This window comes from Escherichia sp. E3659 (assembly GCF_005781135.1).
GTDB lineage: Bacteria > Pseudomonadota > Gammaproteobacteria > Enterobacterales > Enterobacteriaceae > Escherichia.
Genome location: NZ_VATQ01000008.1, coordinates 115,344 through 173,014, shown reverse-complemented (window position 1 = coordinate 173,014; position 57,671 = coordinate 115,344). Strand labels below are relative to the sequence as shown.

At 52.3% G+C, this 57,671-nt stretch carries 43 protein-coding genes and 2 pseudogenes (2 of these 45 cut by a window edge); 12 read left to right on the top strand and 33 right to left on the bottom strand.

Annotated features, from left to right (window positions below):
* The 13 genes in view from ccmF to napF are tightly spaced (at most 41 nt apart) and all read right to left on the bottom strand, a layout consistent with a single transcriptional unit that may run on beyond the window.
* Positions 1–990, bottom strand: partial view of a cytochrome c-type biogenesis heme lyase CcmF gene (ccmF, locus tag FEK47_RS08975; protein ID WP_135487517.1) — the 5' portion only. The gene continues 954 nt to the left of window position 1, outside the view; only the first 990 of its 1,944 coding nucleotides appear in the window; the start codon lies at positions 988–990; its stop codon lies off the left edge, out of view.
* Positions 987–1,466, bottom strand: a complete 480-nt coding sequence (gene ccmE, locus FEK47_RS08970) for a cytochrome c maturation protein CcmE (protein ID WP_130221898.1) — start codon at positions 1,464–1,466, stop codon at positions 987–989. The genes ccmF and ccmE overlap by 4 nt, the downstream gene beginning before the upstream one ends.
* A complete protein-coding gene (gene ccmD, locus FEK47_RS08965; RefSeq protein WP_130217080.1) occupies positions 1,463–1,672 on the bottom strand; it encodes a heme exporter protein CcmD in 210 nt (69 codons plus the stop codon). Before ccmD ends, ccmE begins: the two co-directional genes overlap by 4 nt.
* Positions 1,669–2,406 (bottom strand): heme exporter protein CcmC, encoded by a 738-nt coding sequence (ccmC, locus tag FEK47_RS08960; protein WP_001295447.1) that lies wholly within the window; start codon positions 2,404–2,406, stop codon positions 1,669–1,671. Before ccmC ends, ccmD begins: the two co-directional genes overlap by 4 nt.
* A 41-nt stretch (positions 2,407–2,447) precedes the next feature.
* Entirely contained in the window at positions 2,448–3,110 is a 663-nt protein-coding gene (ccmB, locus tag FEK47_RS08955) for a heme exporter protein CcmB (protein ID WP_135487516.1), read from the bottom strand.
* On the bottom strand, positions 3,107–3,730 hold the full coding sequence (ccmA, locus tag FEK47_RS08950) for a cytochrome c biogenesis heme-transporting ATPase CcmA (RefSeq protein WP_240727847.1): 624 nt from the start codon (positions 3,728–3,730) through the stop codon (positions 3,107–3,109). Before ccmA ends, ccmB begins: the two co-directional genes overlap by 4 nt.
* A 14-nt stretch (positions 3,731–3,744) precedes the next feature.
* On the bottom strand, positions 3,745–4,347 hold the full coding sequence (gene napC, locus FEK47_RS08945) for a cytochrome c-type protein NapC (RefSeq protein WP_130207128.1): 603 nt from the start codon (positions 4,345–4,347) through the stop codon (positions 3,745–3,747).
* A gap of 9 nt (positions 4,348–4,356) precedes the next feature.
* Positions 4,357–4,806 (bottom strand): nitrate reductase cytochrome c-type subunit, encoded by a 450-nt coding sequence (napB, locus tag FEK47_RS08940; RefSeq protein WP_000835174.1) that lies wholly within the window; start codon positions 4,804–4,806, stop codon positions 4,357–4,359.
* Entirely contained in the window at positions 4,803–5,666 is an 864-nt protein-coding gene (napH, locus tag FEK47_RS08935; RefSeq protein ID WP_135487515.1) for a quinol dehydrogenase ferredoxin subunit NapH, read from the bottom strand. The genes napB and napH overlap by 4 nt, the downstream gene beginning before the upstream one ends.
* Positions 5,653–6,348, bottom strand: coding sequence for a ferredoxin-type protein NapG (gene napG / locus FEK47_RS08930; RefSeq protein ID WP_000091291.1), 696 nt, complete (start codon positions 6,346–6,348; stop codon positions 5,653–5,655). The genes napH and napG overlap by 14 nt, the downstream gene beginning before the upstream one ends.
* Positions 6,349–6,354: 6 nt before the next feature.
* Positions 6,355–8,841, bottom strand: a complete 2,487-nt coding sequence (gene napA / locus FEK47_RS08925) for a periplasmic nitrate reductase subunit alpha (RefSeq protein WP_135487514.1) — start codon at positions 8,839–8,841, stop codon at positions 6,355–6,357.
* A complete protein-coding gene (gene napD, locus FEK47_RS08920; RefSeq protein ID WP_000557378.1) occupies positions 8,838–9,101 on the bottom strand; it encodes a chaperone NapD in 264 nt (87 codons plus the stop codon). The genes napA and napD overlap by 4 nt, the downstream gene beginning before the upstream one ends.
* A complete protein-coding gene (napF, locus tag FEK47_RS08915) occupies positions 9,091–9,585 on the bottom strand; it encodes a ferredoxin-type protein NapF (RefSeq protein WP_135487513.1) in 495 nt (164 codons plus the stop codon). Before napF ends, napD begins: the two co-directional genes overlap by 11 nt.
* A gap of 108 nt (positions 9,586–9,693) precedes the next feature.
* Between napF and FEK47_RS25665 the strand changes: the two genes are divergently transcribed.
* Both FEK47_RS25665 and eco read left to right on the top strand, forming a co-directional pair.
* Positions 9,694–9,858, top strand: a complete 165-nt coding sequence (locus tag FEK47_RS25665; RefSeq protein WP_276606556.1) for a hypothetical protein — start codon at positions 9,694–9,696, stop codon at positions 9,856–9,858.
* Between the two features lie 132 nt (positions 9,859–9,990).
* Complete coding sequence (gene eco, locus FEK47_RS08910; protein WP_000849212.1) at positions 9,991–10,479, top strand: serine protease inhibitor ecotin; 489 nt, start codon at positions 9,991–9,993, stop codon at positions 10,477–10,479.
* A gap of 480 nt (positions 10,480–10,959) precedes the next feature.
* Here the strand turns inward: eco and mqo are convergent, their stop codons facing one another.
* The 6 genes from mqo to ompC form a co-directional block, all read right to left on the bottom strand.
* A complete protein-coding gene (gene mqo, locus FEK47_RS08905) occupies positions 10,960–12,606 on the bottom strand; it encodes a malate dehydrogenase (quinone) (protein ID WP_135487512.1) in 1,647 nt (548 codons plus the stop codon).
* A gap of 217 nt (positions 12,607–12,823) precedes the next feature.
* A complete protein-coding gene (gene yojI / locus FEK47_RS08900; protein ID WP_135404816.1) occupies positions 12,824–14,467 on the bottom strand; it encodes a microcin J25 efflux ABC transporter YojI in 1,644 nt (547 codons plus the stop codon).
* Between the two features lie 75 nt (positions 14,468–14,542).
* Entirely contained in the window at positions 14,543–15,193 is a 651-nt protein-coding gene (gene alkB, locus FEK47_RS08895; RefSeq protein WP_135487511.1) for a DNA oxidative demethylase AlkB, read from the bottom strand.
* Entirely contained in the window at positions 15,193–16,257 is a 1,065-nt protein-coding gene (gene ada / locus FEK47_RS08890) for a bifunctional DNA-binding transcriptional regulator/O6-methylguanine-DNA methyltransferase Ada (protein ID WP_135487510.1), read from the bottom strand. Before ada ends, alkB begins: the two co-directional genes overlap by 1 nt.
* A 73-nt stretch (positions 16,258–16,330) precedes the next feature.
* Positions 16,331–17,386 carry an FAD:protein FMN transferase ApbE gene (gene apbE, locus FEK47_RS08885; protein ID WP_138183165.1) on the bottom strand — a complete coding sequence of 352 codons (1,056 nt, stop codon included), beginning with the start codon at positions 17,384–17,386 and terminating at the stop codon, positions 16,331–16,333.
* Positions 17,387–17,497: 111 nt separating this feature from the next.
* Positions 17,498–18,601, bottom strand: coding sequence for a porin OmpC (gene ompC / locus FEK47_RS08880; RefSeq protein WP_130207146.1), 1,104 nt, complete (start codon positions 18,599–18,601; stop codon positions 17,498–17,500).
* A 736-nt stretch (positions 18,602–19,337) separates the two neighbouring features.
* On the opposite strand from ompC, the gene rcsD reads away from it, so the two are divergent.
* Both rcsD and rcsB read left to right on the top strand, forming a co-directional pair.
* A complete protein-coding gene (gene rcsD / locus FEK47_RS08875; protein ID WP_130217062.1) occupies positions 19,338–22,010 on the top strand; it encodes a phosphotransferase RcsD in 2,673 nt (890 codons plus the stop codon).
* Between the two features lie 16 nt (positions 22,011–22,026).
* Positions 22,027–22,677, top strand: coding sequence for a response regulator transcription factor RcsB (rcsB, locus tag FEK47_RS08870; protein ID WP_042290573.1), 651 nt, complete (start codon positions 22,027–22,029; stop codon positions 22,675–22,677).
* Between the two features lie 313 nt (positions 22,678–22,990).
* Here the strand turns inward: rcsB and rcsC are convergent, their stop codons facing one another.
* The 7 genes from rcsC to gyrA all read right to left on the bottom strand — a co-directional run bounded on the left by rcsC (position 22,991) and on the right by gyrA (position 38,160).
* Positions 22,991–25,840, bottom strand: coding sequence for a two-component system sensor histidine kinase RcsC (gene rcsC / locus FEK47_RS08865; RefSeq protein WP_135487509.1), 2,850 nt, complete (start codon positions 25,838–25,840; stop codon positions 22,991–22,993).
* A gap of 267 nt (positions 25,841–26,107) precedes the next feature.
* Positions 26,108–26,884 (bottom strand): YfaP family protein, encoded by a 777-nt coding sequence (locus FEK47_RS08860; protein WP_135487508.1) that lies wholly within the window; start codon positions 26,882–26,884, stop codon positions 26,108–26,110.
* Positions 26,885–26,888: 4 nt separating this feature from the next.
* The gene (locus FEK47_RS08855) at positions 26,889–28,538 is read right to left on the bottom strand and encodes a YfaQ family protein (protein ID WP_135487507.1); all 1,650 of its coding nucleotides are present in this window, start codon (positions 28,536–28,538) and stop codon (positions 26,889–26,891) included.
* Complete coding sequence (locus tag FEK47_RS08850) at positions 28,539–33,053, bottom strand: alpha-2-macroglobulin (protein WP_205713532.1); 4,515 nt, start codon at positions 33,051–33,053, stop codon at positions 28,539–28,541.
* 23 nt (positions 33,054–33,076) lie between these two features.
* The gene (locus FEK47_RS08845; protein WP_135487506.1) at positions 33,077–33,700 is read right to left on the bottom strand and encodes a DUF1175 domain-containing protein; all 624 of its coding nucleotides are present in this window, start codon (positions 33,698–33,700) and stop codon (positions 33,077–33,079) included.
* Positions 33,697–35,385 (bottom strand): DUF2138 domain-containing protein, encoded by a 1,689-nt coding sequence (locus tag FEK47_RS08840; RefSeq protein WP_135487505.1) that lies wholly within the window; start codon positions 35,383–35,385, stop codon positions 33,697–33,699. The genes FEK47_RS08845 and FEK47_RS08840 overlap by 4 nt, the downstream gene beginning before the upstream one ends.
* A gap of 147 nt (positions 35,386–35,532) precedes the next feature.
* The gene (gene gyrA / locus FEK47_RS08835; protein ID WP_001281237.1) at positions 35,533–38,160 is read right to left on the bottom strand and encodes a DNA topoisomerase (ATP-hydrolyzing) subunit A; all 2,628 of its coding nucleotides are present in this window, start codon (positions 38,158–38,160) and stop codon (positions 35,533–35,535) included.
* A gap of 146 nt (positions 38,161–38,306) precedes the next feature.
* Between gyrA and ubiG the strand changes: the two genes are divergently transcribed.
* Positions 38,307–39,029 (top strand): bifunctional 2-polyprenyl-6-hydroxyphenol methylase/3-demethylubiquinol 3-O-methyltransferase UbiG, encoded by a 723-nt coding sequence (ubiG, locus tag FEK47_RS08830; RefSeq protein WP_130207157.1) that lies wholly within the window; start codon positions 38,307–38,309, stop codon positions 39,027–39,029.
* A gap of 141 nt (positions 39,030–39,170) precedes the next feature.
* Here ubiG and yfaL read toward each other — a convergent pair whose 3' ends face one another.
* Complete coding sequence (gene yfaL / locus FEK47_RS08825; RefSeq protein WP_138183164.1) at positions 39,171–42,941, bottom strand: AIDA-I family autotransporter adhesin YfaL/EhaC; 3,771 nt, start codon at positions 42,939–42,941, stop codon at positions 39,171–39,173.
* A gap of 676 nt (positions 42,942–43,617) precedes the next feature.
* On the opposite strand from yfaL, the gene nrdA reads away from it, so the two are divergent.
* From nrdA to yfaE, 3 genes are all read left to right on the top strand, one after another.
* Positions 43,618–45,903, top strand: coding sequence for a class 1a ribonucleoside-diphosphate reductase subunit alpha (gene nrdA, locus FEK47_RS08820; protein ID WP_135487503.1), 2,286 nt, complete (start codon positions 43,618–43,620; stop codon positions 45,901–45,903).
* Positions 45,904–46,045: 142 nt separating this feature from the next.
* Positions 46,046–47,176 carry a class Ia ribonucleoside-diphosphate reductase subunit beta gene (nrdB, locus tag FEK47_RS08815; RefSeq protein WP_130207160.1) on the top strand — a complete coding sequence of 377 codons (1,131 nt, stop codon included), beginning with the start codon at positions 46,046–46,048 and terminating at the stop codon, positions 47,174–47,176.
* Positions 47,176–47,430, top strand: coding sequence for a ferredoxin-like diferric-tyrosyl radical cofactor maintenance protein YfaE (yfaE, locus tag FEK47_RS08810; protein WP_130217032.1), 255 nt, complete (start codon positions 47,176–47,178; stop codon positions 47,428–47,430). The genes nrdB and yfaE overlap by 1 nt, the downstream gene beginning before the upstream one ends.
* Positions 47,431–47,483: 53 nt before the next feature.
* On the opposite strand, the gene inaA is transcribed toward yfaE, so the two are convergent.
* The 3 genes from inaA to glpT form a co-directional block, all read right to left on the bottom strand.
* A complete protein-coding gene (gene inaA / locus FEK47_RS08805) occupies positions 47,484–48,134 on the bottom strand; it encodes a lipopolysaccharide kinase InaA (protein ID WP_135487502.1) in 651 nt (216 codons plus the stop codon).
* Between the two features lie 239 nt (positions 48,135–48,373).
* Complete coding sequence (gene glpQ / locus FEK47_RS08800; RefSeq protein ID WP_130217028.1) at positions 48,374–49,450, bottom strand: glycerophosphodiester phosphodiesterase; 1,077 nt, start codon at positions 49,448–49,450, stop codon at positions 48,374–48,376.
* 4 nt (positions 49,451–49,454) lie between these two features.
* The gene (glpT, locus tag FEK47_RS08795; RefSeq protein ID WP_064526704.1) at positions 49,455–50,813 is read right to left on the bottom strand and encodes a glycerol-3-phosphate transporter; all 1,359 of its coding nucleotides are present in this window, start codon (positions 50,811–50,813) and stop codon (positions 49,455–49,457) included.
* Positions 50,814–51,084: 271 nt separating this feature from the next.
* Between glpT and glpA the strand changes: the two genes are divergently transcribed.
* From glpA to FEK47_RS08775, 4 genes are all read left to right on the top strand, one after another.
* Positions 51,085–52,713 carry an anaerobic glycerol-3-phosphate dehydrogenase subunit A gene (glpA, locus tag FEK47_RS08790; protein ID WP_135487501.1) on the top strand — a complete coding sequence of 543 codons (1,629 nt, stop codon included), beginning with the start codon at positions 51,085–51,087 and terminating at the stop codon, positions 52,711–52,713.
* Complete coding sequence (gene glpB, locus FEK47_RS08785; RefSeq protein WP_138183163.1) at positions 52,703–53,959, top strand: glycerol-3-phosphate dehydrogenase subunit GlpB; 1,257 nt, start codon at positions 52,703–52,705, stop codon at positions 53,957–53,959. Before glpA ends, glpB begins: the two co-directional genes overlap by 11 nt.
* Positions 53,959–55,149, top strand: coding sequence for an anaerobic glycerol-3-phosphate dehydrogenase subunit GlpC (glpC, locus tag FEK47_RS08780; protein ID WP_001000377.1), 1,191 nt, complete (start codon positions 53,959–53,961; stop codon positions 55,147–55,149). The genes glpB and glpC overlap by 1 nt, the downstream gene beginning before the upstream one ends.
* A gap of 192 nt (positions 55,150–55,341) precedes the next feature.
* Complete coding sequence (locus tag FEK47_RS08775) at positions 55,342–56,244, top strand: ISNCY family transposase (protein WP_135487500.1); 903 nt, start codon at positions 55,342–55,344, stop codon at positions 56,242–56,244.
* Positions 56,245–56,284: 40 nt separating this feature from the next.
* Here FEK47_RS08775 and FEK47_RS08770 read toward each other — a convergent pair.
* From FEK47_RS08770 to FEK47_RS08760, 3 genes and pseudogenes are all read right to left on the bottom strand, one after another.
* Positions 56,285–56,485: pseudogene (locus tag FEK47_RS08770) on the bottom strand (2-keto-3-deoxy-L-rhamnonate aldolase); the annotation flags it as partial.
* Positions 56,484–56,633 (bottom strand): annotated as a pseudogene (locus FEK47_RS08765) (helix-turn-helix domain-containing protein); the annotation flags it as partial. The pseudogenes FEK47_RS08770 and FEK47_RS08765, both read right to left, overlap by 2 nt.
* A 218-nt stretch (positions 56,634–56,851) precedes the next feature.
* Positions 56,852–57,671 carry the 3' portion of a nicotinamide mononucleotide deamidase-related protein YfaY gene (locus tag FEK47_RS08760; RefSeq protein WP_135487499.1) on the bottom strand. 383 nt of this gene lie beyond the right edge of the window, so only the last 820 of its 1,203 coding nucleotides appear in the window; its start codon lies beyond the right edge, outside the window; the stop codon is at positions 56,852–56,854.

Sequence of the window (57,671 nt, the reverse complement as noted above, 5' to 3'; positions counted from 1 at the left end):
AAACAGCAGCAGCGAACCACCAATCACCAGTACCATAAAGGCGAGAATAAACATGCCGCGCGCCGGATCAGACGCAAACGCGTGTACCGATACCAGCACGCCGGAGCGCACGAGGAAAGTCCCCAGCAGACACAACGAGAAGGCACTGATTGCCAGCAGTAATGTCCACGCTTTGAAGCTGGCGCGTTGTTCAGTGACCGCCAGTGAGTGCATCAGCGCAGTACCCACCAGCCATGGCATAAACGAGGCGTTTTCTACCGGATCCCAGAACCACCAGCCGCCCCAGCCGAGTTCGTAATAGGCCCACGCGGAACCGAGTACGATGCCGAGCGTCAGGAAGATCCACGCTGCCAGCGTCCACGGACGAGTAAAACGCGCATAAGTGCTGTCCAGACGCCCACTCAGCAAAGAAGCAATGGCAAAAGCAAACGCCACCGAGAAACCAACGTACCCCATATAAAGCAGAGGCGGATGGAAGATCAGCCCCGGATCCTGCAACAACGGGTTAAGGTCGCGCCCTTCAATCGGGAAGTTCGGCAATGTGCGTGAGAACGGGTTAGAGGTAAAGAGAATGAACAGCAAAAAGCCGACGCTGACCATCCCCATTACCGCCAGTACGCGCGCCACAATATCCAGCGGAATACGCTGGCTAAAAATCGCCACCGCAAACGTCCAGCCGCTCATTAGCAGCACCCACAGCAGCAGCGAACCTTCATGCGCCCCCCACGTGGCCGCCACGCGATACCACACCGGAAGCTGGGTATTGGAGTTACTGGCGACATAGGTGACGGTGAAGTCGTTTACCACAAAGGCGTTAACCAGCACCAGAAACGCGCCAGCCACGCACATAAACAGCAGCCAGGCAAACAGCCGGGAGGAGGTCATCATCCGCGCATCTCCACGCGCCACACCCCATAGCGGATAAACAGACAGCAAAAGTGCAATCCCTAACGCCAGGCACAGCAGTCCGTTACCAATTTCTGGCATCATGATGCGGGATCCTTATAAGCACTTGCCGGGCGACGATGGTTAGCATCCATCGCCTTTTCAACTTCTGGCGGCGTGTAGTTTTCGTCGTGTTTCGCCAGTACTTCTTTAGCGAGGATATGATTGCCTTTTTCCAGCTCGCCCTGAACCACAACGCCCTGCCCTTCACGGAACAGATCCGGCAAAATGCCTTCGTAAGAGACATCCACTGAACCTTCAGCATCGTAAATGGTAAACGTCACTTTCAGTGAGTCAGGATCGCGCTGCACGCTACCCGGCATCACCATCCCGCCCACGCGCAGACGCTGACCGACTTCCGGCATCTGCTGCGTTTCACGCTTACCGTAGAGAATTTCTCCCGGTGTATAGAAAAGATCGATATTAGAGCGCAGCGCATACAGCACCAGACCGATGGTCAGCGCCAAACCTGCCAACACAGCGCAGGCAATCCACAAACGATTTTTACGGCGAATATTCATGCGGCCTCCTGCTGTTGCATGGCACGTAACCGCGCCTCACGCGCCCGCTGTTGCGCCACACCACGCAAAATTGCGCGATGCCGCATCACCGAGTGCACGACCAAAGCCACCAGCGGAATAACGGTCATCACCACTGCCAGCCAGACAAAAAAGGCGTAACCGCCCATTGCGAAAAATTCATTCCAGGAAGCAAATGCAGGGGTCATTTACGGCCTCTTTTCAGTATCAGTTCACTCACCCACGGACGGCGTTTTTCCATCAGCAAAATCAAATTGCGCATCCGCATTAGCGTCAGCGTGGCAGAAAGCAGCAGGAAACCAAAAATCGACCAGCGCAGCGGCGAACGCATTGCCGGATCGATACTTTGCTGCATCCGCGTTGATCCCTGATGTAGGGTGTTCCACCACTCCACGGAATAATGAATAATCGGCAGGTTCACCACGCCAATTAGCACCAGAATACCTGCCGCACGGCCCGCCAGACGGCGGTCGTCGAAGGCGTGCCACAGGGCAATCACACCCACATACAGAAACAGCAGTACCAGTTCAGAAGTCAGACGCGCGTCCCACACCCACCAGGTGCCCCACATCGGTTTTCCCCATGCGGAGCCGGTAACCAGGGCAATAAAAGTAAATACCGCGCCAATAGGCGCCATCGCCGCGACCGCCAGGTTAGCCATTTTCATCTGCCAGACAAGACCGATGAACGCCGCTACCGCCATCGAGGCATAAATACCCATCGACCAGATTGCCGCTGGCACATGTAGATAAATAATGCGATAGCTATTTCCTTGCTGATAATCAGCCGGAGCAAAGCCGAATCCCCAGATCCAGCCGACGGTGAGCACGACCACACTGGCGATTGCCAGCCACGGTATAAACCAGCCACAGATTTGATATAACCGTGGAGGGATCGCCAGTTGATGTAGTGTTTTCCACATAGTTTCGATACCAGACTCGAACAAAAATCAGTAATCCAGCGTTATTGAATGCTGATTCGTAACGCTGCCGCCGTCGCAAAAGGACTTAATGTCGCGGTGCCAGCCAGCAACGCGCCTAAAATTGCCAGATACCCGTCCACGGGCAAATGCATCGAAGCCGCGTCCATCGCAGCGGTGGCAAAGATGAGTAAGGGGATGGTGAGTGGTAACACGAGAATGCTGAGTAGCACTCCACCGCGCTTAAGTCCGACCGTCAGCGCCACGCTTGGCGCACCAAGAAAGCCAAGCGTGGGGGTTCCCAACAACAGCGTAAGCGCCATCACTTGCCAACCGTACACGTCCATTCCCAGTAGCAATGCCACCAGTGGTGAGAGAATGAGCAGGGGCAAACCTGTCACCATCCAGTGCGCCATCACCTTCGCCAGCACAACGGCGGGCAAGGGTAATGGCAACAACATCAGTTGTTCAAGACTGCCGTCCTGCAAATCGTCACGAAATAGTCGCTCCAGCGCCAGCAAGGAGGAAAGCAGCGCCGCCACCCAGATAATTCCCGGAGCAATCCTCGCCAGCAATTGCGGCTCCGGACCGATACTAAGTGGAAAAAGGGTAATAACAATCAGGAAGAACCACAGCGGGTTAGCGATTTCGGCGCTATGGCGAAACGCCACGCGCAGCTCAAGACGGAAAATGCGCCAGAACATCATGCGCCCCTTGTATGCGTCAGAGAAATGCGGCGGATTTTACTTTCAGCAACGTTGAGCGGCTGGTGGGTAGTCAGAATCACAATTCCCCCCTGCTCCGTATGCTGCGCCATACGCTGGGTCAGACGATCGACGCCGTTGACGTCAATCGCGGTAAAAGGTTCGTCGAGGATCCACAACGTAGCGCGGGTCAGCCATAATCGCGCCAGCGCGACGCGGCGTTGTTGCCCGGCAGAAAGTTGATTTACCGGAATATCTTCGAATCCGGCAAGCCCGGCCTGCGCCAGAGCTTCCAGACATTGTGCGGTATCGCCATCGCGATGATAAAAGTGCAGATTTTCTAACGCCGTCAGCCGGGTTTTAATCCCCGGCTGATGGCCTATCCATAACAGGTTTTGATGGTAGCTGTCGCGTACCTGATGCAAGGGCTGCCCTTGCCAGAGAACCTCACCGGCGTCAGGGCGAGACAACCCAGTCAGCAGACGAAGAAGCGTTGTCTTCCCCGCACCGTTGCTGCCGGTGATTTGTACCCACTCTCCTGCGTTCAGCGTAAATGACAAACCACTAAACAAGGTTCGTTCATCCCGCTCGCAGAGCAATTCTCTGGCTTCAAGCATCCCCACGCAATGACATCCTGTTAAAAACCTGGTTCAACTTCGCGCATATCGGGTAGCTTGTGCGCGATCCCTTTATGGCAGTCAATACAGGTTTGCCCATCTTTCACCGCTTGATCGTGCATCTTCGCGGCAACACCTTTCTGGGCGGTTAAATCCATAAACTCGAAGTTGTGACAGTTACGGCACTCCTGCGAGTTGTTGTCCTTCATTCGCCGCCACTCATTCTGTGCCATAGTCAGGCGATGAGCTTCGAATTTCTGCGGCGTGTCGATAACGCCCAGAATTTTACCATACAGCTCTTTACTTGCTTTGAGCTTGCGTATCATTTTCGGCACAAACTCGTGCGGAACGTGACAATCCGGACAGGTCGCACGAACGCCGCTACGGTTGTTGTAATGCACGGAATCCATGTATTCCTGATACACCGTGTTGCGCATTTCGTGGCAGCTAATGCAAAACTCTTCAGTGTTAGCTTTTTCCATCCCGGTGTTAAAGCCGCCCCAGAAGACGATGCCGCCGACAAAGCCGATCAACAGCAGCGTCCCCAGCGCCAGACGGCTGGGGGTACGCCACCATTTCCACAGGCGCTTAATCAGACCAGGCTTACGGTCAGAATTTCCCATAATAACCTCTTATTTCCCGTAACCTTTTGATGGGGTAAAGGTATTCCCCACGATTGGCGCGGTATCGGCCTGCGGCACGTGGCATTGCAGACAGAAATAACGACGCGGAGCCACTTCTGCGCCCACTTTGCCGTCGCTGTCCATAAAGTGAGTAGGACTGATGCGCGGTGCGCCAGTGGTGCGATAGCTTTCAACACCGTGGCACTGTAAGCAGCGGTTGGTATTGGTCGTTACCTGATAACCTTCAACGCTATGCGGGATCATTGGCGGCTGATTCACATAGTTCAGCGGCATCCGATCCTGCTCTTTTGGCATCCGAATGGCCCCTTCCTGCGTCCCGGATACTTCCGGCGACTGGCTAAAATCGACGCCATTTGCCGCCCAAACCGCGCCGCTCACCACCAGGGCCAGCATCGCCGTCCATTGACACAGCGCTTTCTTCAGGTCATGGCTTTTCATGATTTCGCTCCCGAACTCCATCGTGTAGTTATTGTAAATACATCCTCAGAACAGACATCCACGCAGCGACCGCACGTCATGCAATCGCGGCTGGTGACCTGCACCGGGCTTTGTTCATCCAGCACCGGGGCACGTAGCACATGCGGTTCCGGGCAAACATGAAAACAATCCATACAGCGGTTACATTTCTGTCGATCGGTGGCCGCAACGGTAATTACACCTTTGCTACCCAACACGCCATACAGCGCGCCGACCGGACAAATATGCCCGCACCAGCCGTGTTCAACGACCAGTAGATCAAATAAAAACAGCGCGAGAATAAGCAGCGCGCCGCTGCCGAATCCCATTACCAGGCTACGCCCCATCAGAGATACGGGGTTGATCCATTCCCAGATGAGCGTGCCAGTTAAGGCGGATCCCACCAGAATGACCACCAACAGCACGTAGCGAATGTGGCGAGGGATCGTCGCAGACTGATTGAGATCAAATCGTCTGCGTAACCAGTTTGCTAAATCGGTAATTGGGTTCAGCGGGCAGACCCAGCTGCAAAATAATCGCTTTCCTGCCAGGGCGTAGAGCACGGTGATAATCACCGCACCGACCAGCGCCACCGTGGCAGGCAGATGACCGCTGGCAAGGCTTTGCAGCGTCATCAGCGGATCGGTCAGCGGAACGGTGTCGAATAACAGGCTACTGCTGTAGTTGCCATGCAAGATCCACACACCAAACCACGGGCCGCTCAAAAACATTCCCAGCACGAAGAACTGACAAAGGCGACGCAACACCAGCCAACGGTGACTGCGCCACCAGCCTTTCTTCGCCAGCGCCTCGCGCCCGGCGTCACGTTTACGATTTGCCATTGTTCCCCTCCAGCCAGCCGAAGCGGTAATGGTGACCTAACTCCCCTTTCGCCAGTGACAGCGGTAACACTTTGATTGCCGGTTGTTCCAGCACACACACCTTTTCGCACTTACCGCAGCCGGTACAGGCGTCGCTGTGAACCGTCGGCAGAAAACGGGCGTGCTTACCGGTACGCGTGTTGCGCTCCAGCTCCAGGGTGATTGCCTCATCAATTTTCGGGCATTCGCGATAACAAACATCACAGCGCAGCCCCTGAAAGTTGAGACAGTTTTCCTGGTCCACCAACACCGCCAGCCCCATCCGCGCGTCGTCGATCGATTCGATCTCACGATCCAGCGCGCCGCTCGGGCACACTTTGGCGCACGGAATGTCCTCACACATTTCGCAAGGAATATCCCGCGCGACAAAATATGGCGTGCCCGCCGACAGGCCAGAAGCCAGCGTCGCCAGTTTTAAGGTGTCGTAAGGGCAAGCCTGAACACACTGACCGCAACGCACACAGGCACTGGCAAAGGCGTTCTCGTTTATGGCTCCGGGCGGGCGCAACCGCACGCCAGATGCGCGTGCGGTTTGCTGTTGTAACCCCAGCGCCACACCCACGGCAGCCAGCCCGCCTGCTGTGCGAACGACATCGCGCAGAAAGCGGCGGCGACCATTTTGAGGTTTCGCTGACCGGGACATAATGGCTTACACCTTCTCCAGTTTGACCGCGCACTTCTTGAAGTCCGTCTCTTTCGAGAGCGGATCGGTCGCATCCAGCGTCAGTTTGTTTACCAGCTGTGCGGCATCGAAGAACGGCATATACACCAGGCCCTGCGGCGGACGGTTACGACCGCGCGTTTCGACAATCGAGATCACTTCGCCACGGCGAGAAACCACTTTCACTTTGTCGCCACGACGCAGATCGCGCGCTTTCGCATCCAGCGGGTGAATAAACAGGACCGCTTCCGGGAAGGCGCGGTGCAGTTCCGGTACACGGCGAGTCATACTGCCGGTGTGCCAGTGCTCCAGAACGCGTCCGGTAGAGAGCCACAGGTCGTACTCTTCATCCGGTGCTTCCGCCGCCGGTTCGAACGGCAGCGCGAAGATCACCGCTTTGCCATCCGGTTTACCGTAGAACTTATAGCCTTCGCCCGCTTTCACGTACGGGTCGTTACCTTCACTGTAACGCCACTGCGTTTCTTTACCGTTCACCACCGGCCAGCGCAGACCGCGCGCTTTGTGGTAGTCATCGAACGGCGCGAGATCGTGACCGTGACCGCGACCAAACCATGCGTACTCTTCGAACAGCCCTTTTTGCAGATAGAAGCCCAGCTCGCGGGATTCATCGTTCAGCTGATCTTCCGCCAGTTCGGATACCGGGAATTTGCTCACTTCGGGGGTGGCATACAGAACTTCGTACAGCGTTTTGCCACGCAGTTCCGGTTTCTTCGCCAGCAGCTCTTCCGGCCATACTTCTTCGGTTTTGAAGCGGCGGGAGAACTGGACTAACTGCCAGAGATCCGATTTCGCTTCGCCTGGTGCCTGCACCTGCTGACGCCAGAACTGAGTACGGCGTTCGGCGTTACCGTAAGCACCCTCTTTCTCTACCCACATTGCGGTCGGCAGGATCAAGTCGGCGGCCAGCGCACTGACTGTCGGATACGGATCGGAGACGATGATGAAGTTGCGCGGATCGCGCCAGCCCGGCATACGCTCTTCATTAATGTTCGGCCCGGCCTGCATGTTGTTGGTACACATGGTCCAGTAAACATTCAGCTTGCCGTCTTTCAGCGCACGGTCTTGTGCCACCGCGTGCAGACCGATTTTCGCCGGAATGGTGCCGCTCGGGATATTCCACTTTTTCTCGCAGATATCACGGTGTTTCTCGTTAGTCACCACCATGTCCGCAGGCAGACGGTGAGCAAAGGTGCCCACTTCACGCGCAGTACCACACGCGGAAGGCTGCCCGGTCAGGGAGAACGGACCGCAACCCGGCTGGGAGATTTTGCCGGTCAGCAGGTGCAGGTTGTAGACCAGGTTGTTGGCCCACACGCCACGGGTATGCTGGTTGAAGCCCATCGTCCAGTAGGAGATGACTTTCTTGTTCGGATCGGCATACAGCTGCGCCAGTTGTTCTAACTGGTCTTTCGGCACGCCGGTCATTTCAGCGGTTTTTTCCAGCGTATATTCGGCAACGAAGGCTTTGTAATCTTCGAAGCTCATCGGTTCGGAGGCGTCAGAACCCGGATTCTTCGCTGCTTTTTCCAGCGGATGGGTCGGACGTAAACCGTAGCCGATGTCCGTCGCCCCTTTGCGCAGGTTAACGTGCTTGCTGAAGAAGTCCTGATTTATCGCATTGTTTTGAATGATATAGTTGGCGATGTAGTTCAGGATCACCAGGTCAGATTGCGGCGTAAAGATGATGCCGTTATCCGCCAGCTCGAAGCTACGATGCTGGTAGGTAGAAAGCACCGCCACGGTGACGTTCTGGTTAGAGAGACGACGGTTAGTGATGCGCGACCAGAGAATCGGGTGCATCTCCGCCATGTTCGCGCCCCACAGCACAAACGCGTCAGCCTGTTCGATATCGTCATAGCAGCCCATCGGCTCATCCATACCAAAGGTACGCATAAAGCCAACTACTGCCGACGCCATACAGTGACGCGCGTTCGGGTCGATGTTGTTCGAGCGGAAGCCCGCTTTAAACAGCTTGGACGCGGCATAACCTTCCCAGATAGTCCACTGACCAGAACCGAACATACCGATCGATTCCGGCCCTTTTTCTTTCAGGGCGGTTTTGAATTTCTCTTCCATCACATCGAAGGCCTGATCCCAGGTGATTGGGGTAAATTCGCCTTCTTTGTCATATTTACCGTTTTTCATACGCAGAAGCGGCTGCGTCAAACGGTCTTTACCGTACATGATTTTGGGCAGGAAATAGCCCTTAATGCAGTTCAGACCACGGTTAACCGGTGCATCCGGGTCGCCCTGACAGGCCACCACACGCCCTGCTTGCGTTCCGACCAGAACGCCGCAACCGGTACCGCAGAAACGGCACGGCGCTTTATCCCATTTAATGGCTTCCTGCTGACCAACAACGGCGCGGGCAACGCCCGGCACGCTGAGACCGGCAGCCGCCGCAGCGGCCGCAACGGCGTTAGCTTTCATAAAGCTACGACGACTGAGTTTCATGGTGTTTCCTCACCTTGCTCTTCCTGCTGGTGATAAACCAGCGACACCGCCAGCACGCCCTCTACGTTGCGTACTGACTCAATGGTTTGGATCAGCGTTTCGCTGTCTTCTGCTTCCACCACCACAATCAACTGACCGCTCGGCGCGTCGCTGACAGCAACTTCACAGCCGGGAAAGGCGTTCAGTTGAGTGCTGATGTCTGAAATTCGTTCGCTTTTGGCCTGCACGACCAGGCTGCAAACTTGCCAGTTAGTGTGCATGGAGATACTCCGCAGTTATGGCTGATACCGGACAACTGGCTGCACATGCTCCACATCCGTTGCAAAATTGGCTATTAAGTTGCGGCTGGTAGATCCCGGAGAGCGTCGGGCGAAAGATAATTGCCATTGGCTCACAGCTATCCTGACAGCGGCGGCATTCAACTGACTGATACGCCAGGCACGCGTCCCCAATAGTGAACTGCAAATCCCAGGCCCTGGTGTGGCGCGGAGAAAATAGCGATTCGGGGCAAGCCTGCGCGCAGGCGTAACAGAAGCTGCACTCGTTATTTTTGAAATTAACGCTCGGATAGCCACCCGCGCCGCGTTGCAGAATGTTGTTTTCACAAGCATTAATACAGGCATCGCAGCGGGTGCAATGGGTCAGAAAATGAGATTCATCACCGGACCAGGGCGGACGGATACCGTTACTGGCTTTGCGCCAGCGACCAGTGAGTATGCCCCGACGGGATGCATCAATCTTCACATTGACCTTCCATCATTAACGCGCTCTGAAAATTGAGAGCGACCAAAGAAACCGCGTAATTAATAAGCCATTTTTATAGGCGCTAAGATATTAAAGGATGTGTCAAAGATGCATACCCCGATCGGGGTAAAACCTGTAGCAGGATCAAAAGAGTGGCGGGAAGGCTGGAAAAAATGGGCTTTTATTCACATTTCAACCGGTTATAAACAATTTTACATAGCGATAAATTCACCAAAGATATTTCTCCAGGCTTCGCCATCCATCAGCATATAACTCCAAAAGATAAGGTAAAGTTGTCTGAATATTCTATGCATTATTCATAAAGCAAATTAATAAATCTGATGAATATGTTAACCTTCAGCGACATCATCGGTGAAAACCTATAAATGAAGAAGGAAAGCAAAAATGAAGACCATTCTACCTGCAGTATTGTTTGCCGCTTTCGCCACAACTTCAGCCTGGGCGGCAGAAAGCGTCCAGCCACTGGAAAAAATCGCCCCTTATCCGCAAGCTGAAAAAGGGATGAAGCGTCAGGTGATTCAGTTAACCCCGCAAGAAGATGAATCTACCCTGAAAGTAGAACTGTTAATCGGTCAGACGCTGGAAGTTGACTGCAATCTGCATCGTCTCGGCGGGAAACTGGAAAGCAAAACACTGGAAGGCTGGGGCTATGATTATTATGTCTTTGATAAAGTTAGCTCCCCGGTTTCCACGATGATGGCCTGCCCGGATGGCAAAAAAGAGAAGAAATTTGTCACCGCGTATCTGGGCGATGCCGGAATGCTGCGTTACAACAGCAAGCTGCCGATCGTGGTGTATACGCCAGACAATGTAGATGTGAAGTACCGCATCTGGAAGGCGGAAGAGAAGATTGACAACGCGGTAGTTCGCTAAACACAGCGTACCGACCGTCGGTCGGATAAGGCGGTTACACCGCATCCGGCATCTAACGTCCGAGCCGGTGCCTGATGCGACGCTGACGCGTCTTATCAGGCCTACGCCGCGGTGAAGTGCTGCAACCGCCAGGTCGGATAAGGCGGTTACGCCGCATCCGACATCCAACGTCCGAGCCGGTTGCCTGATGCGACGCTGACGCGTCTTATCAGGCCTACGCCGCGGTGAAGTGCTGCAACCGCCAGGTCGGATAAGACGGTTACGCCGCATCCGGCATCTAACGTCCGAGCCGGTTGCCTGATGCGACGCTGGCGCGTCTTATCAGGCCTACGCCGCGGTTAAGTGCTGCAACCGCCAGGTCGGATAAGGCGGTTACACCGCACCGACATCCAACGCCCGAGCCGGTTGCCTGATGCGACGCTGACGCGTCTTATCAGGCCTACGCCACATCCGGCATACCATGCCGGATGTGGCACATCATTACAATGCAATATCCGCGACTTCTTTTTGAACGGGTTGCGGTTTCAACTGCGGTTTCGGCGTACTGTCTGCCGCCTGCGGCTTGTCGTATTTCAGCCCCAGCACTTCGCTGGTGTACTGCAACTCACGTTCTGTTGCCGCCACATCACCATTCAGCTTACGTCCATAGGACGGAACGATCGCTTTCAACGTCGCCTGCCATTGCGGGCTGGAAACGCGATCGCCAAATACTTTTTCCAGCAGATCCAACATAATCGGCGCAGCGGTTGACGCCCCTGGCGATGCCCCCAGCAGCGCAGCAATGGTTCCTTGCTGGTCACTGACCACTTCTGTTCCCAGACGCAGTACGCCACCTTTCTCGGCATCACGCTTGATAATCTGTACGCGCTGCCCCGCTTGCCACAAACGCCAGTCCTCTTTTTTCGCCTGCGGATAGTACTCTTTCAACGCTGCAAAACGATCCTCTTCACTCAACATCACCTGACTCACCAGATATTTCACCAGATCGAAATTATCCAGCCCAACGTGCATCATCGGCATCACGTTTGACGTTGTGGTGGAACTCATCAGATCCCACAGCGAACCGTTTTTGAGGAATTTGGTTGAGAAAGTAGCAAATGGCCCGAAAAGCACCACGCGTTTACCATCCAGAACTCGGGTGTCAATATGCGGAACCGACATCGGCGGTGCACCCACGGAGGCTTTACCGTAGACCTTCGCCAGATGATGGTTAACCACGTCAGGGTTTTCCGAGACAAGGAACTGTCCGCCCACCGGGAAACCTGCGTACTCTTTCGCTTCCGGGATACCGGATTCTTGCAAAAGCTTCAGCGCCGCACCGCCCGCGCCGATAAAGACAAATTTCGCGCGGATGTTCTGTACAGTGCCATTTTTCAGATCGGCAATGGTGACGGTCCAGGTGTTGTCGTCATTACGTTTGAGGCCACGGACTTCGCTACTGAGTTGCAGAGAGAAGTTAGATTTTTTCTGCAAGGAAGCAATTAACTGGCGGGTGATCTCGCCGTAGTTCACATCGGTACCAATTTCCGTACGCGTGGCTGCCACTTTCTGTTGCGGATCGCGCCCTTCCATCACTAACGGTGCCCACTCTTTGATCTGCGCGTGATCTTCAGAGTAACGCATACCGCGGAACAACGAACTTTGTTGCAAGGCCGCGTAACGGGCGCGCAGGAAGTTGACGTTATCCTCGCCCCAGACAAAGCTCATGTGCGGAACGGTGTTAATAAATGAGCGCGGGGTACGCAGCACGCCGCGCTCGACCTGGTGCGCCCAGAACTGGCGGGAAATCTGGAATGCTTCGTTAATGGCGACTGCTTTTTCGATACTGATGCTACCATCGGCGTTTTGCGGGGTGTAGTTCAGCTCCATCAACGCAGAATGCCCGGTTCCGGCGTTGTTCCAGCCGTTCGAACTCTCCTGCGCAACACCTTCCAGGCGCTCCACCATGGTCATCGACCATTCAGGCTCCAGCTCCCGTAAATAGGTCCCCAACGTGGCGCTCATAATGCCGCCGCCAATCAACAGTACATCAGTTTCCTGCTCCTCGGACGCTTTCGCTTTTGCCGCCATCGAAACGGCATTAAGCCCCACGGCCATCGAGAAGAGCATGGCAGTCACTTTTTTCATCTTGTTAATGCCTTACTTTTAGTCGCTTTATTGCAGGTGAGATTTGCGCGGCATCAACGGTAACACTTAAGTAACAACATTTAAATAATGTTTATAAATTATATTCTAATTTTAGAAACATTATAATTTCGTTGATTAATTATAGGGTTATTAGAAATGAAGGGATTTTTAGAATATTGACCTGGCGGCAGCAGTCCGCCAGGTCAGCGTCGTAATATTATGCCGTCCGGGCAACGGCATCACGAGAAGCAGCATCGCGCTCTGCGCCCGTCAGCTCGCTAAGTTGCCCGTTGCGCATTTCCAGCAGGCGGTCGGCGTGGATAAAGTAATGGTCATCATGACTGATGGCGAAAATAGTTTTCCCCATCTCCTGCATCAGCGGCAGCAGCACCTGATAAAACTCACGGCGGAAATGTGGATCCTGATCCGCCGCCCATTCATCCAGCAGAATAATATCGCGTTCTTCTGCCAGAGCCAGCAACAGCGCCACGCGCTTTTTCTGCCCTTTCGATAACTTCAGGTTAACAATACGCCCGTTACTTAACTCAAGCTTATGACCCATTTTCAGCTGCGCCAGCCACTTCTCAACCAGTTGCGGGTTAGCAGGTTTACCTTCCGGCCCCAGCAGTTGATCAAACAGCCAGACATCGGTAAACACCGCCGAAAACAGTTTGCGATAATCTTCCGGTTTCTCACCGCTGACAGGTTTGCCATCCAGCAAGATTTCGCCATTTTGCGGCTGATACAACCCCGTCAGCAACATCGCCAGCGTCGATTTGCCGCTACCATTGCCACCAATCAGAAACAGCAGTTCGCCACGTTTAATGGTGAGGTTAATCGGCCCAACGGAAAACGCGTTATCCTGATAGCTAAACGTAACATTACGCAGCTCAAGCGTTTGCCAGTTGGGAAACGCCTGCGGACGCGGAAACTCCGCTTTGAAAGGTGCGAGCGCGAATTTGTTCAGCTTGTTAAACGCCACCTGCGCCGTCAGCAGCGTCGGTAATGCGCCAACCGCCGAAAGCAGCGGCGTACGCAGGAATAACAACGTCAACGAATAGGTCGCGGCAACGTTGGTATCAGCCCAACCGAGACTGTTCGCCATCCAGAACACCAGGCCGATTGCGCCCAGCATCATGATGTTTGACCAGTTCACGGCGCTAAGATGGAAGGTGTCTGCGCGGATAATATGGTGGCGATACTCTTGCGCATCGGGGATGTAGAGGTTGTTAAACACATACTCGGCGCGTTCCCGGTTCAGAGTCAGCTCTTTGCGCCCTTCGAGTACGGTTTGAAAATCCGTGTACAGCTTGTCTTCGGTTTCACGCAGGGTCGCCATATGTTTGTACACCCGCGCCACCAGTACAAAACCACCCCAGATGGTGACTGCCATCCAGATAGCCGTTACCAGCAACATTTTGCCCGACAACATCCAGAGATACGCCGCTGAACCGATAGTGAGAATGATCCCCTGCACCAGTTCCGGCAGACGTACAAAAGCAATGGTGATATTGCGCACATCGCTGGTTAACCCCGCCAGCAACGAGGCGCTACCAAGTTGTTCGATACGCTCGACGTGGGTATCCAGTATCCGCTTAATAAATTCGCTACGCAGTCGGTAAACGAAGTGATGGCCCAGCGTAGTAAGTGCCAGTTGCGATCCGAGAGTGACTGCCATCAACAGCAGCAATAATCCCAGAAACTCCGGCAACACCAGCAGACTGGTATCCGCCGTTTCGATAAGGCGCTGATTGATAAAAGCAATTAAGCCAATGCCTAAAGCCGCACTGGCGAGGCTTAGCGCCATCACACTGATAAATGGCCAGCGATACTGCCGCCAGACAAGTACAAGAAGTTCCATGCAGAAAACCCGGACAATGAATTACAGCCCGCAGTTTAAACATCTCCGCGCACACAGCAATAATAATTCTTATTTTTATTCTTTTTTACCTGCCTGACGGAAGGTCAGGTTGTAGCGGCAGTCGGCGGTGAGTGGATGAAACCCAGCTTTTAGTGGTTGAATACCGTGATAAAACAGCCGTGATTCACCGCCCCACACCACCACATCGCCATGTTCCAGCAACAAACGTGTGAGCGGATCATTTCGTTTCAGGCCGCCAAATTGAAAAATCGCGGGTAAGCCCAGAGAAACAGAAACAATCGGCGCGCGCAAATCCGGTTCATCTTTATCCTGATGCAGCGACAGTTTCGCGCCCGGGGCGTAGCGGTTGATAAGGCAAGCGTCAGGCTGGAAATCTGGATAGCCCGCCGCCGTAGCCGCACGTTGACATAAATTATGAAAACTCTGCGGCATGGCGGGCCATGGTTGATTTGTTTGCGGATCAATGGGCGAATAGAGATAACCTTGCCGATGGGTCGTCCAGCCCAGATGCCCGCAGTTGGTCATCGCCACCGACATGGTATATCCGCCAGGAGTGACCATCTGGCGAAACGGCGACTGGCTGGCAATGCCACTGAGATCGTGCATCAGTTGTTCCGCTACGTTAAAAGCAAAACGGCGCAAAATCACCGCGCCGGAAGCCAGCGATTCGTGCCACGGTTCAGCATCAGCAAACAGATCCAACATTACCTCTCCTCATGTTCAGCTTCGCGGCGCAGCAAGTGCGCTTTGCGCGACACGCCCCAGCGGTAACCAGAAAGTGTGCCATCACCGCGTACTACCCGATGACAAGGGATAATAATAGCTAATCTATTGGCGGCACAGGCGCTGGCTACGGCGCGAACGGCTTTCGGTTTGCCAATCGCGTTCGCCAATTGCTGGTAACTCACCGTTTCACCACAAGGTATAGTGCGTAGCGCCTGCCAGACTTGTTGCTGAAAAGCGGTGCCGCGAATATCCAGCGGTAACGTCAGCGGCGTATCGCGGTTATTGAGGCTGGCGATAACCTCACGTATATGTTGCTGAAATATCGGATCCGCCGGCGCGTTGTCAGCGGCAGGAAACATCTGACAGAGTTCGCTAATCAACGTCCCGTCATCGTCGCCCAGCAGAATCGCGCAAATCCCCCGCTCGCTTTCCGCCACCAGGCAACGCCCCAGTTCACAATCGGCCAGCGCATAACGCACCGCCAGGTTTTCGCCACCGTGACGAAACTGTTTGGCCGTCATGCCCAACGTTTCGTCAGCTTTGCGGTAGTAACTGCTGCCGTCGGGGAATCCAGCGTTCAGAATCGCCTGGGTGACGCTCTCCCCTTTCGCCAGCGATTCGCGCAAGCGACGAGCGCGCCAGGCCTGTTGCCAGGCTTTTGGCGTCATTCCGGTGGTGGCTTTAAATAAACGATGCAGATGGAATGGACTCATCGCCACCTGGTCGGCTAAGGCTTCCAGCGTTACAGGTGTTTCCTGTTCCAGCAGTCGACACGCGTGGGTGATTTTATCCAACCGATGCTGCTGGGCGTTGGCTTTATCAGGTTGGCAGCGTTTGCAGGGGCGAAATCCGGCGGCAAGTGCCTCACTGGCATTTGCGTAGAAGGAGACGTTTTCCCGCAAGGCATGTCTGGCTCGGCAAGACGGGCGGCAAAAGATCCCCGTGGTACGCACGGCGAAAACAAATTCGCCGTCGGCGTGTGGGTCGCGGGCTAAGACGGATTGCCAGCGTTGATCGTCAGTTAAGCGTGTGGCGTTTTTCATAATCAGCTCCCTGGTTAAGGATAGCCTTTAGTCTGCCCGGTCACCATCACGCAAAAACCAACAATCTTGCGCTTTAATTTTTTTCGCTCACCAGGAAGCTTTTAAACTGCGGCGACATCCAGGTTTTAAAACTATCACCTTCTTTGGTGATCATATAAACCGCCAGCCCTTCCCGGCGAACGACTTCTTTGGCTTTCTCTGGCCCGAGCACCATCAGACCTGTATCCCAGGCGTCGGCTTCCAGCGCCGTCGGAGCAATCACCGTCACGGACACCAGATTATGTTCGATAGGTCGTCCGGTTTGCGGATCGATAACATGGGAAAGGCGTTCGCCGTCCAGTTCGTAATAGTTGCGGTAGCTGCCTGAGGTGCTGATACCGTGGCCGTTGATATCCACCACCGCCTGAACTGCGTTTTCTTTATCGGTTGGTTTTTGAATCGCCACTCGCCACGGTTGGCCTTCACCGTTCATACCACGGCTGTTCAGCGCGCCCCCCACCGACACCAGATAGCGGGAAATACCTTCCTGCTCCATTAAGCGTGCCAGATGATCGGCTGCATAGCCTTCGCCGACGGTGGAGAGATCGACATATAAATCCGGAAGATCTTTTTGCAGGTACTGCTGATGATACTGATTGATGACCGTCAGGTGCTGCAAGCCGGTTTTGGCTTTCATTGCATCAATCTGTTCCTGGCTCGGAATTTGTACCGGTTGTTGTTCCGGGCCAAAGCCCCACAAATTCACCAGTGGCCCGACGGTAATATCCATCGCGCCATCGGTCTTTGCGCCAATACGTAGCGAGGTAGTGACGATATCCGCCATCGCTTCATTTACCGGCCACGGTGTCAGGCTTTGCGAGTCGTTAAAGCGCATCAGCGCGGAGTCTTTTTTATAGGTCGAAAGCAGCTGATCGTCAGCGTCCAGCTGGATCTGAATCTTCTCTTTGAGCTCGGCACTGCGTTTGGCGTCAATGCCCGGGACGCTGGCACGCCAGAAGGTTCCCATGGTTTTGCCTTCAAGAACGGTAACTTCAGGAGCGTTGGGTTTGGCGGGTTGTGGTTTTTGATCGCAACCAACAAACAAGAGCGCGGCAGCCAGCAATGCCACACGGGTAAAGTTCATTTCCATACGTGATTATCCTCATGCGAACGGTCGCAAGAGTACACCAAAAGACTGCGTTTGTACGCTGAAAACAATGAAAAAAGGGCCCGCAGGCCCTTTGTTCGATATAAATCGAGATTAGAACTGGTAAACCAGACCCAGAGCTACGATGTCATCAGTGTTGATGCCAGCAGCGCGGGTGAACTGGTTGTCGTCCAGCAGGTTGATTTTGTAGTCAACGTAGGTGGACATGTTTTTGTTGAAGTAGTAGGTAGCACCAACATCAACATATTTCAGGATATCTTCGTCGTCGTAGTTACGACCAGCAACGACACCCAGGTTTTTACCTTTAGACTGCAGGTATGCTACAGACGGACGCAGACCGAAGTCGAACTGGTACTGAGCAACAGCTTCGAAGTTCTGTGCTTTGTTCGCCCAACCCAGGGAACCTACGCGAGTTGCGTTGTAGGTCTGGGTGTACTGAGCAGCCAGGTAGATGTTGTTAGCGTCGTATTTCAGACCACCAGTGTAAGTTTCAGCACGGTCGCCGTTACCGATGTAAGCAATGCTGTTCTGATCATCAGTACGTTTGGAGCTGGAAACTGCAGCACCGATACCGAAGCCTTCGTAATCATAAGTGATAGAACCGCCGACACCGTCGCCGTTCTGACGCAGAGCGCCACGACCGTTGTTGGTCATGCCTTCGCCGCTTACGCTACCGTTTTTGCCCTGGTACTGAACTGCAAAGTTCAGGCCGTCAACCAGACCGAAGAAGTCGGTGTTACGGTAGGTCGCGAAGCCGTTACCACGCTGCTGCATGAAGTTGTCAGAACCGTAGGTGTCGCCACCGAATTCTGGCAGTACGTCGGTCCAGGAAGTTACGTCGTAAACAACGCCGTAGTTACGACCGTAGTCGAAAGAACCGATGTCCTGGAATTTCAGACCAGCAAATGCCACACGGGTCCAGGAGTTGTTTTCGCTTTCCGGAGCGTTGCCCTGGATCTGATATTCCCACTGGCCGTAACCGGTCAGCTGGTCAGTAACCTGAGTTTCACCTTTGAAGCCAAGACGCATGTAGGTCTGGTCGCCATCTACAGACTTGTCGTCAGAGAAATAGTGCAGGCCGTCAACTTTACCGTACAGATCTAATTTGTTGCCGTCTTTGTTGTAAACTTCAGCAGCATTTGCTGCGCCTGCTACCAGCAGAGCTGGGACCAGGAGGGACAGTACTTTAACTTTCATGTTATTAACCCTCTGTTATATGCCTTTATTTGCTTTTTTATGCCACTGCATACTGATTAACCCTCATTAATCAGTCGGCAGGTCCATTCTCCCCAAAAATGCAGAATAATCCAACACGAATATGATACTAAAACTTTTAAGATGTTTCAAATATCCACATAGGTATTTCAAAATGTAAATATGATGGAACTTTTTCAAATTCTAATGGTTGAGCAAATAACGCACTAAACATCAAGTAAGATTATTTCGACCTTTAAAACAATAACTTAATCTTAAGTCTTTGACCGCACTGAATGTTAAAACAAATTCTTCACTCGCAACTAAAATATGTCTCGCTATCATCATTAACTTTATTTATTACCGTCATTCATTTCTGAATGTCTGTTTACCCCTATTTCGACCGGATGCATCGCATCCGGTTTTTTTTACCCTTCTTTACACATCTTTTATTTTCCTGTGCTACCGCAGCAAAATTATAACAATCGTTAACTATTTCGTAAAAAACGACAACAATTACCGACAAAATCTATCTGCGCTATTTTCCTGATAATTTTCTTCACGCCTGTGGGTTATTTGTACATTAACAACGCATTTGTACATTTATTTACCGCAGCGCAAAATGTGAAATATCGTCGGCTAATGCCTTAACATCAATCAGGTAAGAGTCTGGAATTTCACACTGTACCCTTTATACTGCCCTATCACTTTGCGAAGTTTTAACAGGTCATAAACACGAATGCGTCAGAAAGAGACAACGGCCACGACCCGCTTTTCACTCCTACCGGGGAGCATTACCCGCTTCTTTTTACTGCTGATCATCGTGTTACTGGTGACGATGGGTGTAATGGTACAAAGCGCCGTTAACGCCTGGCTGAAAGATAAAAGCTACCAAATCGTTGATATTACCCATGCCATACAAAAGCGCGTCGATACATGGCGTTATGTGACCTGGCAAATCTACGACAACATTGCCGCGACGGCCTCTACCACCTCCAGCGAAGGGTTGCAGGAGACGCGCCTGAAACAGGATGTCTATTATCTGGAAAAACCGCGCCGCAAAACGGAAGCCCTGATCTTTGGTTCCCACGACAACTCAACGCTTGAAATGACCCAAAGAATGTCCACTTACCTGGACACATTATGGGGCGCAGAGAATGTCCCCTGGTCGATGTACTATCTGAACGGTCAGGATAACAGCCTGGTTTTGATCTCCACCCTACCGCTCAAAGATCTCACCTCGGGATTTAAAGAGTCGACCGTCAGTGACATTGTTGATTCTCGTCGCGCAGAGATGTTGCAACAGGCCAACGCCCTGGATGAACGCGAAAGTTTTTCTAACCTGCGCCGCCTGGCCTGGCAGAACGGCCATTATTTTACCCTGCGCACCACCTTTAACCAGCCGGGGCATCTGGCGACGGTAGTCGCTTTTGATCTGCCTATTAATGATTTGATCCCGCCGGGGATGCCGCTGGATAGTTTCCGTCTGGAGCCAGACGCGACAGCTGCGGGAACCAATAATAATGAGAAAGAAGCCACGGATAGCGTCAGTATCCACTTTAATAGTTCGAAGATTGAAATCTCTTCGGCGCTAAACTCCACGGATATGCGTCTGGTCTGGCAGGTTCCTTATGGCACATTGCTGCTGGATACGTTGCAAAACATTCTCCTGCCGCTGCTGCTGAACATCGGTTTGCTGGCGCTGGCGCTGTTTGGCTATACCACCTTCCGCCATTTCTCTGGCCGCACTACCGAAAGCGTACCCAGCACGGCAGTGAACAATGAACTGCGCGTTTTGCGGGCCATCAATGAAGAGATCGTGTCACTGCTGCCACTCGGCCTGCTGGTTCACGATCAGGAATCGAATCGCACAGTAATAAGCAACAAAATTGCCGACCACCTGCTGCCGCATTTGAATCTGCAAAACATCACCACTATGGCAGAGCAGCATCAGGGCATCATTCAGGCGACGATCAATAACGAACTGTATGAGATTCGTATGTTCCGCAGCCAGGTCGCGCCGCGTACACAAATCTTCATTATTCGCGATCAAGATCGCGAAGTACTGGTGAACAAGAAACTCAAGCAGGCGCAGCGTCTGTACGAGAAAAATCAGCAAGGCCGGATGGCCTTTATGAAAAATATTGGCGATGCACTAAAAGAACCTGCACGCTCCCTGGCGGCAAGCGCAGCCAAACTCAACACACCGGAAAGCAAACAACTGGCGAATCAGGCTGATGTGCTGGTGCGCCTGGTCGATGAAATCCAGTTAGCCAATATGCTTGCCGACGATAGCTGGAAAAGCGAGAGCGAACTTTTCTCCGTGCAGGATTTAATTGATGAAGTCGTGCCTTCCGTGTTGCCAGCCATCAAGCGTAAAGGTTTGCAGTTATTGATTAACAATCATCTAAAAGCACACGATATGCGCTGTGGCGATCGCGATGCCCTACGCCGTATTTTGCTGTTACTGATGCAATATGCTGTCACCTCAACGCAAATGGGGAAAATTACCCTTGAGGTTGACCAGGACGAATCTTCCGAAGAACGTCTGACTTTCCGCATTCTGGACACCGGAGATGGCATAAGTATTCATGAAATGGATAATTTGCACTTCCCGTTCATCAACCAGACCCAAAGCGATCGCTACGGTAAGGCGGATCCGTTAGCATTCTGGTTGAGCGATCAACTGGCGCGTAAGCTAGGCGGTCATTTAAACATCAAAACGCGCGACGAGCTTGGTACACGTTATTCCGTGCATATCAAAATGCCTACTGCGGAACCGGAAGTAGAAGAGGAAGAAGAGCGTTTACTGGATGATGTTAGCGTGATGATGGACATAACTTCCGCAGAAATTCGGAATATTGTCACTCGCCAGTTAGAAAATTGGGGGGCAACCTGCATCACACCGGATGAAAGATTAATTAGTCAAGATTATGATATCTTTTTAACGGATAATCCGTCTAATCTTACTGCCTCTGGCTTGCTTTTAAGCGATGATGAGTCTGGCGTACGGGAAATTGGACCTGGTCAATTGTGCGTCAACTTCAATATGAGCAACGCTATGCAGGAAGCGGTCTTACAATTGATCGAAGTGCAACTAGCGCAGGAAGAGGTGACAGAATCGCCTCTGGGCGGAGATGAAAATGCACAACTCCATGCCAGCGGCTATTATGCGCTCTTTGTAGACACAGTACCGGATGATGTTAAGAGGCTATATACTGAGGCAGCAACCAGTGACTTTGCTGCGTTAGCCCAAACGGCTCATCGTCTGAAAGGCGTGTTTGCCATGCTTAATCTGGTACCCGGCAAGCAGTTATGTGAAACGCTGGAACATCTCATTCGCGAGAAGGATGTCCCAGGAATAGAAAAATACATCAGCGACATTGACAGCTATGTCAAGAGCTTGCTGTAGCAAGGTAGCCTATTACATGAACAATATGAACGTAATTATTGCTGATGACCATCCGATAGTCTTGTTCGGTATTCGCAAATCACTTGAGCAAATCGAGTGGGTGAATGTTGTCGGCGAATTTGAGGACTCTACAGCACTGATCAATAACCTGCCGAAGCTGGATGCGCATGTTTTGATTACCGATCTCTCCATGCCAGGCGATAAATACGGCGATGGCATAACCTTAATCAAGTACATCAAGCGCCACTTCCCAAGTTTGTCGATTATTGTTCTGACCATGAACAACAACCCGGCCATTCTTAGCGCGGTACTGGACCTGGATATCGAAGGGATCGTTCTGAAACAAGGCGCGCCGACCGACCTGCCGAAAGCCCTCGCCGCGCTACAAAAAGGTAAGAAATTTACTCCAGAAAGCGTTTCTCGGCTGTTAGAGAAAATCAGTGCTGGCGGTTACGGTGACAAGCGCCTCTCACCAAAAGAGAGTGAAGTTCTGCGCCTGTTTGCCGAAGGCTTCCTGGTTACCGAGATTGCTAAAAAGCTGAACCGAAGCATTAAAACCATCAGTAGCCAGAAAAAATCCGCAATGATGAAGCTGGGTGTCGAGAACGATATCGCTCTGTTGAATTATCTCTCTTCTGTGACGTTAAGTCCGGCGGATAAAGAGTAATCACCTGTAGGCCAGATAAGACGCGCCAGCGTCGCATCTGGCACTTGCACCGATTGCCGGATGCAGCGTAAACGCCTTATCCGGCCTACAAATTCCATTATTTCAATGGATTACGATAATGTAGGCCAGATAAGACGCATCAGCGTCGCATCTGGCATTTGCACTGATTACCGGATGCAGCGTAAACGCCTTATCCGGCCTACAAATTCCATTATTTCAATGGATTACAATAAGGTAGGCCAGATAAGACGCATCAGCGTCGCATCTGGCATTTGCACCGATTACCGGATGCAGCGTAAACGCCTTATCCGGTCTACGATTCCCGCGCTTTCCTGACCCTTTCCGCATACATCGTCAGCGTCTGTTTGATGACATCCAACGTCACTGGCTTAGACAGACAGCTATCCATACCGGACTCCAGACACCGCTGTTTCTCTTCAGCCAACGCATTGGCCGTTACCCCTATTACCGGCAACGTCAGTCCCAACTGGCGGATACGTTGCGTTAACCGGTAACCATCCATATTCGGCATGTTGACATCACTTAGCACTATATCAATGTGATTCTTACTAAGGACATTAAGTGCATCAACACCATCATTCGCCGTCTTACACTGATAGCCCAACGATCCAAGCTGATCGGCCAACAGACGACGGTTAATTGGATGATCGTCTACGACCAGAATCATCATATCGTCGTTATTGCTGACCACTTTGTCGGTCGACGGCAGAGAGTTAGCAGGATCGTCGCTCTCCAATTCTATCAGATAGATGCGCGCCAGCAATGCCGGTAGCTCGTGCGGGGCTGCCACACTGTGTACCCATTCACCAGGCGCTTTCTCCAGAGGGATACCGATATGGCGACGACAGAAAGTCACAACCGCCCTGCCCTGCCATTTTTTACTCACCACATCATCGGTGATCAACACATCTTCGGGAGTCGGTTCCTGCCCTTCGTATGTTGCAACGACTATGCCGCTGCGCTGCAAACTGGTTTCCAGGAACTGACAGAGCGACGCATTGCGGACCGCCAACCAGCAGCGTTTACCACTCAACCCTTCGACGCCTTTTTTCTGCGGGTACTGAGCGCCATACAACGGAATACGCACGGTAAACTGGCTGCCCATTCCCGGTTCAGAATCCACCGAGATGTCACCGTCCATCATGCTGATCAGTTTTTCACAAATCGCCAGCCCCAGACCAGTACCCTGGAAGTTACGCTGTACGCCCGTCCCTACCTGGAAGAACGGATCAAATAACCGCACCACTTCTTTAGCTGGAATGCCCACCCCGGTATCGCGTACGCGAATAGAAAGATAATCACCATCAACGCGAACATGCAGAACAATGCAGCCGGTATCGGTAAATTTAATGGCATTACTCAACAGGTTGGAGATCACCTGCTGTAAGCGCATTGGGTCGCCATTGAGCGCCATCGGTACATCTGGCTCAATAAAACAGTACAAACCAAGTTGCTTGCGTACCACCAGCGGCAAATAGTTGGAGGTGATGTGGTTCATGACTTCGCGCGGTGAAAACTCGCGTGGTTCGATTTTCAACTGTTCCGATTCAATCTTCGAGAAATCGAGAATGTCGCTAATAATTTTCAATAACAGGCTGGAAGAGTTATTCATTGCCGTCACCAGACGGTCAACACCTTTTGGTAACTCTTTGGTTTGTAATAGATCCAGGTTGCCGATAATGCCATACAGCGGCGTTCGCAGTTCGTGGCTAACGGTAGCAAGGAACATCGATTTTGACTGGCTCGCCTGTTCTGCTGCCTGCGCCATTTCTTGCAGCGACTCTTCCATCTTCACACGTGAAGACACATCGACCAGTACGCAAATTGCCACGTTTTCATTACGATAGCGCGAATGAACAAAGCTGATTTGCAGGTTGGTATTGTTACTGGTAAGGACATCAACAAAATTGACCTGCTGGCCACAAATAATTTGCGTCAGCCGTTGGCGATCCTCATGCGTAAGCATGTTGAGATAGGTATGCGCCAGTTCGTTACTCAAAATATTAACGCCATCGACAGTTCGCAAAATGCAGATCCCCACAGGCGCAGAGGCGACTATCTTGCGGTTAAACTGCTCATGCTCTTCCAGTCGCTGGGCGTCACTTTCCGCCGGAATAAAAATACGTCGCTCATACATCCGTGCGAGGGTAAACAATGCAGCACCCGCAATCACGTTCAGCAAAATCGCGTTAAGTATCAACATGCGAATACGTTCCAGCACCTGATCAACAGGCACGGAATAGACAATACTTAGCGAAGACGGCGGTAGATTTTTTTTCAGCACCAGCTCACGGAAACCTGGCGTATAGCCAAACCAGGATCGCTCCTGCATCCAACGCGGTTCGGCTTGAATCTTACTTTCCGGTCCGGTCAGCGAAATCAGGGTATGGCCATTTTCATCAAGAATGGTGACGCCCATCGGCAACGTCCCCGGCAGGAAGAAGTTCTCCATCCGAATTGTCTGTTCTACGCCTAAAAGCGCTTGCAAACGGTTTGCCAGATAAACCGGCGTCAGCGCGTAGAAATATCCCACCCCAGGACGCGGCCCTTCACTGATCCAGAAAAGGTTACTGCCACTGTCATCCTGTGGCGCGTTACGATATTTGTTAATGCGTTCATGCAGGGCTTTCAGAGCGGTGTCACGTTCGACGGGCATATCACGCAGGCCAAAGTTAGCCATACAGAGGTTATCGCTGCCGATTAAAAACACACGGTTGAGATCGTAAGCCGCAGAGAAGTTATCGCGCCAGTAGCGCATAAACCACGCCAGTGACTCCAGGGAGCCTCGCCAGGTGTTGCTCATTGCGGAACAATCGGAATCAGCAAACAGCGGTTCGAAAACCGGCACATCCGCTTGCGTTTCACGCCCACGCGGAGAAAGCACGCCGTTTTCCACGGATAAGCGATTTTCAGCAATGTACTTCAGCTCTTTCATGACATCAGAGGTGCGCTGAATAAACCGCTGAGCCTGATCGGAGCTCAGATTAAATTCCTGACGAATCTCAGATTCTCGTTGATGTAAAGCGTTGACGATGTAAAACACTGATGAAAAAGCAATCAACAGCCAGATCAATAACGCCAGCGCTCTGAACATGTAGCGCGAGACTTTCAGGGTTGTGCGAAAAGAAGCAAGGTATTTCAAAGGGGCGAAGCTCCGCCTCAGGTGACCGATGGAGTGTGGTTAAGGTAGCGGTAAAAGCGTGTCACCGCAATGTTCTGTCATCATCGCAACAGTATGTATCGTTTAGAAACCATTGCCTTAACCCCAGAAGCCGGAACAAATAGAAAGATTTCAGAAGACACAATATGAAATGACCATTCTGCCGACACTTGTGAATGGTTATATCCTGGAGTCGGCTGGTCGCCCAGCAGTCTTGTCTGAAAAAAGAGTGCCGGGCTGCGGGGCATTTTACCAGTCAAAACTTTTCACCAGCGTTAGTTCACCAGCATTACGCATCGGCACAATAAAAGTTTCCTGTTTCTCATTGACCGACCCTTCATCGGTGATCAGCGTCAGTTGGGCGGTCGTCAATTCCGTTTCACTGCGCCCGCCGAAGTAGTTGATATACACCTGATAGCGCCCGTGAACTGGCGCTGGCATGGCGAAAATCTCGGGTCCGTACCCCGTCGTGACATCCATATCCAGTGCACCACTGTTTTTCAGCACCGTGTTACCGTACCAGGCATGTTCACCATCAGGCGTAACGACATGAAGATCGAGGTCAGTATTGTCCGTATCCCACGAGAGAACCAGCCGTAAACGCGCGCGAATCGCTCCAGCCCCCGGCGTAGAGTAAAACTGCATTTTTTGTCGGCTTTGCCCATCGGGGCTGATGACCTGCACGCTGTTACTGCCTTCCGTGAAAATATAAGGGCGTGCAAATGAACCATCGGATTCAATTCTCTGCGGCATACTGGCTCCGTTGACCACCAGTCGCCCCTGCTGGACTTTTCCCGCCGCAGCATAATTTTTTATTTTGCCGCGGATTTGCGCAGAGATATTTTGATCATCTGCCATGTTGACGGACGACGCCGGGTAATTGATCGATTGTGAAAAACTGGCATCTTCGCCCTCTGCCGGATGCCAGCCAGAGAGCGGTGCATCAATCTCGACTTCCTGCACACCTTCACTGTGAGCGACAGGCGAAAGCGCCACCAGTAACAACGGAAGAAAAATCTTTCGCATAGCATTAGTCCATTAATAATTGTCGGGTCAGCGTTTCGATATAGTTCTCATCAAGCCCGGTGGGATAACCATCAAAGGCCAGGTGAAGATACTCATGGGTTAAATCAAGACGATCCTGAAGCGTAAAGAAGTTACGAATAAACAGCCGTTTCTGCTGCCGATCGGTAAAGGGGAATCCCGAGGCTAAACGGCAAACCGCAAATACATCTGGTTCGTTGTAACCCGTCTCGCCTTGTAACACGCGTCGCCACTGGGGCATTTTTTTCGCCAGCCAGGCTTTCGCTTTTGGCAAAATCTGGCAAGTGGCGCGTGGAGCTCCCCAGCGACTAAGGCTGTTATCGGGATAAGCAAAGGCGAGTATCTGATCGTAACGTTCACCTTGCACCGCCTGGGCCGTGGCTTTACGCCAGGATAACGTGCCTTCGGCAGTACGGCTGCCGTGATAATGAACCGGATCGCCCGCATAGATGAGATCCTGCGTCCAGGCGGTCATCGTTCGCGCCCCCGTGGTAGCTGGCGAAGCAGAAACACGCTGCGTGGCGCTGCTGTCCGGGATGGTCAGGCAATCGCCTTCCCGATCGGCATTTTGCTGTAAAAACGTGCGAATCGCCACGGTCATGGCTTTCGCTGCTTCAGGAGGCGTGCTTTTCGCTTCGCGATCCAGAACTCTGGCAACATACTCTTCACGATCGAGATGCGACTGTAATTTCAGTTTGCCCTTCTCCGTCAGTAACGTCGTCTCACCACGGCTAACAAACGTAATGTGGTTACCATTGGCGAACGTCACACGATAACGCCCATTGAGCACACCAGGTTTTACTGCCGTCGTGCTCTTTTCCTCAGTGACTTTCTTCAACGGATAGCGAGCAAACAGATCCACCAGTACACATTGCCCGCTGGCAACTTGCGTCGGCACAGGCAAAACCTGATTAAGTACCGTCGCATAACGGGTTAGTACCGTTTTGCTGGTGCCGCCACCTGCAACCCACAGCGGCGTGCCATCAGTTAACCATCCGGCAAAACCACCCTGGCGGATTTCCTGTTTATCATCGGCAAACCAGCTCCAGGTTTTCACCCGTACCCGGCTACCGAGCATAGACGCAACACCGATTTTCGCCTCGTCCAACACCACATCCAGTAAGACTTCCTGAGCTTTGTTTTGCGCGGGTAACGTCGCTAATGAATCAAGCAGCGATTTAACCGTTACCGAGGTTTCTGGTTTCAGCGTAGAAAGAGATGCTAACCACGCCGGAGCCTGACGCTGTTGCCAGTATGGCCCCCATACATCCGCGCTAATGTGCAACCGCTGCGGCGCAAAATAGAGTCCACAGGAACGTACCAGCGCGGTATCGCGCGTTATGCTCTCCCCCGCCTGGCAACAATAAACCTCTTCCGGGGAGTTTCCGCGACACTGGTAGGGCTGCTCCGGTTGATGGGTATCCTCCAGCCAGGCGTAAACATACAGTTTCCACAAACTCCCTAACGGCGTGGTGAGCGTGTCAGGTAACGTCGAGACATTTGTCACGCCTGACGACGATAACTGATACAGTTGGTCATGCTGCGCGCCCCGCAGCGCCAGTTGTAACGGCGTCTCCTGTGCAAACGTCGGCAGGGTAACCAGCGTTAATAGCCAAACGACTCTGCGCCAGTTCACTTATTTCACCTGCATCCCGGTCCATTCGCTCCCTGCCGCAACACTTTGCTGCGCAGGTGCATAGGAACGCACATAGCGAGCAGGCGGCAGAACGAATTGCCCTTTTTGCGAGAAGCGCAGCAGATGGCGGAAAGTGACCGTTCCCGTCAGTTCTTTCACCGGCACCATATAGGCCAGTTCGCCCATTTCATTACGCGCTTTTTCCAGCAATTGCCCCTGCTGTTTCGCGGCGTTGGGTTTATTGACCGATATTCCCCACGTTGTCCGTTCAACATCGGCTCCCGGCGGCAGTGGGACTTCTACCTGACCGTAGCGCAGAGATGCATTCTGCTCGTTAGTAAGGGTGATTTCATCGAGATACAGCGCATCGCTGTTAATCTCATTGCTGGTCACCGGCTGCAACGTAAAACTCATGTCTTCATCACCGGGGATAAGTCGATACAACTGGCGTTCAACGGTCACCGGAATATTACTTTGTTGAGCCGTTTTTGCCGGTTCACGCCAGCGGACCTGCACGTTTTGCGGCGGTAATTCGTCACCCAAAGAGAGAATTTCCGGCACGCCCTGACCCACCCAACGCCAGTATTCGCCCCCTCCGGTTAACTTATGTTTGGCCCATGCGCCCGCAGGCGCAGGCAACACAACTGGAGGCATCGTCGCCATATATTTCGCCAGCCAGTTCATGGCCAGCGCGCGCTCAATAGTGGATTGCTCAGCGGTCAAACCACTTAAAATAGCGGCCGCCTGGGTGGTGTCGCCACCGCTATTGAGCAGCACAACCGTGTGCGCCAGCGGCTGATTGCTGTTTGCCGCTTTATCCCACGCATATTGCTGAACCTGTGGCATCACAGTGGACTTCAACTGCACTTTTTTCAGCAACGTCATGGTTAAGACGTTTGCCACCGCATCTGCCAGCGGAGATTCCGGTGTATCGAGGATCAAACTGTCATTGATCTCGCTGGTGTCTTCCTCAGAGAAATCTTCTGTTTTAGTTCCGCGCCGGGCGATAGCTTCATCCAACCCTTTCAACAACGTTTTGCACGGCAGATTCATCTCCTGCGCCCACGCCAGCACCAGCGCCCGATGCAATAACGGCATGTTATCCGCCTGCTCCGCGTAGCTGTCGAGCATATGTTGCCAGTATTCCGGTTGTTGCGTTACGCCAAGGGCCTGGCTCGCTTGCCAGTCGGCGTACCATGCCCATGCCGTGAGGAATGCATCGCCATTGCCATCTTCACCCCACCAGGTAAAGCGCGCTCCTGGCCCCGCCAGTTGCATCAGCCGCAGACGGTTATCCTGAATCATCTGACGAATGTCGTTAGCGGCGGCACTTTGATGATCGGCAAGCGAACGCCAGGCAAGACTGAGCGGGATCAGACGGCTACCGGTGTTGATCACGCCCCCCCAGGGTTCCTCTATTAACGCATCAAGATTGTTGCGGAAAATCTCCTGCGGTGTTTCGCTACTTTGCAGCCGGATATTACTCGCCTGCTCGGGCAACATCAGCGCGTTATCGCCACCGCCGAGCATGACGTTTTTCTGCTGTTCAACGGGCCAGCTGTTATCAACAAAAGACAGTTTTGTGCTAATGCTGTCCTGCACTTGCCCATTTTGTTGCAGTTCTGCACTTAACAAGCCAGATTGCTGAATGTTCTGCGCCAGCGAAATATAGTTCGCCCCCTTATGCAGTGTCAGCGTCTGGCGCATCTCGTCGCCCGCAAATTTACTCACCAGCTCTACCGGTTCGTTATCCTGCTGACTGAAGATAAACAGCCCTACCGCTGGTTTGTCGCCAAGGCGATAGACCGTTGGCATACTCCACTTCATGTAGAGATTTTTTTCCGAGCGCAAATACGCACGCCCCTGCCCGACCAGTCCGTCGCCGTTCATCCCACGCGCGGTGATGCGCCAGCGGGTTAACGAATCCGGCATCAGGAACGTGAAATACGCTTTGCCTTGTTTATCCGTGGTTAGCGACGGTATCCATGCCGCGGTATCCACCTCTTCACGCCGTGGACGTTCAAGCATTTTTACTCGCCGCTCGCTGCGGTTAGTCGCGCCAGGCGCAACCGGCTCGCTGGAGAGCGCCTGATCGTAGCTGATAAATGACAGGCTGGAACTGGTGCGTACATTGTTACGCCCCAGCGGATAGAAAAATTTGCCGATACTCGGCGCGATTTCCGGTTGCAGCGCGTAGATCATTTCATCGACCACGCCAACCGTTAGCTGCGCAGAAACAGGTTTACCTTTCAGCGACGAGGTTAATTCGACATTGACCAGTTCACCTGGCTGGTAATGGGTTTTGTCCGTTTTCACCCGGATATCCAGCTGAGGAACGGCAACTTTGATCCCGGCATTCTGAAAACTGTACTGACCGTTACGGGTATACAGCACCGAAAAAGTGATGTTAGGCGCAAAGGTATTGCTCACCGGAACGCGGGCTTCATACTGGGTATCGTTTAAGCGTTGTAGCGTCAGCCAGTTTGCCGGATGCGATAGCAGCGACTGCTGTTCCACGCGATCGCGTTCCAGCGTCAATAACGCTTCATCAATTGGCTCCGGGAAGGTAATCAGCATCTTCGCGGTTTCGCCTGGCTGGTACAGCGTTTTATCCGCCACGATATCTACCGTACCAGTATGCGCCGTGCTGCCCTTACCGCTGACGGCATGGCTTAACCCGGCGAGAATTAAGCCGTCTTTATCGCGTAATGTCAGATTGTAGTTGCCAGGTTTTTCGAAATTAACGGTGAAGGATTTACCGCCAGACGGTAGATCTCCGCTGTGGCTTGTTCGGTCTTCCAGACGTAACCACTCATACTTAACAGGAACCTGCTTTGAAGATTCCAGCGCGGCATAACGGAAAACAACCGACTCGCCGCTATTACTGTATTGTGCGGCGGTGCTTAGAGAGTAATGCGCCAGACCGCGTTCAATGAGGATCTCTTTGGTTGTGGTAACACGATATGCCGCACCGTCGCTGGCAGAGACGGTCAGTAAATAGCGGCTCGGTTTATCTGCTGCGGGAAGATTTAACGCCACATGACCGCTGGCGTCTGAAACTGTTTCACTGCCTTCAAGCGACACAGGGAAGCGCCCGGCATAACGCAAATCGTTACCGACCATCGAAAGTTGTTGGGCGCGCAAACTTAACTGCACGCGGGCATTTTTTACCGGCTCGCCATCCGGGTAGAGCAGTTGCAGTTTGCCGCTGACCGCTTCGCCAGTTTTGAAATCTTTTTTGTCGAGAGCTAAACCAATTTCGAAATGTGGTTTGATGTAGTTTGCCACGCGAAAACTGCTGCTATAGACCTGTTTGCGGTAAGCCAGGCGTAACTCATAACCTCCGGCAACGGCATTTTCTGGCAAGCGGAAACTCCCCTGCCCGCCATTGCGCGCATCAAGCGTGACATCGACGGTTTGCAACAGGCTACCGTTGGCGTCCAGCACTGAAAGCTTCGCCGGTGCGCTGACGATAGGGGATGAATGCAACGGATCGTGGAACTCGCGGCCCATCACTTTAACATCGACACGATCTCCTGCGCGGTATAGAGGGCGATCGGTAAAGATATACAAGCGGGTGTTGTAGATTTCGCTTTCGTAGAAGAAGTTCTCGGAGACAAAAACGCCGCCTTCAGCATCCTTACCCAGAATGTATGAACGTTCAGGCGATATATGTTGTAACTGCAAGGTGCCGCTGTCATTGGTGACGCCTCGGGTCATCACGCCAAGACCGTCAGTCCACAGGATTTCTGATCCAGGCTTCGCTTCCCCCTGCTTTTTGCCAGCGGTCCACACCAGAAGCTCGTTACCCGACACTTTACTCAACGCCACGGTATTGGAGACAAACACCACCGTTGTTGCCCGATAACCACCCACCATCGCTTCGACGAGATACAGCCCCGGCTCTTGTTTGCCGAGAGGAATATAGATGTTGCCCGGCTGCGGCGAGATGAAGTTACTGGATGCGCCTTCCAGTTTTACCCCTTGCTGCGGCTCAACCGGTTTTGCCTGCCATAGTGGATAACGGAACTGTTCCACCAGTGGATATTTCTTCAGCGGTGAAAACTGGCTGTTTTGTACATAACGGGAAGGTTTGATGATGGCATTGCCGAGCTGCAATTCCGGTAATGCCTGGGTCACATTCTGCCGTGACTGATAAGAGAAAGAACGCTGCATTACACGGCGAGATTTGCCGTACCAGTTATCCCACAGCCAGGTTAGCGTATTGTTCAGACCGTCACCCAGATACTGCGGTTGTACCACAATGCGGTGCAGGTTTTTCTGCTGACGCAGAAATGCCATCGGATCAGGAATACGATACAGGCGAACATCCACGCCGCCGTACTCTTCCATCTGATAACGTTGATAATCGCGCCCCGGCGCTTCCAGCCGCACTTTCGCCTCTTCGCTGCTGCTAAAACTGCTGTCAGCGAGCAAAAAGAACGTTCCCCCGGCTGGCGGCGCATAGTTGCTGGAAGGAAGCGAATCGTCAGCATTAACAAGCCCTGTTCCCACAAGAGACAGGCACAGGCAGGCCGCTATTGCGCCAGAAAATTTAAACGATAAATGCCAATGAAATTGGGATTGGAATCGTTGGGTATCCATCGGGTGTCCTTCCATGTCATAAGTTGTTGCAGACTGACTGCGCGCATTCCGTTGTCAGTTTTCGTGGCGCTTCCGGTGTGGTAGATGACGTAACGCCCCATCCAGACCATTAAGTGCTGGGCATCGCCCTGATCGAAAAAAATCATATCGCCAGGCAGTGCCTGGTTTATGTCCTGGCCAATAAACAGGCTGTTGTACTGAATCAAATTAATCGCGGTCACATAGGGTCCGGTTTTCCCGTTCCCCTGGTTCCAGTTTTGTGCCAGTTGTCGTTGCTCAGGTGTTAGCGTCATTTCTGGCGGTAGATACTGGTTTGACAGACCGTTACTTTTTAGCCATTTGCTATCGTGAACTTTCAGCGACTCGTTCGCTGCAAAGCGCACCAGGCCTGCGCAATCCTGCTGATACCAACGTGGACTTGGCCCCTGGCGTAGCTGTTCCTGCGCAATGCGCACAAACCAGGCACGAAATAGTCCCGATTGTTCGACATTCAGCATTTCGCTATGAGCAACAAAACAACACAGCCAGCAAATCAGTGCCAGCAGTCCACGCCTCATAATGGCTGCCAGTTGATTGGTAACCATTGCCAGGCGGCGCCCGGTTTCATCTGGTCCAGCTTCATGACATAACGAGGCTGTTGCGATAAAGCGTCCAGTTTCGGCATTAATAAAGTTTGTGCGGCGTTATAAAAAACCGGTTCGAGATTCTTCGGCAGACTAGTCAGCGTTTCGTTACGCAGCAGTTTCGCCATTCCTTGTGGATTGATATAGAGCGGAACGACGCTATCAGTGGGTATCACATCCACCATTGCCGGGCGGGTTTTATTCAGTGTTTGCAGCGCGTTATTAACCAGCGTGTCATCGAGGGAGAAAAGCAGCGTTTTGTTTTGCATCGCCAGCGACACGCGGAAAAAATAATCCGACATTAATTGATCGGGTTGCGCCGCCTGCGCTTTCGGATACTGGCCGTATCGGGAACTCACTTCGCGACGCCAGATTTGCGCTTCGCCCTGCTGAGTTTGAGTTACCGGTAATACGCCTTCTGGCGCTTTGCTTTCACGAGCACCAATATTTTGGGTAAACAGTTTCCCTGGCAATTGCGCCTGTTCGTCAGTGCCATCAAACTGACCAACAAACAGTGGGGTTTGCAGTTTTGAATCCTCATACCAGCATAGCCCCGCGGCACCGTCTAACGCCCCATTCAACTTGTCGTTTTCCTGAGCGATTTGTGAGAGCATCTCTTCAGCAATACCGTGCGAGTAAGGCACCGCCACGCAGAAGCTGGCCCCGGCAGGCATACTGCTCCATACCGGCGTAAAATCGAAACTGGCATCCACACTCGCGGATTCATCATTTAACGCCAGAAAGCTATGCCAGCCGTCGTTGCTCATTTCGAAACGCACTCCGGCAAAAGAAGGCATTAATCGCTGGTAGCCAAAACCCAGCAACCTGGCGCTGACCACGATGCGCTGGCGTACTGGCGTTTTTTCGGCAGCACGCTCTTCCAGACCGAAGCTGGCTTGCCAGCGTTTTTTACCGCTCAACAAATCACTTGCGATCGCCGAGGCTTCGGTATCCTGCTGGTCATCTTTAAACAGCATATCCGTGCTGGAAAACACCAGCATCTTGTCCTGATATGTCGCGAACATCAGGGCGTTATTGCCGTTATAGCGCAACTGATAAACAGGAATAGTTTCACTATTTATCTTGATACTACTGATTTCCGTCTTGCTTAACTGGCTATCGCTGGTAGCAGCAAACAGCAATGGCTCCAGCAACTTGCTCAAGCCACTACGCTGGATAAGCACCATGTAATGTGAAAGATGGCCTTGTTTATCGTGCCACAGTGCCGCCTGCGCGGGCTGGTCTAAGAGTGACGAAAAGAGCTTATCCTTCAGCGTGAGATCATGTTCATAGACAATGCGGCGAATACTGCCTTCAATGCCCAGACGATCGGCATGATTCTGATAATAGAAAACGAAATCTTCACTCAGGACATCGTGGAGAAAAGGAATAGTAAGGACATCTTTGGGAAGCTGGCTTAGAGAGTCGCTATCGAGAAAGAGGTCAGGCTCATTGAGATCGATTTGCAAATTATTGTGCACCACCAGCGGCGACAACGTTTTTTCTGGACCACTGCCAGTGTATTGCAATGCCCAGACGCCCGCGGAAAGGAGCGCAACAACACCGACACCTACAAGGCCATAAAACTGCCAGCCTTTCGCCTTTTTTTCACCGCTCATTGCCACATTCCTTGTGTATAACCGTCATTTTTGACGAACGGACTCGCCCTTAGCGCGCCCTAATACGACAAAAGCCCAGACTTTGCAGCCTGGACTTTTCATTTCGAAGAAGGGATGTTTACTCCCTTCTGTCATGAAGCGATGAAATTATTCTTCTTCCGGTTCGTCGTCAACGTCCACTTCCGGAGCGATTTCATCGTCCCCTTCCGCGGCACTGCCGTCGATGGTATCCAGATCTTCTTCGTCAACCGGTTCAGCAACACGTTGCAGACCCACTACGTTTTCATCTTCCGCTGTACGGATGAGGATCACGCCCTGGGTGTTACGGCCCACGATGCTGATTTCCGAAACGCGAGTACGTACCAGCGTACCAGCATCGGTGATCATCATGATCTGGTCGCAGTCATCTACCTGCACCGCGCCAACCACTAAACCGTTACGTTCGGTAACCTTGATGGAGATAACCCCTTTCGTCGCACGCGACTTAGTTGGGTATTCCGCCACCGCGGTACGTTTACCGTAACCGTTTTGCGTTGCGGTGAGGATTGCGCCATCGCCACGCGGCACGATAAGAGAGACGACTTTATCGCCTTCGCCTAAACGAATACCGCGAACACCGGTGGTGTTGCAGCCCATCGCACGGACAGAAGACTCTTTAAAGCGCACCACTTTACCTTCGGCGGAGAACAGCATTACTTCATCTTCGCCACTGGTCAGGTCAACGCCGATCAGCTCATCGCCTTCAACCAGTTTGATCGCCACTTTACCGGCGGTACGCAGACGGTTGAATTCGGTGAGGACGGTTTTCTTCACAGTACCGTTAGCGGTCGCCATGAAGACTTTCACGCCTTCTTCAAACTCGGTCACCGGCAGGATCGCGGTGATACGTTCGTCCTGCTCCAGCGGCAGCAGGTTGACGATCGGACGACCGCGCGCGCCACGAGAGGCTTCCGGCAACTGGTAAACTTTCATCGAATAGACGCGACCACGGCTGGAGAAGCACAGGATATGATCGTGAGTGTTCGCCACCAGCAGCCTGTCGATAAAGTCTTCTTCTTTAATACGTGCGGCAGATTTACCTTTCCCGCCACGACGCTGCGCTTCGTATTCAGAAAGCGGCTGATACTTAACGTAGCCCTGGTGAGAGAGCGTCACTACCACATCTTCCTGAGTGATCAGATCTTCCAGGTTGATGTCTGCGCTGTTGGCGGTGATTTCAGTACGACGTTTGTCACCGAACTGTTCACGAACCAGCTCCAGCTCTTCGCGGATCACTTCCATCAGACGATCGGCGCTACCCAGAATACGCAGCAGTTCCGCGATCTGATCCAGCAGCTCTTTGTATTCGTCGAGCAGTTTTTCATGCTCAAGACCGGTCAGTTTCTGCAGACGCAGATCCAGAATTGCCTGGGCTTGCTGTTCGGTCAGATAGTACAGACCATCGCGCACGCCGAACTCTGGCTCCAGCCATTCCGGACGCGCAGCATCGTCGCCCGCACGTTCCAGCATCGCGGCAACGTTGCCCAGCTGCCACGGATTAGCAACCAGCGCGGTTTTCGCTTCTGCAGGCGTCGGCGCATGACGGATCAGTTCGATGATCGGGTCGATGTTTGCCAGCGCCACGGCTAATGCTTCAAGGATATGCGCACGGTCGCGGGCTTTACGCAGTTCGAAAATAGTACGACGCGTTACTACTTCGCGGCGGTGACGAACAAACGCCGCGATGATGTCTTTCAGGTTCATAATCTTCGGCTGACCATGGTGCAATGCCACCATGTTGATACCGAAAGAAACCTGCAACTGGGTCTGGGAGTAGAGGTTGTTGAGCACCACTTCACCGACCGCATCGCGTTTCACTTCAATCACGATGCGCATGCCGTCTTTGTCAGACTCGTCACGCAGCGCGCTGATGCCTTCCACGCGTTTTTCTTTTACCAGTTCCGCAATCTTCTCGATCAGGCGCGCTTTGTTCACCTGATACGGAATTTCGTGGACGATAATGGTTTCACGCCCGGTTTTGGCGTCGACTTCCACTTCTGCACGGGCGCGGATGTACACCTTGCCACGACCGGTACGGTAAGCTTCTTCAATACCGCGACGACCGTTAATGATTGCCGCCGTCGGGAAGTCCGGACCCGGGATGTGTTCCATCAGCCCTTCAATGCTGATGTCTTCATCATCGATATACGCCAGACAACCATTGATGACTTCCGTCAGGTTGTGCGGCGGGATGTTGGTTGCCATACCTACGGCGATACCGGAGGAACCGTTCACCAGCAGGTTAGGAATTTTGGTCGGCATGACGTCAGGAATTTTTTCCGTGCCGTCATAGTTATCAACGAAATCGACCGTCTCTTTTTCGAGATCGGCCATCAGTTCATGGGCAATTTTCGCCAGACGGATTTCCGTATAACGCATTGCCGCCGCAGAGTCGCCGTCGATAGAACCGAAGTTACCCTGACCGTCTACCAGCATATAACGCAGCGAGAATGGCTGCGCCATGCGGACGATCGTGTCATAGACCGCCGAGTCACCATGGGGATGGTATTTACCGATTACGTCACCAACGACACGGGCAGATTTTTTATAGGCTTTGTTCCAGTCATTGCCTAGTACGTTCATGGCGTAAAGTACGCGACGGTGTACCGGCTTCAGGCCATCTCGGACATCTGGCAGCGCACGGCCAACAATGACCGACATCGCATAATCCAGATAGGAGCTTTTCAGCTCTTCCTCAATGTTGACCGGTGTAATTTCTCTCGCAAGGTCGCTCATCTAACCGCTATCCCTCTACTGTATCCCGGATTCAAAGGTCGCAAATTATAACACAGCCGCGAAGATCTAGGTAAACCTATACGCTTTATTCACATCCAATGCCTGATATACTCGATTGTCTTGCCAATTACGGAGTAGAAGTGCCAATGAATGCCGAAAAATCGCCGGTAAACCATAACGTAGACCACGAAGAGATCGCTAAATTTGAAGCCGTCGCCTCCCGCTGGTGGGATCTGGAAGGCGAGTTCAAACCACTGCACCGCATTAACCCGCTGCGTCTGGGCTATATTGCCGAGCGTGCTGGCGGATTGTTTGGCAAAAAGGTGCTCGATGTCGGTTGCGGCGGCGGTATTCTGGCTGAGAGTATGGCGCGAGAAGGTGCGACGGTGACCGGTCTGGATATGGGCTTTGAGCCATTGCAGGTGGCAAAGCTGCACGCGCTGGAAAGCGGCATTCAGGTAGAGTACGTACAGGAAACCGTTGAAGAACACGCGGCAAAACATGCCGGGCAGTATGATGTGGTGACCTGCATGGAGATGCTGGAGCACGTCCCCGATCCGCAGTCAGTGGTCAGAGCCTGCGCACAACTGGTAAAACCGGGTGGCGATGTCTTTTTCTCCACGCTTAATCGTAATGGCAAGTCGTGGCTAATGGCGGTGGTCGGCGCGGAATATATTTTGCGCATGGTGCCTAAAGGCACGCACGACGTGAAGAAGTTTATTAAACCGGCAGAATTGCTGGGCTGGGTGGATCAAACCAGTCTAAAAGAGCGCCATATGATCGGGCTGCATTATAACCCGATCACTAATACTTTTAAGCTCGGCCCCGGCGTTGATGTGAACTATATGCTGCACACGCAAAATAAGTGAGATTGTTGACCGGGATACATCCGGCAACAGTGCCAATGCCTAATGAGACGCTTGCCGCGTCTTATCAGGCCTACAAATGCTCCCCGTCGTCCGGATGAGGCATTTACGCCGCATCCGGCAATGATGCAGGGTGGACAGCGATTACCATTTCACCGTCATCGACAAAAAACCTGCCGTCTGGGCAAAATCATCGCTTCCTTTCTGCCACGCCACGCTGCCACGCAGGGAAACTCGCTGACTGATATTGCCCGTTACTCCCACTTTTATTTCACCCCGTTGCTTCACCGCATCGTCACTGATTTGGCTACCATCTTCTTCAATTTCCGTCGAATGGGGATCGTGATAATAATTCAGATCTAATGTTGGTGTGACATGAACAGCGGGACGCCATTCGCTGTGTAATCCCAGCCGCGTCTGAATATCATCGCCCTGCGATTGTGACACCCGCGCATGGTTAGCGGCGGTAAAATCATCCTGCTGCACGCCCTGATAAATCACCTGCGCCTGCGGTTCAATCACCACACCACGCCCCGGTAACCACTGATACCCCGCTTCCAGCGAGGCGATAATCCCCGACGAGTGGTAATGGTCCGCGCCGTCGCTTTGTTCGCTAACATCATTCGTAAACCACGCGTATTGCAGCCAGCTATCCAGCCAGGCCCCCTGCCTCTGATTACCGTGCTGAAACCAGCTGGACGTCAGCCCAACGGCATAACCGTGGTTCTGGTTATCGGCGCGAGTTCCGGTCACATTCGAGCGGCTGTCCCCCTGGTTATCGCTGTAGCCACCTACAATCCCAAGCATCCACTCGCCATCATCGCCCATGCGTCCGCTTAACAGGTTGCTGCTAAGCTGTACCGTAGAAGTGTCTTCATGCTGAGCCAGTTGCCCTGCCGCCGTGTAATGATAACGTCCGCCGATAACACGTAAATTCAGCGTCTGACCATCGCCACCAGCGTGATCGTGTCGCTCCATCTCAAATGCCTGATTTGCCGCCCGCAAATTATTAAGATATCCCCCAACTTTGGCATTCAGCACAGGCTGATAAGCGGGTGTAGGTTCCGGGTCGGGTGTTGGATCAGGATCCGGCGAGGGATCAGGATCGGGAGTCGGGTCTGGATCAGGTGGCGGTGGCGTCGGAGTGACTTTTTGCGAACGCAGATACCAGTCATTATCATCTTCCACCAACGTATAGTCGTAAGCGCCCATATTGACGTAGCCGCTGCCCGCCAGACTAAACTGCGCATTGTTTTGAAACTGCGTGGGATCGGCTGCGAAATCAACCACTTTAATGCCTGTAGATGTCGGCTGGCCAATGCCAGTAATCGGGTTAATCACTACCGTGGTATTGCCGGATGTATTGCCATTAAGCACCAGCAGATCGCTTATGGAGTCATCGCCATCTAATTCACTGTCGAGAAGTAGCGTTCCACCACCGTTGTAATTGCCATTCACCGTCAGTGTGTCACCAGCAATGCCATTTTGCAGACTGACCGCACCGGAAGTATTCGTTAGATCACCATTGACCGTCACGTCTGAAAGATAAGTCAGGCTGTCGGTTTCCAGGTTGGTATTAAGCTCACCTGTCAACATCACTCCATCGGTGGCATTCACCAACGTACCGTCGCCGTTAAACAGCGAGGCATCCAGTGCGGCGGAAATATCCTGACTAGTCAGGCGTAAAACCGTACCATCGCTGATGTCGATAGTGCCGCTGGAAGTAGCATCAATAGACTGAATATCCTGATCCGCCCCAGTCTCAAACGTTGCCCCGTCACCGACCCACAGCGACGAAGCATAAGGAAAGATATTCGCAGCAGCGCCTTGCAGCGTGCCTTCTTCTACTCTCACCGCCGACTGCGTCGTACCGCTGGTAGTCAGCTCCAGCGTGCCTGCCCCCGTTTTAGTCAATGTGCTACCCACATCCTGATGCTGCCCGCTGCTGTCAGCCATCAGTGCGCCCCACTGCGTGTCTACACCCGCATCCACCATCACTTCACCATCGGCGCGCATTTCGATATCACGTCCGTGGCCTGCCGCCTCTGAACGCGTGTCAACGTCGGAGGTAATCTCCATCACGCTTTCTTGTTGATTATCAGTAAAAATAACCTGGCGGTTATAGTGGGTATCACCAAGCTGAGAGTTGTCGCTCACCACCAGCGTACCGGAAGCGATTTGTGTTGTGCCGAGGTATTGATTGTCATTTGCCAGGCTGACCTGCCCGTCACCTGCATCCACCACCACATAAACACCATTATTCCCGTCATCGCCAATATGCAGATCGTCGCCACCGTAAAGATCGACAACATCCTGCTGACCAATCACCGTACCGCCGCTGCCACTGATTTCCAGACCATCGTTCTCTGACGTACCGCTCTGCCAGGTAGTAAAATCGGAGAGATCCAATACGCCGCCATTTAACACGATGGACTGCGGATCGTCCTGCATATCCGCAAGGTCCGTGGCGTTACCTGAAAGCGAGAGGATTGCGCCATCTTCCACCACAATATCGCCGGTCAGCGCCATCGACTGCGCCCCCGCCAACACATAGCTGCCGTTTTCAGCAATCGTGAGTTGCCCTTCACCTTCGATGGTTCCGCTAAAACCGCCTGCATTAACGGTAACATTACCGCCAGCATCAATATTTAAGGTGCCATTCTGAAACCCCGTCAGGGAGTGAACAAAAGTCTGCTGTGTAGCGCCAACGTTCAATTCCGCCAGGTCATCCCGATGGCTGATACTGCCGACCATCAGGCCATAGCAATTTTGCGAATTACTCTGGCAACGGTCATCGCCGACATTCATCAGCGAATTGCTACGCCCCAGCGTCACTTCACCGTTTTCGATCCGCATCTCGCCGGTAAAATTATTATTATCCGCATTGAGCACCAGTTCGCCCGCTCCGGTTTTGCTGATACTCCCGGTTCCGGCAATGGAATCGATCGCACCATCGTTACTTACGTCACCGATAACCAGGGTTTTATTGGCAGCGATATCAAACCTTACCTGGCTTGAATCGACGTACATAAAGCCGCCCGCCGCTGGAGAAGGAGCATTGCTATAACCTGCTGCGCTGTTGTTCTCATCCACTAACACGCCGCCGTTCTGGCTGTAGCTGTCATCAACAGAAATATCAATAAGATAGGGAGCCGTCGCGCTATTGGTATAAATCGCCCCGCCATAACCTTCGGCAGTGTTATTTGTAAAGGCAGTGTTATTTATTATCGTATAACCTGAAGGGTGTGTAATATCGCTATTATTATCGGTGACATCGATTGCACCACCATCACCATCACTGTAACTTGTTGATGTGTATGCCTGGTTATTATCAAAAATATCATCACTTAAATCGACGTCATTATTGATAGTATAAATTGCACCACCTTTGCCGTCATTGGCAATGTTTTTGCTGAACACAGCATTGGTAATGCGTATATCTACCGCACCGGAGTCGTTGGTGCCAGAAGAATAGATCGCGCCACCATATCCTCCGGCTACGTTATCCACAAAAATAACATTATCAAGATTCAGCGTTGAGTTTTCTTTGGCAAATATTGCCCCACCATTATTATATTCGCCATTAACGGTATTATTCGCAAACAAGGTCATACCGCTTTCATTTTCTGGCGATAGTAAAAGTCCCGCCCCTTGTTGCAAAAATACTGCCCCTCCGCTAGCGCTATTTGTCATATCCGAAAAAACCAGCCATTGTCCGTCAGCGACGCTCCAGTCTTGTGTAATGCCTGAAAGGCTTTGCCTGCTGGCCTGGCAACTGCTGGTTACGTTGTTTCCCTGGCATGATTCAAAAGCCTGCGACGAGGCGTTTGCGGCTGTTAATGACCCCGCCATTATGGCAGGTATACCCCATATCATCCCTTTAGCAGAAAAAAGAATCCATTTTTTACTTTGCATGACCTGGTTACCACTTAAATAACATCGGTCTATTAAAAAACAGGTTATGCCTTTAAATAAAAATTAATTGTAAATCGTAAATAGATTAACCTTATGACATGGCAGTTAATGATAATAAATAGATCTGAAAACTTTCTTAAACCCACATTAATTCTTTAATTCACAATACTTAAATGACATTAATTTTATTAAATCATTTATCAACCATAAGAAAAATCAACATTGAGAGTAATTATTTAACATTGACTGAATAAAAAAACACCGTTACCAACCTTACAGCAGGTTACAAATGCTCATATTGTGAACAATGAAAATAAATGATTGCTCCAGATGCTGTTGTAGCAAAATCAATTTTTGTTGAATTGAATTAAGCGCAATAAATAACCTGGATCAATAATTATCTTAAATTGAACGTTCAAGAAATCACCGAACGGTTATTTTTAACAAATTTTTCTCTTCCCATTGACTTTCCCGAACACCTTGTCTGACCTAAGGTACGCGGAAGTCACTTTTTCCTTCCTGAGTTATCCACAAAGTTATGCACTTGCAAGAGGGCCATTTTCACACTATCTTGCAGTGAATCCCAAATAGACCCCCTATATATAGTGTTCGTTGCAGCTTTCCTTACTACAGGTAGTTGCGCGAAACTATTGCGGAAAAAACAGGTACGACATACATGAATCAGAATCTGCTGGTGACAAAGCGCGACGGTAGCACAGAGCGCATCAATCTCGACAAAATCCATCGCGTTCTGGACTGGGCGGCAGAAGGACTGCATAACGTTTCGATTTCACAGGTCGAGCTGCGCTCCCATATTCAGTTTTATGACGGTATCAAGACCTCCGACATCCACGAAACCATTATCAAGGCTGCCGCTGACCTGATCTCCCGTGATGCGCCGGATTATCAGTATCTCGCCGCGCGCCTGGCGATCTTCCACCTGCGTAAAAAAGCCTACGGCCAGTTTGAGCCGCCTGCGCTGTACGACCACGTGGTGAAAATGGTCGAGATGGGCAAATACGATAATCATCTGCTGGAAGACTACACGGAAGAAGAGTTCAAGCAGATGGACACGTTTATCGTTCACGACCGTGATATGACCTTCTCTTATGCTGCCGTTAAACAGCTGGAAGGCAAATACCTGGTTCAGAACCGCGTGACCGGCGAAATCTACGAGAGCGCCCAGTTCCTTTATATTCTGGTTGCCGCGTGCCTGTTCTCGAACTACCCGCGCGAAACGCGTCTGGAATACGTGAAGCGTTTTTACGACGCGGTTTCCACATTTAAAATTTCGCTGCCGACGCCAATCATGTCAGGTGTGCGTACTCCGACTCGCCAGTTCAGCTCCTGCGTGCTGATCGAGTGCGGCGACAGCCTGGATTCCATTAACGCGACCTCCAGCGCGATTGTGAAATACGTTTCCCAGCGTGCGGGGATCGGCATCAACGCCGGGCGTATTCGTGCGCTGGGTAGCCCGATTCGTGGCGGTGAAGCGTTCCATACCGGATGCATTCCGTTCTACAAACATTTCCAGACGGCGGTGAAATCCTGCTCCCAGGGCGGCGTGCGCGGCGGTGCGGCAACGCTGTTCTACCCAATCTGGCATCTGGAAGTGGAAAGCCTGCTGGTGTTGAAAAACAACCGTGGTGTAGAAGGCAACCGCGTGCGTCATATGGACTACGGGGTACAAATCAACAAACTGATGTATACCCGCCTGCTGAAAGGTGAAGATATCACCCTGTTCAGCCCGTCCGACGTACCGGGGCTGTACGACGCGTTCTTCGCCGATCAGGAAGAGTTTGAACGCCTGTACACCAAATATGAGAAAGACGACAGCATCCGCAAGCAGCGTGTGAAAGCCGTTGAGCTGTTCTCACTGATGATGCAGGAACGTGCGTCTACTGGTCGTATCTATATTCAGAACGTTGACCACTGCAACACCCACAGCCCGTTTGATCCGGCTATTGCGCCAGTGCGCCAGTCTAACCTGTGCCTGGAAATCGCTCTGCCGACCAAACCGCTGAATGACGTTAACGACGAAAACGGTGAAATCGCGCTGTGTACGCTTTCTGCTTTCAACCTGGGGGCAATTAACAGCCTGGATGAACTGGAAGAGTTGGCCGTTCTGGCGGTACGCGCACTTGACGCGCTGCTGGATTATCAGGATTACCCGATCCCGGCCGCCAAACGCGGGGCGATGGGTCGTCGTACACTGGGTATTGGTGTGATCAACTTCGCTTACTATCTGGCGAAGCACGGTAAACGCTACTCCGACGGCAGCGCCAACAACCTGACGCATAAAACTTTCGAAGCGATTCAGTATTATCTGCTGAAAGCCTCTAACGAGCTGGCGAAAGAGCAAGGCGCATGCCCGTGGTTTAACGAAACCACTTACGCGAAAGGGATCCTGCCGATCGATACCTATAAGAAAGATCTGGATGCCATCGCTAATGAGCCGCTTCATTACGACTGGGAGGCTCTGCGTGAGTCAATCAAAACGCACGGCCTGCGTAACTCCACGCTTTCTGCCCTGATGCCGTCCGAGACGTCTTCACAGATCTCTAACGCCACTAACGGTATTGAACCGCCGCGCGGTTACGTTAGCATCAAAGCATCGAAAGACGGTATTCTGCGCCAGGTCGTGCCGGACTATGAACATCTGCACGACGCCTACGAGTTGCTGTGGGAAATGCCGGGTAACGATGGCTACCTGCAACTGGTTGGTATCATGCAGAAATTTATCGATCAGTCGATCTCTGCGAATACTAACTACGATCCGTCACGCTTCCCGTCAGGAAAAGTGCCGATGCAGCAGTTGCTGAAAGACCTGCTCACCGCCTACAAATTCGGGGTCAAAACGCTGTATTATCAGAACACCCGTGACGGCGCAGAAGATGCGCAGGACGATCTGGTGCCGTCAATCCAGGACGATGGCTGCGAAAGCGGCGCATGTAAGATCTGATATTGAGATGCCGGATGTGGCGTAACCCCTTATCCGGCCTACGGTTCGAATTTGTAGGCCTGATAAGACGCGCCAGCGTCGCATCAGGCACAGGATGCGGCGTAAAATGCCTTATCCGGCATTAAAACCACAGGACACATTCATGGCATATACCACCTTTTCACAGACGAAAAATGATCAGCTCAAAGAGCCGATGTTCTTTGGTCAACCGGTCAACGTGGCCCGCTACGATCAGCAAAAATATGAAATCTTCGAAAAGCTGATCGAAAAGCAGCTCTCTTTCTTCTGGCGTCCGGAAGAAGTTGACGTCTCCCGCGACCGTATCGATTATCAGGCGCTGCCTGAACACGAAAAGCACATTTTTATTAGCAACCTGAAGTACCAGACGTTGCTCGATTCAATTCAGGGTCGTAGTCCGAACGTAGCACTGCTGCCGCTGATCTCGATCCCGGAACTGGAGACCTGGGTCGAAACCTGGGCATTTTCAGAAACAATTCACTCTCGTTCCTATACCCATATCATTCGCAATATCGTTAACGATCCGTCTGTTGTATTCGACGATATCGTCACCAACGAGCAGATCCAGAAACGCGCAGAAGGCATTTCCCGCTATTACGATGAACTGATCGAGATGACCAGCTACTGGCATTTGCTGGGCGAAGGCACCCACACCGTCAACGGCAAAACCGTGACCGTTAGCCTGCGCGAGCTGAAGAAAAAACTTTATCTCTGCCTGATGAGCGTTAACGCGCTGGAAGCGATTCGTTTCTACGTCAGCTTTGCTTGTTCCTTTGCCTTTGCAGAACGCGAACTGATGGAAGGTAACGCCAAGATTATTCGCCTGATTGCCCGTGACGAAGCCCTGCACCTGACTGGCACCCAGCATATGCTGAATCTACTGCGCAGCGGCGCGGATGATCCGGAAATGGCGGAAATAGCCGAAGAGTGTAAGCAAGAGTGCTATGAGCTGTTTGTCCAGGCGGCACAGCAGGAGAAAGACTGGGCTGATTATCTGTTCCGTGACGGTTCGATGATTGGTCTGAACAAGGACATTCTCTGCCAGTACGTCGAGTACATAACCAATATCCGCATGCAGGCAGTTGGTTTGGATCTGCCGTTCCAGACGCGTTCCAACCCGATCCCGTGGATCAACACCTGGCTGGTGTCGGATAATGTACAGGTTGCTCCGCAGGAAGTGGAAGTCAGTTCTTATCTGGTCGGTCAAATTGACTCGGAAGTGGACACCGACGATTTGAGTAACTTCCAGCTCTGATGACCCGCGTTACCTTGCGCATCACTGGCACACAACTGCTGTGCCAGGATGAACACCCTTCCCTTCTGGCGGCGCTGGAATCTCATAATGTGGCGGTTGAGTACCAGTGTCGCGAAGGCTACTGCGGCTCCTGTCGCACACGCCTGGTTGCAGGTCAGGTTGACTGGATTGCCGAACCGTTAGCCTTTATTCAGCCAGGGGAGATTTTGCCCTGTTGTTGCCGGGCAAAAGGCGATATCGAAATAGAGATGTGATCTGGCACTAGTGCCAGATGCGACGCGGATGCGTCTTATCTGGCCTACAACAATTACATGGCGTAGTAATACGCTTTCACCTGTTTCCAGTCGGCTTTGGGGATCGGCTCCAGATATTTTTCCAGTTGGCGGAAGTCATGATTGATCGCTTTATGGCGCCGTACACGACGGCGGCTTTTCTCCAGGTCAAGAAAACCAGCTTCTGCTTTACCTTCCGTTTTCACATAGATATGGCGAACATAACAGCAACCATGCTGCCGATTAACGCTATGCATTTTCTTAAACGCCAGCGCTACCGCTTTTAGCATCCCTTCGCGAACATCATCAGCAAAAGGCGTAATTGCATGTTGCGCATACCAGTCAGCAATGCTGACAAACCCCGCCATATCTTCTGTCACCAGCAACGCACGCCATTCGCCATCAATTTTCACCGCTTCTCCAAAAACGATTTTCGGCACAATCACGCCAGCGCGTTCCAGATCTTTTATCACCGCAACCTCGCGCACAATCGTCGGGCGACCAAACGGATAGCGGAGGGAATGAAACAGGTGCTGAGTCATGCGCTTCACGTAAATTTTTTGCCCGTCTCGTTCAACGCATTGCACCCCACTCATGCCATTGCGGCGGAAATTCGGCTCTTCAACCCAGTCTCCTTCCGTTGCCCACCAGTGATTAAATTCATCGAGTTTTGCTGAAACAACCATACCCTGTCGCCTGTTGTTATTGTTAACGACAATGACTATAGGTGTTCACCTTAAGAAAAACTTAATAAAAAGTGTTTATTAATGGGTTTCTTTTGCCGGAAACAAGTCATCCCGCGCTAAATAACAGCAAGTAAGAATAACTAACAGATTTTATTGAAGAATTAACTATGCCCACTATGTGTAGGGGTGTGGATGAAGAGTGGTATCGGATGGCACATAAGTGCCATCCGACACTGAATTTACTCTTTGTTAAGGAATTTTACCGCCTTGTCAGGGAAGTCGGTAAATAACCCATTAACACCGGCTTTATTGTACAGAATGTCATACAACTGATTCACATCGGTGGCATATTCCGGTAGCTTGTCGGCCCGCACGGTATAAGGATGCACCACCAGCTTATTCTGCTGTGCATCTTTTACCATTCCGGTAAGCTTGATATTACCCGGCTGCGATGTCTCATCAATCACCATATGGTAATCCGGACCAATACCATCAGCATATTCCGCTACCTGTTTCATGGCACCCGGTTTGAACATCCAGTCATAGCTGTAATTAACCCAGCTTCCGTCCGGTTGTTTCTGCTGAGTTTCGTTCCAGTCGGTATAGGCAATCAGCTGTACCAGGTTGAGGTCCATACCCATTTTAGGTTCCAGCTCATTCTTAATACGCTTCAGTTCATCAGCATCAAAGCATTGCAGATAAACCTTATCATCCTTACCGGTGTAGCCATATTTCTTCAGCACTTCCAGGGTTTTTGCCGCAATATCCTTCCCTTCCTGATGATGGAACCACGGCGCTTTAATCTCTGGATAGATACCAATATTTTTCCCGGTCGAATGGTTTAGCCCCTGAACAAATTCAATTTCCTCTTCGAAAGTGTGCACCCGGAAGTCAGATTTACCCATCGGGAAACGTCCGGGGAAAGTCTGCACTTTTTTACCGTTTTCAATATCGAAGCCTTCAGTGAATTTTAAAGACTTAATTTCATCCAGTGTAAAATCTATCGCGTAGTAACGACCATCTTTGCGCGCCCTGTCCGGGAAACGATCGGCGACATCGGTTACCCGGTCAAGATAGTGGTCATGCAGAACGACCAGATGGTCATCCTTCGTCATCACCAAATCCTGTTCAAGATAATCGGCCCCCTGCGCATACGCCATCGCCTTTGCAGGCAGCGTATGCTCCGGCAAATAACCACTGGCGCCACGATGGGCAATCACTATTTTCTCACTGTTATCCGCCGCCATTGCACTGCTTCCCATGATCATTCCACTCATCATGATAGCCATGCTAAGGTTTTTCAGCGTCAATTTCATGCCATTAGCCTCCGTTGCGTTTTTGCTGTAATTCCTGATGGCGACGTTTTTCGCCAATCATTACGACAATTAACAAGATAACCGCCAGAATGCTGCCGCCAATCATCACCATGAAGCCGCCATCCCAGCCAAAGTAGTCAACGGTGTAGCCGACAATCGCGCTTGCCGCTACGGAACCACCAAGGTAACCAAACAGTCCGGTAAAGCCCGCCGCCGTACCTGCCGCTTTCTTCGGCGCCAGTTCCAGCGCGTGCAGACCAATCAGCATGACTGGGCCGTAGATCAGGAAGCCGATAACAATCATACAAATCATATCGACGGTTGGGTTGCCTGCCGGGTTCATCCAGTAAACGATGGTGGCGATGGTCACCAGTGTCATAAAGAAGACGCCGGTTGCCCCACGGTTACCACGGAAAACTTTGTCCGACATCCAGCCGCACAGCAGAGTGCCCGGAATACCCGCATACTCATAGAAGAAGTAGGCCCAGGAGGATTTATCCAGCGCGAAGTGTTTCACCTCTTTCAGGTAAGTCGGTGACCAGTCGAGGATACCGTAGCGCAGCAGATAGACGAACACGTTGGCGATGGCGATGTACCACAGCAGTTTGTTCGGCAGCACGTACTGCATGAAGATCTGCTTCGCCGTCAGTTCCTGTTCCGCTTTTTCGTTATAGTCGTCCGGGTAATCATTTTTGTACTCTTCGATCGGCGGCAAACCACAGGATTGCGGGGTATCGCGCATCATCGCAAAGGCGAACAGAGCCACCAGAATGGCACAGAAAGCCGGCATATAAAGCGCCGCGTGCCAGTCATTGAACCAGGCCATCCCCAGCAGGAACAACAGCGGCGGAATACCACCACCGACGTTATGCGCACAGTTCCACACCGACACAATGCCGCCACGTTCTTTCTGCGACCACCAGTGCACCATAGTACGACCGCACGGCGGCCATCCCATCCCCTGGAACCAACCGCAGAGGAACAGCAGCACAAACATCACCGCAATGCTCGATGTCGCCCACGGAACAAAGCCCATAAAAAGCATAACTGCCGCAGCAAGAATCAGACCTGCTGGCAGGAAAACGCGCGGATTCGAGCGGTCCGACACCGACCCCATGATGAATTTCGAAAATCCGTAGGCAATTGAGATCCCTGAAAGGGCAAAACCTAAATCACCACGTGAGAACCCCTGCTCCACCAGGTAGGGCATCGCGAGAGCAAAGTTCTTACGAACCAAATAGTAAGCGGCATAACCAAAGAATATCCCCAGGAAAATTTGCCAGCGTAATCGACGGTAAGTCGGGTCGATCTCCGCAGCAGGTAAGCGCGCCTTGTGTGGCGCTGGTTTAAAAATACTCAACATTTATAGCCTCCGTGGCCGTGGTCTTATTTATGATTAACAGCCTGATTCAATGGAAGAACCTGCCGTTTCTTGAGTTGCCGCGATGTTAATTAATCATTCATTCCATGAATGTGAATTACCGCACACATTATTAAATAAGATTTACAAAATGTTCAAAATGACGCATGAAATCACGTTTCACTTTCGAATTATGAGCGATTATGCGCGAAATCAAACAATGCATGTTTTTTCTGTGGCTAAATGAGACAAAACGAACTTTTGAGGGATAACAATGAAAACTCGCGATTCGCAAACAAGTGACGTGATTATCATTGGCGGCGGCGCAACGGGAGCCGGGATTGCCCGCGACTGTGCCCTGCGCGGGCTGAAAGTGATTTTGGTTGAACGCCACGACATCGCAACGGGAGCCACTGGGCGTAACCACGGTCTGCTGCACAGCGGCGCACGCTATGCGGTTACCGATGCGGAATCGGCCCGCGAATGTATTAGTGAAAACCAGATTTTAAAACGCATTGCGCGTCACTGTGTCGAACCAACCAACGGCCTGTTTATCACCCTGCCGGAAGATGATCTCTCCTTCCAGGCGACTTTTATTCGTGCTTGCGAAGAGGCTGGAATCAGTGCTGAAGCCATTGATCCGCAGCAAGCACGCATTATCGAACCTTCCGTTAACCCGGCACTGATTGGCGCGGTAAAAGTTCCGGATGGCACCGTTGACCCATTCCGGCTGACCGCAGCGAACATGCTCGATGCAAAAGAACATGGTGCCGTTATCCTTACCGCTCATGAAGTCACGGGACTGATTCGTGAAGGCGCGACGGTGTGCGGTGTTCGTGTACGTAATCATCTCACCGGTGAAACTCAGGCACTTCATGCGCCTGTCGTAGTTAATGCCGCCGGGATCTGGGGGCAACACATTGCCGAATATGCCGATCTGCGCATTCGCATGTTCCCGGCGAAAGGATCGCTGCTGATCATGGACCACCGCATTAATCAGCATGTGATCAACCGCTGCCGTAAACCTTCCGACGCCGATATTCTGGTGCCTGGCGATACCATTTCGCTGATTGGCACCACCTCTTTACGCATTAATTACGATGAGATAGACGACAACCGAGTGACGGCAGAAGAAGTGGATATTCTGCTACGTGAAGGGGAAAAACTGGCCCCCGTGATGGCGAAAACGCGCATTTTGCGGGCCTACTCTGGCGTACGCCCGTTGGTTGCCAGCGATGACGACCCGAGCGGACGTAACGTCAGCCGTGGCATCGTGCTGCTCGACCATGCTGAACGCGATGGTCTGGACGGATTTATCACCATCACCGGTGGCAAACTGATGACCTATCGGCTGATGGCGGAATGGGCTACCGACGCAGTATGCCGCAAGCTGGGCAACACGCGCCCCTGTACGACCGCCGATCTGGCACTTCCTGGTTCACTGGAGCCCGCTGAAGTCACCTTGCGTAAAGTCATCTCCCTGCCTGCCCCGCTGCGCGGTTCTGCGGTTTATCGTCATGGCGATCGCACACCCGCCTGGTTAAGTGAAGGCCGTTTGCACCGCAGCCTTGTTTGTGAGTGTGAAGCCGTTACTGCTGGCGAAGTGCAGTACGCAGTAGAAAATTTAAACGTCAACAGCCTGCTGGATTTACGTCGCCGCACCCGTGTGGGGATGGGGACTTGCCAGGGCGAGCTCTGCGCCTGCCGGGCAGCTGGATTGTTGCAACGCTTTAACGTCACCACCTCCGCGCAATCTATCGAACAACTTTCCACCTTCCTTAACGAACGCTGGAAAGGCGTGCAACCCATTGCCTGGGGGGATGCACTGCGCGAAAGCGAATTTACCCGCTGGGTTTATCAGGGACTGTGTGGTCTGGAGAAGGAGCAGAAAGATGCGCTTTGATACTGTCATTATGGGCGGCGGCCTCGCCGGATTACTCTGCGGCCTGCAATTGCAAAAACACGGTCTGCGCTGTGCCATTGTCACCCGTGGACAGAGCGCTCTGCATTTCTCATCCGGTTCGCTGGATTTGCTGAGCCATCTGCCAGATGGTCAACCGGTGGCAGACATTCATGCAGGGCTGGAGTCTTTGTGCCATCAGGCACCTGCCCATCCTTACACTCTTCTCGGCCCACAACGCGTACTGGATCTCGCTTGTCAGGCGCAGACATTAATTGCGGAAAGCGGCGCGCAATTGCAGGGCAGCGTGGAACTGGCCCATCAGCGCGTTACCCCACTCGGCACTTTGCGTTCGACCTGGTTAAGTTCGCCAGAAGTTCCCGTCTGGCCGCTACCCGCGAAGAAGATATGTGTAGTGGGGATAAGCGGGCTGATGGATTTCCAGGCGCATCTTGCGGCGGCTTCGTTGCGCGAACTGGATCTTTCGGTTGAAACTGCTGAAATTGAACTGCCGGAACTGGATGTGCTACGCAATAACGCCACCGAGTTTCGCGCGGTGAATATCGCCCGTTTCCTTGATAACGAAGAAAACTGGCCGCTGTTAATTGATGCGCTAATCCCTGTCGCCAATACCTGTGAAATGATCCTGATGCCCGCCTGCTTCGGCCTGGCCGATGACAAACTGTGGCGTTGGCTGAATGAAAAACTACCTTGTTCACTTATGCTTTTGCCAACGCTGCCGCCTTCCGTGCTGGGCATTCGTCTGCAAAACCAGTTACAGCGCCAGTTTGTACGCCAGGGCGGCGTGTGGATGCCGGGCGATGAAGTGAAAAGTGTGACCTGCAAAAACGGCGTGGTGAGCGAAATCTGGACCCGCAATCACGCCGATATCCCGCTGCGTCCGCGTTTTGCTGTGCTTGCGAGCGGCAGTTTCTTTAGCGGCGGGCTGGTGGCAGAACGCGAAGGCATTCGTGAGCCGATTCTCGGCCTTGATGTGCTACAAACCGCCACGCGGGGTGAGTGGTATAGAAGTGACTTTTTTGCTGCGCAACCGTGGCAACAGTTCGGCGTGACCACTGACGAGGCGCTACGCCCGTCACAGGCTGATCAAACAGTAGACAACCTGTTTGCCATCGGTTCGGTGCTGGGCGGATTTGATCCCATCGCCCAGGGATGCGGCGGCGGCGTTTGTGCCGTCAGTGCTTTACATGCCGCTCAACAGATTGCCCAACGCGCAGGAGGCCAATAATGAACGATACCAGCTTCGAAAATTGCATTAAGTGCACCGTCTGCACCACCGCCTGCCCGGTGAGCCGGGTGAATCCCGGCTATCCAGGGCCAAAACAAGCCGGGCCGGATGGCGAGCGTCTGCGTCTGAAAGATGGCGCACTGTATGACGAGGCGCTGAAATATTGCATCAACTGCAAACGTTGCGAAGTCGCCTGCCCGTCCGATGTGAAGATTGGCGATATTATCCAGCGCGCGCGGGCGAAATATGACACCACGCGCCCGTCGCTGCGTAATTTTGTGTTGAGTCATACCGACCTGATGGGCAGCGTTTCCACGCCGTTCGCACCAATCGTCAACACCGCTACCTCGCTGAAACCAGTGCGGCAGCTGCTTGATGCGGCGTTAAAAATCGATCATCGCCGCACGCTACCGAAATACTCCTTCGGTACATTTCGTCGCTGGTATCGCAGCGTGGCGGCTCAGCAAGCGCAGTATAAAGACCAGGTCGCTTTCTTTCACGGCTGCTTCGTTAACTACAACCATCCGCAGTTAGGTAAAGATTTAATTAAAGTGCTCAACGCGATGGGCACCGGCGTGCAACTGCTCAGCAAAGAAAAATGCTGCGGCGTACCTCTGATCGCCAACGGTTTTACCGATAAAGCACGCAAACAGGCAATTACGAATGTAGAGTCGATCCGCGAAGCTGTGGGAGTAAAAGGCATTCCGGTGATTGCCACCTCCTCAACCTGTACATTTGCCCTGCGCGACGAATACCCGGAAGTGCTGAATGTCGACAACAAAGGCTTGCGCGATCATATCGAACTGGCGACCCGCTGGCTGTGGCGCAAGCTGGACGAAGGAAAAACGTTACCGCTGAAACCGCTGCCGCTGAAAGTGGTTTATCACACGCCGTGCCATATGGAAAAAATGGGCTGGACGCTCTACACCCTGGAACTGTTGCGTAAGATCCCAGGGCTTGAGCTGACAGTGCTGGATTCCCAGTGCTGCGGTATTGCGGGTACTTACGGTTTCAAAAAAGAGAACTACCCCACCTCACAAGCCATCGGCGCACCACTGTTCCGCCAGATAGAAGAGAGCGGCGCGGATCTGGTCGTTACCGACTGCGAAACCTGCAAATGGCAGATTGAGATGTCCACAAGCCTTCGCTGCGAACATCCGATTACGCTGCTGGCCCAGGCGCTGGCTTAAACTCCTTTCTGATGCCCGGTAAGCATGTTGTTACCGGGCATTTTTGCGTACACGATTCCGTGCCCAATGTATGCGTTGCAACGCAGTGAAAATTCCTCTGAAAACGTCTCGCAAAGGCTGAAACTGGCAGATGTCAAAGGCCTGGGATAACCGTAATGTCGCGTCATCATAAATATCAGGTGACGGACAACCATGACCGAATCAACAACATCCTCCCCGCATGATGCGGTGTTTAAAACCTTTATGTTCACACCCGAAACCGCACGGGGTTTTCTGGAAATACACCTGCCGGAACCGCTACGTAAGCTTTGCAACCTGCAAACCTTACGCCTGGAACCCACCAGTTTTATTGAAAAAAGTTTACGCGCTTACTACTCGGATGTTTTGTGGTCGGTAGAAACCACCGACGGCGAAGGTTATATCTACTGCGTGATTGAGCATCAGAGTACTGCGGAAAAAAACATGGCCTTTCGACTGATGCGTTATGCCACTGCCGTCATGCAGCGCCATCTGGACAAAGGCTATGACAGAGTCCCTCTGGTAGTGCCAATGCTGTTTTATCATGGCGAAACCTCGCCCTACCCATATTCACTTAACTGGCTGGATGAATTTGACGACCCGCAGCTTGCCCGGCAGTTGTACACCGAAGCTTTTCCGTTGGTGGATATCACCATCGTACCTGACGATGAGATCATGCAACATCGGCGTATAGCTCTGCTGGAACTGATTCAAAAGCATATTCGCGAGCGCGATTTAATCGGTCTGGTCGACAGGATCACCACGCTTTTGGTTAGGGGCTTCACTAATGACAGCCAGGTGCAAACGCTGTTTAATTATCTACTGCAATGCGGCGATACCTCCCGTTTCACCCGCTTTATTGAGGAAATTGCCGAACGTTCACCACTACAAAAGGAGAGATTGATGACTATTGCTGAACGGCTACGGCAGGAAGGGCATCAAATTGGCTGGCAGGAGGGTATGCATGAACAAGCCATTAAAATTGCTTTGCGCATGCTGGAACAGGGCATTGATCGTGACCTGGTGCTCGCAGCCACCCAGCTAAGCGAAGACGATCTGGCAGCGAATAACCACTAATTAACACAGGCCCACAAGCTATCCCCATGGGCCTTTGATATCAATAACTACCTTTTATGCGTGGCCCATTTTTGCCTGATTTAAACATCGCCAGTCGTTGATCCAGGGCATCGCTATAGAGCATCGTGTCAACGCCAACAGCGACAAAGTTCGCTCCCCACGCCAGGCATTGCTGCGATTTATCAGGAGCCACAGCCAGAAAACCAGCCACTTTACCCGCAGCGCGGATCCGCCGAATGCTTAAGTTCGTTAAGCAACAGATAGGCCGTACTTTTCGGGATCCCCAATGTGTCGATGATCGTTGCAGCACTACAGGGGCCAATGCGGGCAATCAAATTGAGAATATCAATAGCCCGTGTCAGGGCGGGAACTTTGCTTGATTCCAACATACTGGACTCCAGTCTTAGATACTGGAATCAGTCTCGTCGCTCAGGGTGAGTAAAATTGTGAAGCGCATCAAATCCCGTTTCTCGTCCAGCGGACTGGAGAAATTACGCACAAATTTGTGAATCAGCGCACGGATTTTTTCTTATTGAGTACAACAGGTTGGACAAATTTTGCAGGAGAGGAATGTGCCGGTGCAGTAAACCGGCACAGCGTGACTGAATCAGACGGATAAGGTCATGGACTCAACAACCTCAATCCAGCCATGCTCGCTGGCGATGTCCTGACCGTTCAGCCAACGGCGCAGCATATTAAGCGCCATCATTGCACACACTTCCTGACGAATAGCCAGACTGTAACGCGTGGCGCTGAAATGTACGCGCAGAGCATAAGTGCCGTCCGGCGTGGCTAGCGCAAAGTTGAGATGTTCGTTCTCGAAACCTGAAACAGCCAGTGCCAGCCCGGCAAAATGGTTGGCCCGCCGCTCTGTGATCCAGTGCGCGGTTTGTGCCAGGGTTTCTTCCTGTGAAGGAACCACTTCACACGCCAGCAATGGAGCACCTGCGCGAGAAAGTTGCAAAGCCAATAAACCACCAGTGAATTGCTCGCTCAACGTCAGACTGAACTGGCGGTTTTGCAATTCGCGACTGATCTGCGCTGGCAGTCCTTCGGTGCCTTCGAAAATCACGCTCTGTCCGGCAACACGTTTAACGTCCAGCCACAGTTTTTCCATCGCCTGTTGCTCGCTTGCCGGTCCAGTAAGTTTCAGTTCGATGATCGGCATTGAGGAGCGATAGCCCATTGTTACGCCCGGCGGCAGTTGTAGAGTGTCCAGGCTGTGTGCCAGATCGCTTTCCGAACGACCAAAGGTAGTCAAACGCAGGCAAACCGGCGGCTGCGGTAAAGAAAAACGCTCGCGCAGGCGCGGCAGGATTTCGTGCTCGACCATCACCTTAAATTCTGACGGTACGCCGGGGGTAAAGAACATCAGGCAACGATTAAGCTGCACGGCAAAACCACAGGCGGTGCCTACCGGGTTATTG

Coding starts and splice junctions, on each gene's coding strand:
- FEK47_RS25665 (WP_276606556.1), top strand. CDS start 9,694: ATGCATACCCCGATCGGGGTAAAACCTGTAGCAGGATCAAAAGAGTGG.
- ubiG (WP_130207157.1), top strand. CDS start 38,307: ATGAATGCCGAAAAATCGCCGGTAAACCATAACGTAGACCACGAAGAG.
- ompC (WP_130207146.1), bottom strand. CDS start 18,601: ATGAAAGTTAAAGTACTGTCCCTCCTGGTCCCAGCTCTGCTGGTAGCA.
- napA (WP_135487514.1), bottom strand. CDS start 8,841: ATGAAACTCAGTCGTCGTAGCTTTATGAAAGCTAACGCCGTTGCGGCC.
- glpC (WP_001000377.1), top strand. CDS start 53,959: ATGAACGATACCAGCTTCGAAAATTGCATTAAGTGCACCGTCTGCACC.
- inaA (WP_135487502.1), bottom strand. CDS start 48,134: ATGGTTGTTTCAGCAAAACTCGATGAATTTAATCACTGGTGGGCAACG.
- FEK47_RS08845 (WP_135487506.1), bottom strand. CDS start 33,700: ATGAGGCGTGGACTGCTGGCACTGATTTGCTGGCTGTGTTGTTTTGTT.
- mqo (WP_135487512.1), bottom strand. CDS start 12,606: ATGAAAAAAGTGACTGCCATGCTCTTCTCGATGGCCGTGGGGCTTAAT.
- alkB (WP_135487511.1), bottom strand. CDS start 15,193: ATGTTGGATCTGTTTGCTGATGCTGAACCGTGGCACGAATCGCTGGCT.
- eco (WP_000849212.1), top strand. CDS start 9,991: ATGAAGACCATTCTACCTGCAGTATTGTTTGCCGCTTTCGCCACAACT.
- ccmC (WP_001295447.1), bottom strand. CDS start 2,406: ATGTGGAAAACACTACATCAACTGGCGATCCCTCCACGGTTATATCAA.
- apbE (WP_138183165.1), bottom strand. CDS start 17,386: ATGGAAATGAACTTTACCCGTGTGGCATTGCTGGCTGCCGCGCTCTTG.
- napC (WP_130207128.1), bottom strand. CDS start 4,347: ATGGGAAATTCTGACCGTAAGCCTGGTCTGATTAAGCGCCTGTGGAAA.
- napB (WP_000835174.1), bottom strand. CDS start 4,806: ATGAAAAGCCATGACCTGAAGAAAGCGCTGTGTCAATGGACGGCGATG.
- napG (WP_000091291.1), bottom strand. CDS start 6,348: ATGTCCCGGTCAGCGAAACCTCAAAATGGTCGCCGCCGCTTTCTGCGC.
- napD (WP_000557378.1), bottom strand. CDS start 9,101: ATGCACACTAACTGGCAAGTTTGCAGCCTGGTCGTGCAGGCCAAAAGC.
- FEK47_RS08840 (WP_135487505.1), bottom strand. CDS start 35,385: ATGAGCGGTGAAAAAAAGGCGAAAGGCTGGCAGTTTTATGGCCTTGTA.
- napH (WP_135487515.1), bottom strand. CDS start 5,666: ATGGCAAATCGTAAACGTGACGCCGGGCGCGAGGCGCTGGCGAAGAAA.
- ccmD (WP_130217080.1), bottom strand. CDS start 1,672: ATGACCCCTGCATTTGCTTCCTGGAATGAATTTTTCGCAATGGGCGGT.
- nrdB (WP_130207160.1), top strand. CDS start 46,046: ATGGCATATACCACCTTTTCACAGACGAAAAATGATCAGCTCAAAGAG.
- ccmB (WP_135487516.1), bottom strand. CDS start 3,110: ATGATGTTCTGGCGCATTTTCCGTCTTGAGCTGCGCGTGGCGTTTCGC.
- ccmE (WP_130221898.1), bottom strand. CDS start 1,466: ATGAATATTCGCCGTAAAAATCGTTTGTGGATTGCCTGCGCTGTGTTG.
- yfaL (WP_138183164.1), bottom strand. CDS start 42,941: ATGCAAAGTAAAAAATGGATTCTTTTTTCTGCTAAAGGGATGATATGG.
- glpT (WP_064526704.1), bottom strand. CDS start 50,813: ATGTTGAGTATTTTTAAACCAGCGCCACACAAGGCGCGCTTACCTGCT.
- nrdA (WP_135487503.1), top strand. CDS start 43,618: ATGAATCAGAATCTGCTGGTGACAAAGCGCGACGGTAGCACAGAGCGC.
- FEK47_RS08860 (WP_135487508.1), bottom strand. CDS start 26,884: ATGCGAAAGATTTTTCTTCCGTTGTTACTGGTGGCGCTTTCGCCTGTC.
- glpB (WP_138183163.1), top strand. CDS start 52,703: ATGCGCTTTGATACTGTCATTATGGGCGGCGGCCTCGCCGGATTACTC.
- rcsB (WP_042290573.1), top strand. CDS start 22,027: ATGAACAATATGAACGTAATTATTGCTGATGACCATCCGATAGTCTTG.
- yfaE (WP_130217032.1), top strand. CDS start 47,176: ATGACCCGCGTTACCTTGCGCATCACTGGCACACAACTGCTGTGCCAG.
- glpA (WP_135487501.1), top strand. CDS start 51,085: ATGAAAACTCGCGATTCGCAAACAAGTGACGTGATTATCATTGGCGGC.
- ada (WP_135487510.1), bottom strand. CDS start 16,257: ATGAAAAACGCCACACGCTTAACTGACGATCAACGCTGGCAATCCGTC.
- rcsD (WP_130217062.1), top strand. CDS start 19,338: ATGCGTCAGAAAGAGACAACGGCCACGACCCGCTTTTCACTCCTACCG.
- FEK47_RS08775 (WP_135487500.1), top strand. CDS start 55,342: ATGACCGAATCAACAACATCCTCCCCGCATGATGCGGTGTTTAAAACC.
- gyrA (WP_001281237.1), bottom strand. CDS start 38,160: ATGAGCGACCTTGCGAGAGAAATTACACCGGTCAACATTGAGGAAGAG.
- yojI (WP_135404816.1), bottom strand. CDS start 14,467: ATGGAACTTCTTGTACTTGTCTGGCGGCAGTATCGCTGGCCATTTATC.
- glpQ (WP_130217028.1), bottom strand. CDS start 49,450: ATGAAATTGACGCTGAAAAACCTTAGCATGGCTATCATGATGAGTGGA.